The 57,671-nt window shown below is 57.7% G+C and carries 35 protein-coding genes and 5 pseudogenes (1 of these 40 running past the window's edge); 19 read left to right on the top strand and 21 right to left on the bottom strand.

What is annotated here, in order from left to right; translation table 11 throughout:
• Positions 1-1,413: 1,413 nt before the first annotated feature.
• The 3 genes and pseudogenes from BCCGELA001_RS31150 to BCCGELA001_RS31135 form a co-directional block, all read right to left on the bottom strand.
• A pseudogene (locus BCCGELA001_RS31150) lies at positions 1,414-2,127 on the bottom strand (hypothetical protein).
• Between the two features lie 866 nt (positions 2,128-2,993).
• Positions 2,994-3,707 carry a hypothetical protein gene (locus BCCGELA001_RS31140; protein WP_060737952.1) on the bottom strand — a complete coding sequence of 238 codons (714 nt, stop codon included), beginning with the start codon at positions 3,705-3,707 and terminating at the stop codon, positions 2,994-2,996.
• 57 nt (positions 3,708-3,764) lie between these two features.
• Complete coding sequence (locus tag BCCGELA001_RS31135) at positions 3,765-4,514, bottom strand: hypothetical protein (RefSeq protein ID WP_008545770.1); 750 nt, start codon at positions 4,512-4,514, stop codon at positions 3,765-3,767.
• 1,396 nt (positions 4,515-5,910) lie between these two features.
• Here BCCGELA001_RS31135 and BCCGELA001_RS31130 point away from each other — a divergent pair.
• Positions 5,911-6,381 (top strand): hypothetical protein, encoded by a 471-nt coding sequence (locus BCCGELA001_RS31130; protein WP_008545767.1) that lies wholly within the window; start codon positions 5,911-5,913, stop codon positions 6,379-6,381.
• A gap of 2,604 nt (positions 6,382-8,985) precedes the next feature.
• Here the strand turns inward: BCCGELA001_RS31130 and BCCGELA001_RS31125 are convergent.
• From BCCGELA001_RS31125 to BCCGELA001_RS31110, 3 genes are all read right to left on the bottom strand, one after another.
• Complete coding sequence (locus BCCGELA001_RS31125) at positions 8,986-9,888, bottom strand: DMT family transporter (RefSeq protein ID WP_083543473.1); 903 nt, start codon at positions 9,886-9,888, stop codon at positions 8,986-8,988.
• A 505-nt stretch (positions 9,889-10,393) separates the two neighbouring features.
• On the bottom strand, positions 10,394-11,623 hold the full coding sequence (locus BCCGELA001_RS31120) for an ABC transporter substrate-binding protein (protein ID WP_008545763.1): 1,230 nt from the start codon (positions 11,621-11,623) through the stop codon (positions 10,394-10,396).
• Between the two features lie 1,321 nt (positions 11,624-12,944).
• Complete coding sequence (locus BCCGELA001_RS31110; protein WP_008545761.1) at positions 12,945-14,738, bottom strand: sigma-54-dependent Fis family transcriptional regulator; 1,794 nt, start codon at positions 14,736-14,738, stop codon at positions 12,945-12,947.
• Between the two features lie 385 nt (positions 14,739-15,123).
• Between BCCGELA001_RS31110 and BCCGELA001_RS31105 the strand changes: the two genes are divergently transcribed.
• From BCCGELA001_RS31105 to BCCGELA001_RS31095, 3 genes are all read left to right on the top strand, one after another.
• Positions 15,124-16,593 (top strand): benzaldehyde dehydrogenase, encoded by a 1,470-nt coding sequence (locus tag BCCGELA001_RS31105; protein WP_236840796.1) that lies wholly within the window; start codon positions 15,124-15,126, stop codon positions 16,591-16,593.
• Positions 16,594-16,678: 85 nt separating this feature from the next.
• On the top strand, positions 16,679-17,779 hold the full coding sequence (locus BCCGELA001_RS31100) for an NAD(P)-dependent alcohol dehydrogenase (RefSeq protein WP_008545757.1): 1,101 nt from the start codon (positions 16,679-16,681) through the stop codon (positions 17,777-17,779).
• 112 nt (positions 17,780-17,891) lie between these two features.
• Positions 17,892-18,782, top strand: coding sequence for an alpha/beta hydrolase (locus tag BCCGELA001_RS31095; protein WP_008545756.1), 891 nt, complete (start codon positions 17,892-17,894; stop codon positions 18,780-18,782).
• A gap of 1,143 nt (positions 18,783-19,925) precedes the next feature.
• Here the strand turns inward: BCCGELA001_RS31095 and BCCGELA001_RS31085 are convergent.
• The 7 genes from BCCGELA001_RS31085 to BCCGELA001_RS31055 all read right to left on the bottom strand — a co-directional run bounded on the left by BCCGELA001_RS31085 (position 19,926) and on the right by BCCGELA001_RS31055 (position 29,511).
• Positions 19,926-20,486: a GNAT family N-acetyltransferase gene (locus tag BCCGELA001_RS31085; protein ID WP_008545754.1), complete on the bottom strand. Its 561-nt coding sequence runs from the start codon at positions 20,484-20,486 to the stop codon at positions 19,926-19,928.
• A gap of 19 nt (positions 20,487-20,505) precedes the next feature.
• Entirely contained in the window at positions 20,506-21,693 is a 1,188-nt protein-coding gene (locus BCCGELA001_RS31080; RefSeq protein ID WP_236840795.1) for a hypothetical protein, read from the bottom strand.
• 9 nt (positions 21,694-21,702) lie between these two features.
• Positions 21,703-23,187: a coproporphyrinogen-III oxidase family protein gene (locus BCCGELA001_RS31075; protein ID WP_060737031.1), complete on the bottom strand. Its 1,485-nt coding sequence runs from the start codon at positions 23,185-23,187 to the stop codon at positions 21,703-21,705.
• A 489-nt stretch (positions 23,188-23,676) separates the two neighbouring features.
• Positions 23,677-25,632 carry a glycoside hydrolase family 127 protein gene (locus tag BCCGELA001_RS31070; protein WP_060737030.1) on the bottom strand — a complete coding sequence of 652 codons (1,956 nt, stop codon included), beginning with the start codon at positions 25,630-25,632 and terminating at the stop codon, positions 23,677-23,679.
• Positions 25,633-26,443: 811 nt separating this feature from the next.
• Positions 26,444-27,973, bottom strand: coding sequence for an arabinosylfuranosidase ArfA (gene arfA, locus BCCGELA001_RS31065; protein ID WP_060737949.1), 1,530 nt, complete (start codon positions 27,971-27,973; stop codon positions 26,444-26,446).
• Positions 27,974-28,288: 315 nt separating this feature from the next.
• On the bottom strand, positions 28,289-28,648 hold the full coding sequence (locus tag BCCGELA001_RS39175; RefSeq protein WP_335339433.1) for a hypothetical protein: 360 nt from the start codon (positions 28,646-28,648) through the stop codon (positions 28,289-28,291).
• Positions 28,649-29,229: 581 nt separating this feature from the next.
• Positions 29,230-29,511: a helix-turn-helix domain-containing protein gene (locus BCCGELA001_RS31055; protein WP_008545728.1), complete on the bottom strand. Its 282-nt coding sequence runs from the start codon at positions 29,509-29,511 to the stop codon at positions 29,230-29,232.
• Positions 29,512-30,881: 1,370 nt separating this feature from the next.
• On the opposite strand from BCCGELA001_RS31055, the gene BCCGELA001_RS31050 reads away from it, so the two are divergent.
• The 8 genes from BCCGELA001_RS31050 to BCCGELA001_RS31015 all read left to right on the top strand — a co-directional run bounded on the left by BCCGELA001_RS31050 (position 30,882) and on the right by BCCGELA001_RS31015 (position 42,891).
• A complete protein-coding gene (locus BCCGELA001_RS31050; RefSeq protein ID WP_008545725.1) occupies positions 30,882-32,228 on the top strand; it encodes an NtaA/DmoA family FMN-dependent monooxygenase in 1,347 nt (448 codons plus the stop codon).
• A gap of 34 nt (positions 32,229-32,262) precedes the next feature.
• Positions 32,263-33,957 carry an ABC transporter substrate-binding protein gene (locus tag BCCGELA001_RS31045; protein WP_008545724.1) on the top strand — a complete coding sequence of 565 codons (1,695 nt, stop codon included), beginning with the start codon at positions 32,263-32,265 and terminating at the stop codon, positions 33,955-33,957.
• Between the two features lie 53 nt (positions 33,958-34,010).
• Positions 34,011-34,919, top strand: coding sequence for an ABC transporter permease (locus tag BCCGELA001_RS31040; protein ID WP_236840794.1), 909 nt, complete (start codon positions 34,011-34,013; stop codon positions 34,917-34,919).
• Positions 34,920-34,939: 20 nt separating this feature from the next.
• Positions 34,940-35,779, top strand: a complete 840-nt coding sequence (locus BCCGELA001_RS31035) for an ABC transporter permease (RefSeq protein ID WP_236840793.1) — start codon at positions 34,940-34,942, stop codon at positions 35,777-35,779.
• Positions 35,780-35,781: 2 nt separating this feature from the next.
• Complete coding sequence (locus BCCGELA001_RS31030; protein WP_060737028.1) at positions 35,782-37,488, top strand: dipeptide ABC transporter ATP-binding protein; 1,707 nt, start codon at positions 35,782-35,784, stop codon at positions 37,486-37,488.
• Positions 37,489-38,401: 913 nt separating this feature from the next.
• On the top strand, positions 38,402-39,889 hold the full coding sequence (locus BCCGELA001_RS31025) for a pentapeptide repeat-containing protein (RefSeq protein ID WP_236840792.1): 1,488 nt from the start codon (positions 38,402-38,404) through the stop codon (positions 39,887-39,889).
• Between the two features lie 199 nt (positions 39,890-40,088).
• A complete protein-coding gene (locus BCCGELA001_RS31020) occupies positions 40,089-41,000 on the top strand; it encodes a pantoate--beta-alanine ligase (protein WP_008545700.1) in 912 nt (303 codons plus the stop codon).
• 1,381 nt (positions 41,001-42,381) lie between these two features.
• On the top strand, positions 42,382-42,891 hold the full coding sequence (locus tag BCCGELA001_RS31015) for a hypothetical protein (RefSeq protein WP_060737027.1): 510 nt from the start codon (positions 42,382-42,384) through the stop codon (positions 42,889-42,891).
• A 600-nt stretch (positions 42,892-43,491) separates the two neighbouring features.
• On the opposite strand, the gene BCCGELA001_RS39170 is transcribed toward BCCGELA001_RS31015, so the two are convergent.
• Together BCCGELA001_RS39170 and BCCGELA001_RS39165 are read right to left on the bottom strand one after the other, a co-directional pair.
• Entirely contained in the window at positions 43,492-43,911 is a 420-nt protein-coding gene (locus tag BCCGELA001_RS39170) for a recombinase zinc beta ribbon domain-containing protein (RefSeq protein WP_060737026.1), read from the bottom strand.
• 193 nt (positions 43,912-44,104) lie between these two features.
• Positions 44,105-44,383, bottom strand: a complete 279-nt coding sequence (locus tag BCCGELA001_RS39165) for a hypothetical protein (RefSeq protein WP_060737025.1) — start codon at positions 44,381-44,383, stop codon at positions 44,105-44,107.
• Between the two features lie 1,089 nt (positions 44,384-45,472).
• On the opposite strand from BCCGELA001_RS39165, the gene BCCGELA001_RS30995 reads away from it, so the two are divergent.
• On the top strand, positions 45,473-45,913 hold the full coding sequence (locus BCCGELA001_RS30995) for a VirK family protein (protein ID WP_008545692.1): 441 nt from the start codon (positions 45,473-45,475) through the stop codon (positions 45,911-45,913).
• Between the two features lie 304 nt (positions 45,914-46,217).
• Here the strand turns inward: BCCGELA001_RS30995 and BCCGELA001_RS38210 are convergent.
• Positions 46,218-46,484 (bottom strand): annotated as a pseudogene (locus BCCGELA001_RS38210) (IS256 family transposase); the annotation flags it as partial.
• A gap of 213 nt (positions 46,485-46,697) precedes the next feature.
• On the opposite strand from BCCGELA001_RS38210, the gene BCCGELA001_RS38545 reads away from it, so the two are divergent.
• The 4 genes and pseudogenes from BCCGELA001_RS38545 to BCCGELA001_RS36585 all read left to right on the top strand — a co-directional run.
• The gene (locus tag BCCGELA001_RS38545) at positions 46,698-47,063 is read left to right on the top strand and encodes a hypothetical protein (RefSeq protein ID WP_193409750.1); all 366 of its coding nucleotides are present in this window, start codon (positions 46,698-46,700) and stop codon (positions 47,061-47,063) included.
• 580 nt (positions 47,064-47,643) lie between these two features.
• Complete coding sequence (locus BCCGELA001_RS30980; protein WP_008545680.1) at positions 47,644-47,850, top strand: cold-shock protein; 207 nt, start codon at positions 47,644-47,646, stop codon at positions 47,848-47,850.
• A 1,203-nt stretch (positions 47,851-49,053) separates the two neighbouring features.
• Positions 49,054-49,336 (top strand): annotated as a pseudogene (locus BCCGELA001_RS39155) (DUF4142 domain-containing protein).
• Between the two features lie 412 nt (positions 49,337-49,748).
• Positions 49,749-49,971 (top strand): annotated as a pseudogene (locus tag BCCGELA001_RS36585) (IS66 family transposase); the annotation flags it as partial.
• A gap of 656 nt (positions 49,972-50,627) precedes the next feature.
• Here the strand turns inward: BCCGELA001_RS36585 and BCCGELA001_RS30960 are convergent.
• On the bottom strand, positions 50,628-50,837 hold the full coding sequence (locus tag BCCGELA001_RS30960; protein WP_008545677.1) for a hypothetical protein: 210 nt from the start codon (positions 50,835-50,837) through the stop codon (positions 50,628-50,630).
• 493 nt (positions 50,838-51,330) lie between these two features.
• On the opposite strand from BCCGELA001_RS30960, the gene BCCGELA001_RS36575 reads away from it, so the two are divergent.
• Both BCCGELA001_RS36575 and BCCGELA001_RS37675 read left to right on the top strand, forming a co-directional pair.
• Entirely contained in the window at positions 51,331-51,537 is a 207-nt protein-coding gene (locus tag BCCGELA001_RS36575; RefSeq protein WP_083543471.1) for a hypothetical protein, read from the top strand.
• A gap of 111 nt (positions 51,538-51,648) precedes the next feature.
• Entirely contained in the window at positions 51,649-51,843 is a 195-nt protein-coding gene (locus BCCGELA001_RS37675) for a hypothetical protein (protein WP_144441590.1), read from the top strand.
• A 224-nt stretch (positions 51,844-52,067) separates the two neighbouring features.
• Here the strand turns inward: BCCGELA001_RS37675 and BCCGELA001_RS30955 are convergent, their stop codons facing one another.
• From BCCGELA001_RS30955 to tnpC, 4 genes and pseudogenes are all read right to left on the bottom strand, one after another.
• A complete protein-coding gene (locus BCCGELA001_RS30955) occupies positions 52,068-52,439 on the bottom strand; it encodes a hypothetical protein (protein WP_008545671.1) in 372 nt (123 codons plus the stop codon).
• A 1,090-nt stretch (positions 52,440-53,529) separates the two neighbouring features.
• Positions 53,530-53,745: a hypothetical protein gene (locus tag BCCGELA001_RS30945; RefSeq protein WP_008545661.1), complete on the bottom strand. Its 216-nt coding sequence runs from the start codon at positions 53,743-53,745 to the stop codon at positions 53,530-53,532.
• Positions 53,746-54,712: 967 nt separating this feature from the next.
• Positions 54,713-55,441: an outer membrane protein gene (locus BCCGELA001_RS30940; RefSeq protein ID WP_008545659.1), complete on the bottom strand. Its 729-nt coding sequence runs from the start codon at positions 55,439-55,441 to the stop codon at positions 54,713-54,715.
• 1,009 nt (positions 55,442-56,450) lie between these two features.
• A pseudogene (gene tnpC / locus BCCGELA001_RS30930) lies at positions 56,451-57,671 on the bottom strand (IS66 family transposase) (its annotated part continues 382 nt past the right edge of the window); the annotation flags it as partial.

The following is a 57,671-nucleotide window of genomic DNA, read 5'->3' as shown; positions in this document are numbered from 1 at the left end:
TAGGAGGCGCTCAAATGCAGAACGCTGTTGAACTAGGCGCTTCTCAATGAGCTTTCGATCCGGGCCAGGCAGCGCCGTTTCGAGCAGCCTGCGACAACGCCAAATGTCGTTCCGGACCGATCTAATCTCGCTCAGCTTGTCGTCAATCAAAGTCATTCGCATCCGGTTTCATTTACGGGGCATCAGGATTGTTCAACATCAATGCCGCAGTGGACGATCGCTCTACCAAGGTGTGTTCGATCCCAGCTCGCATAGATTTTGAGAGACTTGCAATATCGCAGCCAAGTAGCGCTAACAAAGTCGCGCATGGTTCTTCCGGTAAAGGCATACATTCTCAAAATAGCCACGTTATCGCTCGCTGCGCGACAGGAGTTGTGCTGATCAGGAAGTTTATCTGCGTTGTTGGCGTTTAAATTGCAGAATTGCTGCATCTTCGGACTGTCAATGTGGTTCTTGGCATTTCGTAAGCTGGAGTGGCGGAAACCGACTGAATCGGCCCTCCAAGGCCCTGGTCTGTTTCGAAATCGTATGGACTTCCCGCTGCTACTCGGCCTGGCCATGAGCCGTATCTGTTCGAGATCGGCGATCGAATCGCAGTCCAGCCCGATCGGCAACTGCTACCGGCAACGTCAAAAAAGCGAAAACCAAGATTCTCCGATTCGTCCTCACATCATTCTAGGCAGCTGGCGAGCGCAGGTTGGGCCGGTGAAGCTGCCTTCCCATCCCCTTAAAGACGCACCGGAAGAGGTCTACGCCGGGTCGCCATCTTCACGAACCAGGACGTCGTCCATAATTCTCTAAAACTAGCTGGAAAAAGCTTGAATCTCACCTAGCGTAAGGCTGTATGAATCAGCAGCTCGCATGTCGAGCTGAGACATCGTCGGCCTCATGGTGCCGGCAAGCGCGTTAGAGATCCGCAGAAGATACGACAATGGAAAAACTTCATATCGTTCTCGCTTTGGCCATTCTCGCTGGCTTTGGAGCAGGTTATGCCGTCCATAGCTGGCGTACTCGCAAGCGGCGCGATAGCGCTCGCCTGTACCGCGTTCAGTCTCGCTCGTCTCGTACTGAACGCCCACCTCAAGCTCCCGGACGACGTGCGTTTTGATTCGAGTTGCCAGAGAACTCATTTGCGACTGGCATGGTTCAGATCTCTAAGTTGAATCAGTTCGGATCTTTTTAGGAGTCGGTGCGGGCACGAGACCTGTGAAACTGGCCGTACGTCGCTGATCGAAGGCGGAACGGCTGAGGCCATACGCAGAGCCAGTCATCGCTAACGAGTTTCAATATCGCCGCAGCCGCAACAACAGCGGGCAGCGCTGTTCGCACGTTTGAAGAACATCGTAGTGGGCGAGAATCCAAGTAACGCATCGGGCCGGTCGATTGGCCTTCGCGGGCATGTCAGGAGACAAGCTAGCGCTCGTGCCACCTGGGACGACCACATGGTGAGGAAGGTTTGTAGCCTTGTCGGCTTACCAAGCGAATATCCAAATCGCGGATCATTGTGTAATTCCGTCGGATCCACTGATGGAGCTCTGTAGACCAATCCTTCTCGTCGCGCAGATATCGGGTGAAGGAAAAGCTCAGTCTGTCTACGTAGAACTTCAGAAATGCCGGCAGCGCCGGAATTCGGATCACATGCTCGCCGCCCATGGCCTCAGGTAATCCGCCGCGCAGAACGAATTCGTTATGGATGGTGATCAGCGCTCGTGGCGGAACTGTCGCTGTAGCATCTCATAACTGCGCCATGACAGGCTGTCATTGCCTGCAACGAATAGGACCGTCGGTGCAATATAACGGCGTGCTGTATCCTTTATGAAGCCGATCTCGTCGCACATCTTGAAGAATTCGTGGAAAGCATAGAAGCCGCGGTCAATCACCTTGGCTATTGCGATCGTGGAAGATTAGTGGATCCATCAGCTGCATCTTGCCAAAAGTATCTATGACATCTGCAGTCTCCGTGATGTGGGGAAGGTAGTCGAGCAAGGACGGCTCCTTCAGGCTGACATCGAAGGACGCCGCCGTGCCGTTCTTCAGCAGCAAGAATTCGCTCACCAGACGAGCGACAAGGGTTTTGCCGACCTGCGGGCAAGGAGAGCAGATGATGTAGATGGGCGTTGCTAACATCGCCGGCATTCAATCAATAATTTCAAACAATAGCTCCCTTGCCTGGCCGGCAAGCGCCTATTGTTCTCCGCTACGGGTAGACGTTGAGGTGAACACCTGCGAGAGGTTCAAACTCATCCATACCGTAGATGCTTCCAATCAAGAGAATCAATTTGCTAGTCAGCGATCGTTATATAGGACAGGTTGAGGGCGGCTGGGGCTACCTAAGAGAGGGACTCTCGAATACAGAGAATGCGTGTTGCCGTCGCTGTCGCGCTTGCAGCGGCTCTGCCTCCGCTCGAAAAGGCTTGAATGTAAGGTTGTACGAATCAGCAGTTCGCATGTCGAACTGAGACATTGTCGGCCTCATGATGCCGGCAAGCGCGTTAGAGATCCGCAGAAGATACGTCGATGGAAAAACTTCATATTGTTCTCGATTTGGCCATTCTCGCTGTGTACGGCGCAGGTTATGCCGTCTATGGCTGGCGTACTCGCAAGCAACGCGATAGCGCTCGCCTGTACCGCGTTCAGCCTCGCTCGCCTCGTACTGAACGCCCACCTCAAGCTCCCCGACGACGTGCGTTTTGATTCGAGCCGCCAGAGAACCCATTTGCGAGTGGCAATGGGTCAGATCTCTAAGTTGAGTCAGTTCGGATCTTTTTAGGAATCGGTGCGGGCACCGAGAGCTGTGAAACTGGCCGTACGTCCTGATCGAAGGCGGAACGGCTGAGGCCGTACGCTGAGCTAGCCATCGCTAGCGAGTTTCAAATATCCGCCGCAGCCGCAACAACAGCGGGGCAGCGCTGTTCGCACGTTTGAAGAACATTAGAATCCAAGTAACGCATCCGGCCCGTCGGCTAGCCTTCGCGGGCATGTCAGGGAAGGAGCTAGCGCTCGTGCCACCTGGTCCGGCCAAATGGTGAGGCGAGTTTGTAGCCCTGTCGGTTCGTCACGCTAAAATCCAAATCGCGGATCATTGTGTAGTTCCGTCGAATCCACTGATGGAGCTCTGTAGACCAATCCTTCTCGTCGCGCAGATATCGGGTGAAGGAAAAGCTCAGTCTGTCTACGTAGAACTTCAGAAATGCCGGCAGAGCCGGAATTCGGATCACATGCTCGCCGCCCATGGCCTCAGGTAATCCGCCGCGCAGAACGAATTCGTTATGGATGGTGATCAGCGCTCGTGGCGGAATCTGTCGCTGCAGCATCTCATAACTGCGCCATGACAGGCTGTCATTGCCTGCAACGAATAGGACCGTCGGTGCAACATAACGGCGTACCGTCTCCTTCATGAAGCCGATCTCGTCGCACATCTTGAAGAATTCGTGGAAAGCATGGAAGCCGAGGTCAATCACCTTGGCTATGCGATCGTGGAAGATTAGTGGATCCATCAGCTGCATCTTGCCAAAAGTATCTATCACATCTGCAGTCTCCGTGATGTGGGGAAGGTAGTCGAGCAAGGACGGCTCCTTCAGACTGACATCGAAGGACGCCGCCGTGCCGTTCTTCAGCAGCAAGAATTCGCTCACCAGACGAGCGACAAGGGTTTTGCCGACCTGCGGGCAAGGAGAGCAGATGATGTAGATGGGCGTTGCTAACATCGCCAGCATTCAATCAAGAATTTAAAACAATAGCTCCCTTGCCTGGTCGGCAAGCGCCTATTGTTCTCCGCTACGGGTAGACGACTTGGCGCCTGCCAATTCGGTTAGGCTGATGCGGTCGTATTCGCTCCAGACGTTCGCCAGCCAGTGTCGAACATAGCCGCGTAGCACGAAGGAGTAGTTCGCCGCCTCATCGTGTCGTCCCTTATTTGCGACAAAGTCAACGAACGGAACCGAAGCGACTTCGACCTGCTCATAAGCCATCGCGTTGAGCTTCGGTATAGTCAACTCCGTGGCGTACTTGATCCGATGAAAATAGGAGTTGTAGGTTTCTTGGTCCCACTGGAAGAACTGAGTGTCATTGATGAAGTTCTTGACCAGAAAATATTTGGCCCCGGCCATGAAAGTGGCGGTCTCGGCGATCTCATCCAGCGAAGCGATGGAGGGGCCCAAGATATGAAATACGGCGAAGGTGATCTGGCCGGACCGTGCAGCATCCAAGAAGCCGATATCGCGCAAGGAGGCCAGCGCTGAGGACAACAGGCCTGCTCGAGCGTCGATGATTGTGACCGAGAGTCCAGAGTTCAAGGTGTCGAAGATCTTCATCTGGTCCGAGGTCGTCGTCATATCGACGATTTCCGTGATCTCGGGGTAAAAACGCTTCAACGTTCCACGCGGCGATTCCGTGTCGAACGCACGTGTCTGGACGGTGTTGGTGCTGAAGTAGTCGAGAAGCGTGCGGGACACTGTCGTCTTTCCTACTCCCCCCTTGTCCGCGCCGACTACAATCACAACTGGCTTCACCATGGAATTCCCCTAGGGCACTCGATTTGGCCGACGCGACATGCGTCAGCGGCGGGTGCCTGCTTTTATTGCGAACATGGCAGAACGAGGGACAATCCAATTGTGAGACGCCGTTGAGGTGAATGGTGGACAGCAATATTTTAGCGGCAGCGTAATAAGCGGCGCGCCGATAAGAAGACTGCAAGAAAGTGGTGCTGGCCGAAAGATTGCGTCTGAAAGGCGGTGCAAGACAACAGCGCGCTAGAGTCAGGAGTGACGGCTAGGATGCTTCTGATGTTGGTCCATATTTAAGCAGCTTGAATCTTACGTAGCGTCAGGATCTAAGGTGGATAGCGATGCATATGCATGGCGCGATCGTTCTATGACTAGATGGAAGTCAAGATGGAGTGACCATCGTTGTTTGCGTCCGGCTTGACACGCGGCGGCACCTTCTCGGTTGCGTATGGCATCAGTTAGATGTGGGCTGAAAGGCTTCGAGCAAGCTGAGAGCGCCGTGCTGGCGGAGTTCGGTAAGCAGAATAGGTGATTGGCCAAGCAGGATAAGGTCTGATACTCGATCGACAGAGCGCCGTGCTGAAAGCTCGTTGCCCTTATCACGATCGCCCGCGATCCCAAACGGCGCGAACGATGGTGATCGGTGACCGACTGTTGGCGCAAGCGATCGATATCGCCATGTTGAGTGCTGCAGGAGGGACGTCAGGTGCTTGCCGCGGAGGTGGCCGGTGACCCAACTTCGACTTCGCAAGGTGACCTCACCGGCAACTGCATCTTAAAGTCTCCCATTCTGTCGCCCCGATCGAGCAGCCCGTGCCTATCTCGGCGCTTCCGGCAAAATCAATTCGAGCCAAAAGGTTCAGGACATGGCGCAGACGATGGCGGCAATGTCGCTATTTCTCGCTCAAACAACTGCGTTCTGACAAAGTGTGCGTTTTTTTGCCCAGCAGCCTTCGTGCCAGGTAGCGATGGAAGCTCGCAAACGCGCCACTAACGAGAACACCAAAGGGCTGCAGCGCCAATACGGCCCGAAAGGCACCGACCTCAGCGTCCCATAGAAACCACCAGCGTCGTGGCCGCCCTCATAGCCGACCAAGTAAGACGCTCTAAAAGACGCCGGCGAAGTGCTGGACGACGGATTGTCGCGATTGAATATATCGATGTTGCGGCAACCATTTGATTCCTTACGCGATTGGGCAGTCCAGCGCTTGGTAGGCCATAACCGGAGCCTCTTTCTTGAAGAGCCTGATCATTCTCAATCTGTCTGATCGAGACACCTGCGAGAGGTTCAAACTCATCCATGCCGTAGATGCTTTCGATCAAGAGAAACAAGTTTACCGCTCGTGGCATCTTTATATAGAATGGGTTGAGGACGGCTGGGGCCGGCCTAATAGAGGGACTCTCGATGAAGAATATGCGTTTTGCCGGCGCTGTCGCGCTTGCAGCGGCTCTGCCGATCTTCGTCGCTGAGGTCGCCGCGCGACCAGTCGACACCAAGGTGCTGGCAGCCGATACGATATGCCCTGATTGTGAGGCGAGCCCCTACAAGGGTATCTGCAATGACTTTCGTTGCTTAATGATCTTACCATTTTGGACTGATCAGGTCTCTCGAGAACCAAGTGACTGGCTCATCACGGGAACGCTGCAAGAGCTGCGAGATAAACTACAGGTCTTTTACGAAAGGATCTCTGCTTCATCGCAGCCAGCAGTAGCGAGGATGAAGCGGAATTCCGCATCGGGTAAGGCGCCGCCGGAACAAGTGGTAAAACACATCTTGCGCCAGATACGCCGGCAGTATTCGGCGCAGAAGAAGACCTTAATCGTGCTGGAAGGACGCGAACCGAGGAGCCCAGCTCTGCCACGCGAGCTGTCCTGATTGATGCGCTGGCAGACTGCTGGAGCAGCGTCTACACAAGTTGGATGAGCCATCGTGACTTAGGCAGGCCAGACATCGTTTCCTCCTCCGGAAAGGAGTTCGCGGATCCGTCTGGGCGCACTTGGCTGCTGCGGAAACTTCGAGATGACCTGTGGAGCTCGGCTCCTCGCTTGCCTCGTTGGTGTCCCATATAGCCCCGAATTCGCGCGGAACGAACGGAAAGGGGCGGGACGTACTACAAGGTCGAATGCGGACAGAATGTCCTTCTCGGCATCTGAGTGTAAATTACGGCATTTGAGCGAAACAAAAAATTGAGGTGTGCGGCAATCAGTCGGTGACGTTAGAGAATGAGCAGTGATCACGGAGCAATGCAGAATCGTAATCGGGAAGTTATCACTTGCGACGACACAGCGTGAGATGGACACGCTTCGCCATCGCGGAATGCACTGTCATGCGCTGTTCTTGCGGCAATTGCCCTGAATGAACGAAAGCGAGCGCGTTAACAACGTATGACTGTGAGAAAGCAGCGGATCGTTCCGTTCAAATTTATCTACCCTCGCTACGCGGCGGCCGCCCGCGACTAGGCCCTTCGCATCCGTAACAGCCATGACAGGAGTCCTGTATCGTCAGTACGGCGAGACGACTCAGGATCGACGGATTCTTTTCACCGCGCGCCGCCAGAGCTAACACCTTCTCGGCAAGGCAAGCTTTTAAGGAGGACGTGCGTTTCACTTCGGGTACCATCCGGACAGCATCCTCCAAAGCAGCTCTCAGCACAGCATAGAGCGCGGTTTGCAGAGGGGAACGTGACATGTGTAGATCCTCGACAGTCAAAGTTGATGATTCCCAGCCGAGCGCGCGCCTCAGAAATCCCGAAGGTCCATGAGTCCGTCGACTGGTGACAGTGGTAGCTCAGCTGTGCTCACGACCGAATACACTGCTTTTGCCTAGTTAAGTGTGACAGTGAAGCATCAAGAAACCTAAGTGTTATGGCTGTACTCATGATGGATCGTCGTAACATGAGCGCTGAGCCGGCAATCGTGCCTCTTGGACATTTGCCGCGTGGCATTCTGCCGTGGTAGGCCGCCCTATGAATTGAGTGATGACGCGTGTGCTGAGCGGTGCGCGTCCAACTGAACGTGGCTTTGAGCCGATTGAGTACGGAAGACCGCGCTGTAACCGGTTCGGTTCAGCCCTGCCAAAAAAAGTGACGTCACTTTCGATCTGGTCTGTACCCCGTAGAGTTCTCCAGAAGTGCGTAGAGCGCGTCATCTCGAGAGGGATGGGCTACAAAGTAAAGTGATTCCACAGACCGGAAGATCACTCGAGATTGTCTTGGAGCAGGGGATCGAACGGCACAGCTGATGTCTGCTGCAAACAGTTGATCTCCATCGCGACTTGCTAGGGACGTCTGGCGGCCTGGAGTTGTCCGACGCGAACTGGCTCAACGCACTGAAGGACGAGGACACAAAGAAGAGCTATCAGCCGAGGCAATGCGCGACAAGCCATGCTCAAGGACATTGCGGCAAACGATGAGGACGCCATCAGGACGCGAGAGGCCGTCGCTCATCTGCGGACCACCTTTGAGGGAGGCAGCGGCTGGCGTGCAAAGTCCTGGGGGGTCAAATCGCATATCGCTCTCGCGGCGTTCGGATGGTCTCGTACGTGGCTATCTGGGCGAACTATCCCCGATCCGCCGTCGGTTCGGCCACCGGTAGGGATGCCTCGCGAGGGACCAGTCATAAGTACGAACGATTCGGCGGCTTTCGCGAGAACCGGCCGCAGGTTCACCGGTGTGGCGGGCGCAAGCGGGGGCGGGTTCCGGCAAGCGGCCAACCGACGCTGGAGCCTCGAGTTCCTGTCAGATCCGTTCGCCGACGGATTATCTTTCCGCATTCTAGGCCATAGTGGGCGATCTCACCCGCGAATGCTTGGCGCTCTTTGCCGATACTTTGCTGCGAAATGTCGTACGTGAGCTCTCTGTCAACATCACCGCCCGGCGCGGCAGCCGGCGATGTGCCAGTCCGTTTATGGTACAGAGCTGACCGGAATGGCCGAGCTGCACTTTCAGCCAGGAAACGCAGATTGATGACACTAAATCGCGCCCGGCAAGCTGCCCAAAACGCCGTTTCGAGGGTTTTAGTTCCCACCTGTCATACCAAGCTCTCAATGAGACGTGTTCACCTCGCTCGCAAAGGCACGAGCCGTGTCGGCGGCCTGGAAAGTTCACATCAGCAATACCTGACCGCACAGCGCCATGGCAAACTTCGCACCAACCGAATACGCCAATCGCAGCGATCCTAGCCAGCAACGGGGCGGATCCTGCGCCACGTCGAGTGCTCCGCACGCGTCGCCGTCCCCGCATCGAGCCAATGGCTCAAAGTTTACCGCGCCCTGTCTATTGCCGGGGTGAAGCAAACGGCTCAGGGCAAGCCGAGGGTGCACGGAACGTTTAGTTGGTCAGGGCTAAGCTACGTTGCAAAGGTTGGCCGCACTCATGCTTCATACGTAGTTCCTCAACCGGCTCCAAAGACACACCCCCTCTGTTCCGACCCGCGACATTGCGTCCCTTCTAAGGAGATCTGCGTCAGACGCTGGACACAGCTAGATTGATTCCTTTCCAGGATGGGGTCGGGTGCCCAAAGCCAAAGGCGTTCCAAGCGCGGATATGAGAACCGCGGCGGCCCCAATCCACTGTGTTGCGGTCAGTGTTTCCTGAAGGAAGATTGATGCGAGAACGGAGGTCAACATGGGAACGAGCGGCAGCAACAGCGCGGCGCCGGTCGCACTCATTCGCTGTAGCGCCATCCCGTAGAGGAGAAAGGGAATTGAAAGGAGTAGCAACCCGGATGAGACCACCAGCGTAATATCGTCCATGACGACAGAGAGCGTTGGCAGTGGACGAATACCGACCCAGGCAGATGCGACCACTGCGAACGCGACAATCTGGCTGGCGGTCGTAAGGCGCAGTGCGTCGATTTTCTGCGACATGACTTGGATTGCTATGCTGTAGAGTGAGGCAAAAAATACACCCGCCAGAACGAGAGCGACCCCCAATTCGTGCGTTGACGATGAACCAGGTCCAGAGCCCCAACTCAAAACGCAAACACCGGCAAAAGCCAACAAACTCAGGAAGACTATTGCAAGGTTCGGAACCTCACTCAGGACCAACCACGCCAGTAGTATGATCATCGGTGGCTCAACCGCGAACAGCATGGCCTCGAGTGACACCGGCATCATCGATAGTCCGAAGATTGACAAACTAGACGCCAACGCTGGCTGCAGGATACCCGGAAGCCCAGCACGCCAGTCACTCAGACGCGGCGGCGCCCCTGACCAGATGGATAGTACGGTAAGGCTTGCGGCACTCGCAGCCAACTGCCCTGTTAAAAGCGAAAGCGGATCGATGCGGCAGAGGGCAGCCTTCGACAGGATGCTGCCAATACTCCAGCTGACCGTCGCGAGTGTTCCGCACAGAAATGCGAGGAAAGCAGGTGGTCTGCTCATCGCTCGGCGTTCCGATCGCGTAGCCGGTCTGACGCCAAGCGACTGCAATCTGTACTCGAGCCAGCCCGATAGGTGATGGCTGGTTCTGCTGGCTTCGACACTCTTTGCTTAGATTGGATGGAGAGTGTTGAATGCATGTTGATGCGTGTTCGCCGACCGAATGGTTGAAGTTTAGGAAGCCGGATGTCGATCAGGCTGGCGTCAAACGGGTGCTGCGCAACCAGCAATCTGTGAAGCCGCGTTGATGATCTGGTGTATACTAAAGATCGAAGAGAAGAGACGCGGTGCGCACAATCGTGGTTGGACAAGCGTTTCATCCTGGAATTTCCACCGGCGACGGCGGAGTGCCGAAGCGTGAGCCAAGACAGCGCGCCGGCCTTCAGTGCTGCCTTTTTGAGACGATGGACGCGGGTTTTAAGCGCCCGGCGTCACCTCCAAAAGGTTCTCCGCCAGCTTGTCCGCGCTGACCTTGCACACCAGCACGAATAGGGAGCGTCACGCTCCATTACTCGGTCTTCAAGAGATCGCAGGAGCTATCGTCTGTTGTCTGCCATGCTTCTTCGGCCGGAATGGTTTCTGTGAGCTCGTAGTAGTCATATGGAGAAGTCGGCTCCGCCGGAGCTTTTATGCGCGCGACGTAAAGCGGCCGCATTACCTGTCCGTCGGCGCGAATCGTGACATTCTTCATCTCGAAATCGTTGACAGGGGTGCTCTTCATCTGTCGCGCAATCGCCTCGCCTTCATCGGTCTGTACCGCGGCGATCGCCTTGAGATAGTGCGTGACGGCGCTGTAAGTGCTCGCCTGCGCCTCGTTGGGCAGCCTGCCGTTGAACGCCGCCTCATAGCGCTTCGCGAACGCGCGAGTCTCGTCCGTCCTGTCCCAATAGAAGGTCGTGGTGAGACGTACATTCTGGAGTGACTGCACGCCTATACTGTGCGTCTGATTGATCATCAATCCGAGCGGCGTAAGCTGCTGCGTTTGCGTGATCCCGAATTCTTGAGCCTGCTTCAGCGCATTGGCCAAGTCCGCCCCCGAATTGGCCAGGGCGATGACTTTGGCACCACTCGACTGGGCTGTCAGGAGGAAGGACGCGAAATCAGAAGAATTGAGCGGGTGCGACACGGATCCGACGACCTTGCCGCCGGCGGATTCGATGAACTTAGTAGCATCGGCCTGCCACACTTTGCCGAAGGAGTAGTCGACGGTGACAAAGAACCAGGTATCCAGTTTTCGCGCCATCAATGATTTCACCGTCGTCTTCGCTAGCGCATAGGTATCCATTGCCCATTGTGTGGTCATTTCAGAGCATCTCTCGTTCGTGAATACCGATGCCGCCGTTCCAGCTAGGAGATATGGCTTCTTTCGGCTCTTCATGACGCCTTGCACGGCGAGCGCGATCGACGACGCTGAACAGCCGACGATCGCGTCTACCCCCTCATTATCCAGCCAGCGCATAACAATTCCGACGCCAACGTCAGGCTTGTTTTGATCGTCTGCCACGACGAGCTCGACCTTCGTACCGTCGATAAACCCGCTAAAGTTGTTTATGGCCAGTTGTGCGGCGAGAACCGAGCCTCGCCCGCAATTGTCGGAATAGGGGCCGCTCTGATCGTTCATCACGCCAATTTTGATGACACTCCCTGAAATCTCGTGCGCAGCAATTGGCGCGGCCGCAAAGAAATGTGTGCCCGAGAGAATTGCGATTGCGATGACATAAGCGGTTGATAGCCTCATATACTCCTTTTCTCCCTAGCCTGAGGAAACAATGAGTGTTCTTGTTCGCCAAACCGACAACTGATCGTAGCTTCGAGGGCGCCGGTCAGCCGAAAGAGTCATTTGAACCTGATCGTCCTGATATTTACCTATGTTCACTCAGGGATGTCCATGTTCTGAGAAGGCAATAGCGTTGTGCCGCTCCGAGCTCTTCAGTGTGACGAACCAAGTGCCGGCCAAAGTGAATCAATGGAGTGCGAGTCGGGCCGACCGCACAAGGAGATGATCTAATTCTGTATCGTTTTCGCCGTCTCCTGGATCGTTTGGCGATATAGCGGACAGAGCAAAGGCTGTGCGGGCTGCCATCGTCGCGCATGCCGCCACATATCGGAAAAAGTTCTTGCAGGCACCTACCAGTATTGGTTGGCAACACAAGGCGAGGCGGCCACAGGTCTCGCTGGGACCGCACGCGCATAGGTCTTGCAGCTTCACAGATCGTCCCCGGATACCCCTAACCAGTGATCGCCTGGGCGCAGCGATGATAACGCACGTTGCTCGGAATATTCTGCGAGTTCAGGAGCCTCGTGCCCGCAGCATTCTTACAGCTGCTGATCTCAATAGGTACAGGCCCGAGATGCCAACAGAGACGGGCCAGGAAATTGTTCAAGTCCCGGTCTGTTTGAAAACCGACCAGATCGTACACGAGCATCGATTCATCAGTTCACGACGGTCGGACGCTCGTTCAGAAGGAAGTAATCGGTCGAGCGATCAATGCCAAGCTTACGCTGATCCGCCCCCCGCGGCAGATGGTAATCATGCACGCAGAATGCGTCTCGCTTCCGTAAATTGAAGGCCGCGTGCGCTATAAAGTCGTTGATTGCGCGATAGCTCTCATAGTCACCTTCCCGAACCCGAGAGCGGGTGGAGCGTCGGCCACGCTATCGAATGAGAACGAGCTCGATGATTGCCAGGCTAGTGCTCGGCCGGCAACACCAGTATTCATCACGAGCGGCACGGCTCTCAATCCCATCCGCCCGTCTTGTTCGAGAAGCCCACCGAGCCCGCGCCAGAGCGTTCCAGGCGGGCCCAAGTGCCGCGGCAGGTCCGCTAAGCCGGGGTTTATTGGGGTCGAATGGGGCGCGCTTCGAGACGACTGACTTGCGGATTAAGGTTTCGCTCCTGCTAGGCCGAGTCAACAAGAGCGGCAGGACCCGCACTGATTTGTGGTTCGGGCCTCTGTGGTGGCTCACTCAGGTGGTCGTTGAAGGCCGCCTGCCTACTCAGTTCATGCTGCCGATGGGGCTGTGATGTAAGCCTCCACGCGATCATTGCGCTCCAGCCGCTATAACTTTAAGCCAAGACGGCGAAGTCTATAGTCGAGTTGTGGCCTACTGATCTTCAAGAGGCGCGCGGCGGCCGATACGTTACCATCTGCTCGGGCCAGCGCGGATCGGTAGGCGGCCACCTCCATCTCTGGGAACGACGCGTCCGGCAACGATGAGCCTGCGTTGGTCGAAGTCGTGCTTTTGTCTTGCGCTGAAGGTGGGTGCATTCCAGTTAACGGGGTGCGTTCCAGTCGTCCCTCGCTTGTAAGCTGGATTGAAAATGGCGGCAACAGCTCCGAGCCGCTGAACAGATGACCGATATCTATGGTGCTGCCGACGTCGGCATACACGACGCCGCGCTCAATCAGGTTCTGCAGTTCGCGGATGTTGCCAGGATAGTCATATTTCAGTAGCGCCTCGGTGGCGCGGCGGCTGAATCCCATAAGTTGCCGGCCGTGGCGCGCGCAATAAACGCCGAGAAAATGCGCCATCAAAAGCGGGATGTCGTCGCGCCGCTCCCGCAGCGGCGGGATCGTGATCGGAAAGACGCAGAGCCGAAAATACAGATCCTGGCGGAAGCGACCGGCCGCGACCTCGGCGGTCAGATCGACGTTGGAGGCCGCCACCACACGGACATCGAGCGAGACGGTCTTCGTACCGCCGACCCGTTCGATCTTGCGCTCCTGCAGCGCCCGTAGCAGCTTGCCCTGGGCCGAGTAGGTCAGGGATGCGATCTCGTCGAGAAACAACGTGCCCCCGGAGGCGCGTTCGAAATACCCGGCGCGCGAGGCGATGGCGCCGGTATAGGCGCCCTTCTCCACGCCGAATAATTCGGATTCGACGAGCTGCTCTGGGATAGCCGCGCAGTTGATGGCTACGAACGGTCCGCTGCTGCGCCGGCTCATGGCATGCAACTGATTGGAGAACAGCTCCTTGCCGACACCGGACTCGCCAACAAAAAGCACGGTGGCGTCCGTCGTTGCGACGCGTTCGAGCTGACGCCGAGTGCGGACGAATGCGGCCGAGACGCCGACCGCGACTGTACTGTCATCGCCTCCGGCGGCGGGGCTTTGGTCTGCTGCGGGCGGCACCTTCCCGACCGCGTGGATCGAGCGGCTCTTCCATTCCAAACCGAAATAGTTGCGCTCCGGCGTGTCGTCGCCCCATGCATCGGCGTGCTGGCCGACCACCACGCAGCGTGCCGCGCCCATGCCGGCGCATTCGACCTCTCGGAAGATGACGGGCCAACCGCACAGCTTAGTGGTGTAGCCGGAGGGGTAACCGACCTGAAGCCAGCAGGCCGGTTCGCTTGCGAGGCCATAGCTCGCAAGGTGCTCGGCGGCTTCCGAGGAGTCTTCCCACAGGAATTCGCCAAAATATGTGCATTTGTCGCTGTCAAATTCGAAGTGTCGCGTCGTCACCTTGACGAAACCCTCCAGCGTATGCACGCGCGGTCCGGCCGCGAGCGCATGGGTGAGGTCCTCGTTCGGGAAGCGCTTCTGGATCAACTCGGCGTCGCGCATGCCCTGCATGTAACCTACCCGCATGAACAGGGCCTTCGCCGTCTCGACCCCGAAGGCGTCAATGATCTCGGTGCGCAAGCGCCCGAGCACCTGCGATTGCATCAGCACCATGCGCTGATCGTTGAGCCAGATGCGTCCGTCGCCTAGCGCAAAATGCAGCGACGCGGCGAGATCATTGAAGGTGGGTGCAGCCCCCGTCTCAAGCTCGCTGCTGTCACCGCGACTGAGAATCTGCGCCGCGCGGCGGGATGCTTCCGCCAGCGAAATCCGTCTTTCAACCTCATTCATCAGGTGCCTTCATATTCATGAAATCGAGAATCGCCCAACCAGAATTTCATTATTTCATGAATCTCAAGGATGGAAGACCCTTTGACCAAGGGCCAATCTGCACCGGGTAGTTGAGCTAAGCTGCTGGTTTGATCGGGGAATTGAAGAAGTTCGTTGTTCAGTCGGACTCGCGTGGTTGGCTGGCACCGGCCTTGCTAAATGGTGAGCCGTTCGCGGGAGGAAGCGAAGCAGAGGACCGGCTTACGGTCTCCAATTAGGAGTACGGCGCTACTAGGCCGCCGTGCGCAGGGCAAGGACCTTGCCCTCTTTCTCCCCGGCAAGCCGCGGTCTCAACGGCCGCACTATCCATCGTTCCGCTCGAAGCGGGGAGAACCTATCCATGAATATGCAGGCGCGCGATTTCATTGCCATCGACCGCTGGCGCGGCAAGGCGTTTTTGGGCGAGTGGAGCATCACCGAGGGCGGCGTCATGGACATCAATGACCTGGCGACGCGCGCGGTGCTGGGTTCGGTCGGCATCGCCCATCCCAAGGATATCGCGAAGGCTGCGCGCGGGGCGCGCCAGGCCCAACTGGCATGGGCCTTGAGGCTACCACAGGAGCGGGCATCAATCCTCAACAAAGCGGCCGATCTGCTCGAGCAGAACGGCGAAGAGCTGGTCGGCTGGATCATGCGCGAGAGCGGTTCCACCCAACCCAAGGCTGCGATTGAGATCGAGCACGGTGCAGCCTTCGTGCGGCATGCGGCTGCAATCGCCGTTGAGCCGAATGGCATCCTGTTGCCGTCGGTGGAGCACGGGCGATCCAGCGTCGCCAAGCGCGTGCCCCATGGCGTGGTCGGCGTGATCTCGCCATTCAACTTCCCGCTGGTGCTCTCCATCCGGGCCATCGCCGCCGCGCTCGCGGTGGGTAATGCAGTCGTCCACAAGCCTGATCCCCGCACAGCCGTATCAGGCGGAATCATCATCGCGCGCATCTTCGAGGATGCGGGCTTGCCCACGGGGGTGCTGCATGTGATGCCTGGCGGGGCGGCGGCAGGTGAGGCGATGTGCGCCGATGCCAACATCGCGATGATCTCCTTCACAGGCTCGGCGGAGGGAGGCAGCAAGGTCGGCGAGGTTGCAGGTCGTCATCTCAAGAAGGTACAACTCGAACTCGGCGGAAAGAATTCGCTGATCATCCTCGACGATGCCGATGTTGACGTCGCAGCCTCCAATGCCGCCTGGGGTGCGTTTCTGCATCAGGGACAGATCTGCATGTCGACCGGCCTCGTGCTCGCGCATGCAAAAATCGCCGATGCGCTGGGGATGAAGATCGCTGAGAAGGCACGACATCTGCCCGCCGGCGATCCGTCGTCCAGACAGGTAGCGCTTGGCCCTATTATCAGCGACGCACAGGTCGCGAAGATCGAAGAGATCGTCCACGATGCGGTGGCGAAAGGCGCGCGGCTGCTGGCCGGCGGCGGCCACGACGGGCGATATTATGAGGCGACCGTGCTGGGCGGCGTGAAACCAGGCATGCGCGCGTTCGACGAAGAGATTTTTGGCCCCGTCGCCTGCCTCGTCAATTTCGCTAGCGACGATGAAGCGGTCGAGCTCGCCAATCGCTCCGATTATGGTCTTGCGGCCGGCGTGATTTCAAACTCGATCGCGCGGGCGCGCGCGGTGGGCGATCGCCTTATCGTCGGCCATCTCCACATCAACGATCAGACGGTCAATGGCGGCCCGTTCGCCCCATTCGGCGGGCGAGGTCGTTCCGGCAATGGCAGCCGGATCAGCGGTCCGGCGATCTGGGAAGAGTTCACGCAATGGATGTGGACCTCGGAGAAGCTCCAGGCGACGCCGTATCCGTTTTGATCCGCTTCGCGACACCGCACAGCTTCCGGCGCTTGCGCTGCCGGAAGCCTTGCACCTCAAACCGCCTGGCCTTTGGAGATTAGGGATGAAAATCCGTGCCGCCGTCGCCCGCGAAACGGGCGCGCCGCTCAAGCTTGAAACCGTCGAGCTCGAAGCCCCGCGCCCCGACGAGATCCTAGTCAAGGTCAAAGCCACGGGCGTCTGTCACACTGACCTGGTCGTTCGCGACGGCATGCTGCCGACACCACTGCCGGTCGTGCTCGGTCACGAAGGCGCCGGCGTCGTCGAAGCGGTGGGGGATGCGATCACCAAGGTAAAGCCCGGCGATCACGTCGTGATGACCTTCAATTCCTGTGGCAGGTGCCCGAGCTGCGCGGATCACGCTGCAACCTACTGCCATGAATTCTTCCCACGCAACTTCTTCGCCGCGCGCGCGGATGGATCCACCGCGCTGTCCGCGGACGGAACTCGGATAAACGGCAATTTCTTCGGCCAGTCGTCGTTCGCAACCCATGCGCTTTGCCACGAGATCAATGTGGTGAAGGTCACGTCCGACGTCCCGCTCGAACTGCTCGGGCCGCTCGCGTGCGGCATGCAGACTGGCGCCGGCGCGGTCATGAACGCCCTGAAGATTACCGCCGGTAAATCCTTCGCGGTGTTCGGATCTGGATCGGTCGGATTGTCGGCGCTGATGGCGGCCAACGTCATAGGTGCAACCACCATCATCGCGGTCGATATTAATCCGGCAAGGCTCGAGATCGCCAGATCACTGGGGGCAACACATGTAATCGATCCGCGGCAAACCGACCCGGTCGAGACGATCATGCGGATCACCGGCTCGGGTCTGAATTTCACGCTCGACACGACCGGCTTGCCTGCGGTGATCCGCAACGCAGTGGAGAGCCTTGGCCCGCGCGGCACCTGCGGCATTCTCGGCGCGTCTAGGCCGGACGCGGAGATAGTGCTCAACGAGACGCATTTCATGAGCGGCGGCCGGCGCCTAATTGGCATCGTCGAGGGCAACTCCGATCCCGCAGTCTTTATCCCGGAGCTGATCGATCTCTACCGAAGCGGCCGTTTTCCGTTCGACAAGCTCATTAGATTCTACACTCTCGAAGAGATCAACACTGCGATCTCGGATTCCGAGACCGGTACTGTGATCAAACCGATCGTGCGAATGGACTGAACGAAAGATCCTTGGAGCGGGTGACGCCGAGCCTGACGCCTCGTCACCTTAAGAAAACATGGCAATGGACCGATCCACCGGCATGCCGCCTCATCATCGAAAGAGAGTAAACATGTCCAAGCAGCAGCTCGCAGCGATCTTACAAACCAGCGCGCAGTTCCCACCGCCGGTCAATGGCAGCCCGGCGGACATGCGCACATGGTTCGAGGGAATCAATGCGCAGACGCCGATTCCGGACGGTGTTATGACCACGCGGGTATTGTCGGGTCCGCTCGGTGGCGACCTGATCCACTATCCTGACTCGAACGACAAGTGCCTGATCATCCATTTCCACGGCGGCGGCTTTTTCTTTGGCTCGTCACGCTCGCACCGTGTTATCGCCGCCAATCTCGCGCGTGCCTCCGGCGTTGCCGTCCTCGCCGCGGACTATCGGCTCGCACCCGAACATCCGGCACCGGCCGCCCATGACGACGCGCTCGCCGTATACAAATGGGCGTTGGAGCAGGGCTTTTCGCCATCTGCAATTTGCCTGTCCGGCGACTCAGCGGGCGGCAACCTCGCAGTATCGACCGCGATGCGGGCCCGCGACGAAGGGCTGCCCATTCCGGGTGCGCTGGCTGTGATGTCGCCGGCGCTCGACTTCACCGGACAGAGCGAGTCGTTCTGCTCCGCCGCCGACGCGCCCCTGCTCACCCCCGAACTAATCGAGCTGTTCAAGCACGCCTATTTCGGCGCCGGCGTTCCAGCGTCGCCTTATCTTACGCCGCTGAATAGTGATCTTTCTAAGCTACCGCCGATCTTGATTCACGTTGGATCGTGGGAGCTGCTGCGCGATGATAGCGTTCAGCTCGCTGAGCGGCTCCGCCGGGCGGGCGTCTTTGCTGAGCTCAAGGTCTGGGAGGGCATGTGCCACTCTTGGCAATTGTTTGCGCCGATGCTCGACGAAGGCATGGCCTCGATCGAAGAGGCAGCGGTCTTCGCGCGGGCGCACCTTGTTGGTTGATCCTTGAAGGCGTCCACCGGGCTGAAGAAGTCTCCCTGCGACGCGTCAGTCCAATAGTTCGTCGAGGGTGTCATGTTCCAGTACATTGCAGGCCGCTTCGCTGAACCGACGTCGGCGGCCACAATCGAGCATGTGGCGGCCAGTCGATCGGCAACTCGCATCCAGTCATGGGGGATGTTTTGCTAAGGAATGTACAGGCCCGGCGGGTCGGGACCGGGATAGATGCACATGCCCCGATAGGAACCTTGCAAAGGCTGCACGGCCATTGGTCATCCAAACTTTGCTGATGTAATGCAGCGCGGCGGAGGAAAGCTGCTTGAAAGGTCTTCTCCACCAACATGGTAACCTCTGGAAAATGGCTGATCGCCGTTTCTAAGGCCATAGCTGATGGCGATAAACGTTGGGCATTCCGGATGCGACCATCACCGAGGTAATCTATGGACCGCCGAACCGTAGGGAAGATGGCATTCCTCGTTATATCAACTAGCCGTGCAGCAGCTCAGACGCTCGAGTACGACTTGGTTGTGGCTGATGGGAAAGTAACACCTAGAGCGGATGACGCCGCGCACGAAGGCGGCAGCTCCTACACGGCCGATAGCCTTGTGGCGCCTATCATCGACAGGCCGGTCGGATTTCTGATGAAAGAAAAGCTGGTCGAGTTTCATAGCCAAGCCGAGAGGTTGGGCACTGACTCGCGCCCGATAAAGAGCCGGATCGCACTGTTGACTTCGACCAATCCGGCGAGATCAATGTTAAACTTGAAGGTTTGTGATCCCGCTGAGGTCCGGCCATTTTTCTAGTGAGCCTTGTCGACTGGTGGCCGACAAACTCTTGGCTGCAATGCCGGAGGCCGAACAAGAGCGTCCCTCGGTCAGGCAACGGCTATCAATCACCGTGCGCGTTCCACTGGCTGACCTATCACGGATGTGGCGGATTATCATCTCCTGGGATCGTTAGGCTCGAGGGTACCAGACCATACGGTGCTCAACTACGTCGGCGTAGTCGGGACGCCCTCCGGCACGCAGATTGGATCCGCCCCGAGTACACCGCAGTCTGGCGAGGATGTTGCAGGAGCACGTCGGGGTTTCAGCATGCCATGAAGCTGACCTACAGCGCTGGATGGATCATCCCAGCCTCTCAAGCTCACCTATTCAACCTGGCCTCGCCTTCGTCGGCCAGCCGTTTCTCGTAGAAGATGACCGAGTATCCGTGCAGCCTTCCTTCCTTGCAGCGAACATAGCCGGCGGTCTCATAAAGTTTTTGAGCCCCCACTTGGATCATTGTGGTATCGAGCGCTACCCACTTGAACCCCAGAGTAACAGCTCTCAATTCCAATTCATGAAGGAGACGCCTTCCAAACCCTTGTCTTCGAAAGGCCGGATGGACGCGCATACGCTTCAGCTGCACGACATCAGAATCGGCCGGCTCCAATCCCCCCATCGCGATGAGTTTGGAACTAATATGGGCAGTTAAGAAATCGCCGCCCGACCTGATGTACACTTCGCTTATATTGCGTAAATCATCTTCCCACGCCCCTTCAGGGCCGCGCGCACCACCTTCCGATGCGGCTCTATGCAGATGCCATACATCATCGGCATCCCCTTGCTCGAACCGTCGAATGAACAGCTCGTCTTGAGACATCGGCGTCAGCTGCCGAATAGCGTCGGAGACTAGCGCCTCTTTCGCCTTTATCTTTTTGTCCACGCAGATAGCCCCCTCAAGCTTACTGTCGCGCCGTACGCAACAGTCGCTGCAAAAGGACAGCGTCGACACTTTCCGATGCCTCAACTCCGACAATTGGCCGACCAGGCTGGACCGTATATTTCAGCGCCGTAGTATGGTGCATCCGGGTAAACCGATCCAGCGCACGAACACAGGAGGCGCGCAGCCTTTGAATTTCACCATTGCCGTGCTCAATGACCGGCGAAACGGTCGCAAACCTAGGAAATTCCGCTTCCCCTTCCAGCCAACCAGGCTTCAGCCAGACGCTCCCCTTGTCTGGCGACAACCAGCGGAGTACCGCGCGAATGTACGCCTGCGGGTAGTACTCGGACAGCCGATACACATCCCTATAGAATTGCGGCTTCTGGAGGAAAAGCTCTTCCCCAATCAGCAGCACTGAGACAGCCACAATACGGGCAGAGAATCTGCCGCTTGGGCCAAGCCTATCCTTGTAAGGATTCTTCCCGTAGAACACCCGGAACTGGCCAAAAAGATCCGGCGACAAATGTTCATAAAAACGCACCAGGATATGATTCGCCGCCTCAAGGCGCTCCGCGCACAGTGAAAGACATTGGCGCGCGTCCGCGTCAGCCAGATCACGTAACTCAAGTAGTGCATCGATTGCCGACTGCAACTCCCTTTCGATGAGTTGATGGCCTAAGCAAAAATCGCGCTCCTCGACCCCCGCCTCTCCAAGGCAGTATACACGCGGATCGTTCTGCACCGGGTTCGTAAGTATCATATCCTCGTAAGAGAGGACATCGATGCCAGGCTGCCGCTCCCGGGTCAGCTGCGCAAGACGGTTTAGCTCTTTCCCCACGGTCAATTCGGCGTGCCTGCGGTGAAGGCCGGCAAACGAAGACATGTGATAAGCACAATTGGTGAGATACTGGATGTCTGTCTTGGCGATCTCGAAATCAGATTGCGGCAGCCGGCGCAGAAGCGCATCATAGTCCGAGTCCGCCACAATCGCGCTGATTCCGCGACCGAGGGCCCGAACCGCTTCATCGGGCCGCTCACTGCATTTGATCTCCGCAACACTTTGTGGCAGTTCATCAACGACAAAATTGCTCAATCGCCCAAGCGGTCGTTTTCGTTGTCGATCAATGCTATCGGTCGCATGGGAAAAGATGTCTTGCGCGCAGTAATGCTTCGGTTCTTGGGCGGAACGGGAAATACTGGCGACCATAACGAGCACTCACCGGCCCTGACTAAAGACAGCTTGCATTTCGGCTGGCGCCCCGTAGCGGGCAGCCGGTGAGTAATCATGCTTCTCGATAAGATCTTTTCGTTTGTCTAAGATCCTGCTGTCGGTGTGCGCTACCCGCTCAAGCACCTCGTTGGAGAAAAACTGCAGCGATACCGCGCCCGAATTGATGATGCCAGCGGTGGTTAACGTCAGCACGCCTTCGTTTGAAATACTGATAAGTCCCGCCTCATTCAGCTTTTTAAGCTCGCGACGAAAGTATTTCTCCATGGAGACTCCAAATTCGCTTTCGAAGCGGGAGAGCGACACTCCACTACTTCGCAACGCGAGCATCACCGTTCGTCGCATCAGATCATCTTGTGACAGGACGACACCCTTCCACACTGGCTTTGCGCCAACCTCAACACTTTGTAAGTAGCGGTCTAAGTCTGCTTCGTTGTAGAACTGGCACTGACTCATGTAGCCAAACCCGCCAACCCCAAATGGGACGAGATTGTTGTCGTTCCAGGAATCGTATTTGCGGCGCTGCTGAACAGAGTGCGGCTGCGACTTCTTGGTCCAATAGAAGATCGGGCCATGACGATAGCCAAGCCTGGTAAGGATGTGCTCCGCCATGAAATGCATGATGATGCGCTCCTTCGCCCCGGCGAATTGGTAACGTCCTTTGCTCAAATGACGAGCTATGGGGTCGGTCGACTTGAACAACAATGGAAAGATGTTAAACTTCTCCACTCCCATCTCCAGCAAACCGATGAGCGAGTCATACCAGCTCCGAAGCGTTTGCTGCGGCAGCCCATAGATAAGGTCCAGCGATAGATTCTGAACGCCCATTCTATTCAGCAGTTCGACGAGCTGCCTCACCTCATCCACACCGTGCCCGCGGTTCAATATACGCAAAATGCTTTGATCAAGACTTTGAACACCCAGCACGAAGCGGTTTACACCGCCTTTGATCAGAGTGGATATGCGATCTCCGGCATCAACCTGCTTCCCAAGAGTGGGATGTAGTTCGAAACTTACTTCGGACTTGGATAGATCAAAGCGCTGTTTGATCATGTCGAATAGCGTTTCCAGCTGTAAGTTGGTCAAGATTGAGGGAGTGCCACCTCCAAAGAATGCTGTCTCAATTGTTCTGCCGGCGAGCGCGGTGTCTGACCAACTCATTTCTTTATTTAGAGCCTCTAGGTAACGCTCCACTCGCCCGGAAGGCGGATTGATTTCCTTGGCGAAGTGACAAAAGGTGCAATACTGATTGCAGAAGGGGAGATGAAAATACAAATCAATCGAGGACGTAATCTCACTCAACAATTGTTCGGCATTCAGCTCGCCCATTGCTTTGAGAGGTGGATATGTGCCGACAAGATAATCGTTATAGGTGTCAAGGTGCAGGTTTCGTGACCTCAGCATGTCGAGGTTAATGTCGTAGGAGCGGTCGATCGCGAACTCCAGGACCTCGGAGTAGCTTGGCACGCGCATTTTGGAGACTCCTTTAGCGTTCGTGTGGAGGCGCATTTGCCGCTCCCCCCTGCATGCGGATCAGGTCCTGCGTTGCCATCTGCTCCATGAAGCCCAGGCAACTGTGATTACTCGGCACGGATGAAGACGGCGGCTGCCGTAGGACGTAGCGGGACCAGCGTCCATCGCATTGGTTTGGACCAGTCGAGTACACTCTTCAAATCCTGGACAGCGAGACCGCCGCACGTTGCGCTCCTCCTGTCCAGCAATTGGCGTGCCATCGAAGTCAGCCCGCTGGTCTTGCTTGGCGGGCCCGCCCACAGAAGCGTCTCAGCGCCACCAGAAACATGGATCCGACAACGACTGCAATTTTCGAGAACCGCCTAGGCCTCAACCAATGCTGTGCCGATTGATGAATGATTGATGCCCCCACGAGAACGTTTTCGTGATCTGGATGGTGGCGAAGGTTAGATGGCGAGATGCTTCAAAGAGGTCCGATCATGGCCTTTGTCACCACTCGTTAATCCAGATCCGCATTTCACCTTCGCCGCGGTTGGCCCAGCTGAACCACGGAATGAATGTCAAGCGCTGTGGTTGCCGCTTTCCAGGCACTTTGTCGTAGTGATAAAGCGGTGGTGCTTCAGAGAGTGCGTGTTGCAAACGAAAGCCCTCAGCCTGCAGCAAAATCTTGCCAGCAAAAAGCCCCTTGCCTTCAACGAGCGAAAACCGGCTGTCTGCATCCAGCCAAACATTATGCAGCTCCGGCCCGTTGTCGGCTTCTTCCAGACAATAAATAAGAGGGCCACGCTGAATAGCCACTTTGCCGGCCAAGTGGCGAAGTTGTGGATGACCATATACGCGACGTGATTTCATGGGCAGCTGCAATTTGCAGCGATCGCCCTTCCGCCACGTGCGGTGAATGTGCAAATAACCTTTGCGCGGCTCGCAATTAACCGGTTCGCCATTTAGCTTGACCTCCGGCGCGCTGCACCATTCCGGCAGGCGCAGTGCGAGCGTGTGGGTGATTGGCTGCTCGGATTCCACGGCAATCTCCACCAGATCCTCCCAGGGATAGTTCCCGTTCATGCGCAACCGCAGCGTATGACCTCCAACCGCTATTGCCACGCTGTTGCCAATGTAGAGATTGACATAGAGCGCCTCGGAGCGTGGCGTGTAGATGTAATGACCAACTGATGTAAAAAGGCGTGCGATGTTCGGCGGACAGCAGGCGCAGCCGAACCAGCCCAGTCGTTGCGGCGAAATATGACTGTAGCCATAGTTGGACCGCAGCGTTTTGGGATGAACTTCGAGTGGATTGGCATAGAAAAAATGCCGTCCATCCAAGGCGATACTGCCTAAAACGGTATTATAGAGAGCACGCTCCATCACATCGGCATACTGACCGTCCGCCTCCATCTCCAGCATTCGGCGGGCGAACATCATCAGGCCGATGGACGCGCAGCTTTCCGCGTACGCAGTATCGTTCGGCAGATCGTAGTCGCTGCTGAAGGCTTCGCCCATGCTTTGCGAACCAATGCCTCCGGTGATATAGATCTGCCGCTGCACCATGTTTTGCCATAGCCCCAGGCAAGCTTGGCGTTGTTGTTCGTTCTGAAGCAGACGCGCCAGATGGGCGACCCCAGTCATGAGGTACACGAACCGAACCGCATGACCCGTTGCAGTTCGCTGTTCGGTGACCGGCAGGTGCGCCTGACTATAGGCTTTCCATGTGACCATCCCGGGCTTGTCGTGTGCTTTGTCGCGGGATCGCTTCTCATATTCTAGGTCATAGAAGTGCGGCTCTGTGCCGCGTTGCTCCACGAAATAGTTGGCTAGCGTGAGATATCGCGGCTCCAGCGTCACTTCATAGAGGCGTGTCAATGCAAGTTCGATTTCCGGATGGCCATCATAGCCGTGTAAATGATCATGCTCGGGGCCAAAAACCAAGCCAATGTGGTCAGCAAGCCTGCAAACGACGTCGAGTAGGCGCCTTTTACCCGTCGCTTGAAAGAAAGCGATACCCGCTTCAATCAGGTGGCCGGCGCAGTAAAGCTCGTGGCATTCGGTTAAATTGGTCCATCGTTCCCCAGGCGCCTTGACGATGAAATAGGTGTTCAGATAGCCGTCACCGCATTGGGCGGCCTCCATCAACTCGATCAGGTCATCGGCAGTTTTCTCCAGGTCCGGATCGGGTGTTGCGCACAAAGACCAGGCGACTGCTTCCAGCCATTTTGCCACATCACTGTCCTGAAAAACCGGACCGTAGAATTCGCCATTTGCTCGGTTTGCGGCGATCCGGAGGTTTTCGATGGCATGGCTCGGTGCGACTTCGGGGATACGATCGTTCAGCGCGTCCCACTGATGCGGAATCGTCACCTCCCTCACCAATCGCTGGTATTTTCCAATGAGCGGATCGGTGATTTGTAAGTCATGGAGATTGACCTCCGTAACAGTTGGCCTATTCATGTTGCTTTCCATGGTTTTGGTGCACGGGCCGATAGATCACCGAAAGCTCCTGTGGCCCATTGTTGAGTTTGCGGCGAAGGGGGGCTGATTGGCAGCCCCAGCATGTCCTGCCTGATCTGGTCGGCTCACGCGTCTTCCCGGGCTTCCAAATCTCGGCATGAGCAATTGAAGCGGCGCTCTCGTGATGCACCTGAAGCAGGGGCGGAGAGAGAACTCACCTCAAATAGCATCGGACGTCCTATGACGCTCGACACGAAGGACATTGTCGATCTCCGTACATCGCTCTGACTAGTACGCTCGAGGCTCAAAACAGCAATTTTCGTGCCGCCAAAGGCGCAGATCGTTTGGCGAGCTCGTCCTCGTATCCGCCAGGCGGTCGCGGCTTCGACAATTCTGCGTACCGCCTTCCGCCCGGATAGAGTTTGGCGCTGCGTTGTTGCTGATTCAGTCCAGGGTCTTGGTCACCGGACGGTCGCTGCCGCCGAAGGTCCGGAAGCACTGGCTCTGTTTCAACTAAGGCATAGCGTTCGATTTGCTCTTCACCGACGTGGTGATGCCCCCGAGGCATGAACGGCGCGAACCCGCCGATGCCATCACGAGGCAACCGTCTTCGACATGCTGGTCCTCTTCGTGTCAGCCTGTCCGGAAGCCGCCATGATGCACGACGGCCGCCTCGATCCGGGCGTCTCCTGCTGAGCAAGCCCTACCGTGCCGCGGAGCTGGCTCGTCTAACCCGCCAGTTGCTCGACACCGCGCACCGCCCGCGCCGTTCAAGGGCTAACGTAACGAGTCGAAGAATCACCGATTGTCCTCAGCTCGGCGCGAGATGCACTACGTTCCATGACGCCGGCTTAAGTGTCGCCAGTAACCGCCTGGCGTCCATGCCTACAGCGTGCAAGGGCCGCGGTTTCACGCGCTCAGGTGCGTCCTCGGCATTTGTTGCCTCGAGGTCGTGATGTCGAAGTTCCAATGCCTCCCTGACGGATAGCCGGTCGAAGCTTCGTGCTTCCACACTGACCTCCATCTCCTGCTGCAGATCGCGGTTGAGGATGAACAGTGACAGGCTGCCGGCGTCTCCGGCGACCGCAGCCATCTTCAGATACGGCACGTTGTGCAGGGCGAAGAACTTGTCCAGGATGCCAGACGTCTCATAGGTCTCCGACTCCACCTGGGTGCGCAGAACTCGGCCGCGGCCGAGACGGCCCATGTGAGCAAACGGAAAAAAGATGGTCTGACGCCACGCGCTCCCGCCCTTTTGGGTCATGATCGGCGCAATCACATTGACGAGCTGCGCGAGACAGGCCACTTTCACCCGATCGGCATGGTTGAGTAGTGAAATGCAGGCCCCACCGAAGGCGAGCGCATCTTCCATCGTGTAGACTTCCTCAAGGATCGCCGGCGCGACGGGCCACTCGCCCTTGAGCAGATCAGTGCGCCTGCGTCCGGTTCTGTACCAGACGTTCCACTCATCGAAGCTCAGCATCATGCGCTTGTCTGAACGCCGCTTCGCAGCTGCAGCGTCCGCCAGAGCGACGACATCTTCGATGAATCGGTCCATAAGATCGGGACTCGCAAGAAAGGATGCGGTGTCCCGTCTGTAGTTGTTGAGATAGGTGTGAAGGGAAATATAATCGACATGATCGAAGGTGTGCTCGAGGACCGTGTCCTCCCACCGGGCGAATGTCGGCATGTTGTGCGCCGAGGAGCCGCAGGCCACAAGCTTGATCGTCGGATCCACCGATCGCATCATCTTGGCCGCTTCTCGCGCGATCGCGCCATAGACCTCGGCAGTCTTGTGCTCCATCTGCCACGGACCGTCCATCTCGTTGCCGAGGCACCAGAGCTTGACGTCGTGCGGCTGCTCCCAACCGTGAGCGCGGCGCAGATCCGACCAGGCCGTGCCGCGCGGATGGTTGCAGTATTCCACCAGATTGCGCGCGGCGTCGCCGCCGCGGGTGCCGAGATTGACGGCCAGCATCGGCTCCAGGCCAGCGGCCCTGCACCAATCGATGAATTCGTTGGTGCCGAAGTGGTTGGGCTCGGTGCTGAACCAGGCGAGATCGAGCCGTGACGGGCGACTCTCTGCCGGGCCGACCCCATCCTCCCAGTTGTAGCCGGAAACGAAATTGCCTCCGGGATATCGTACGACGGTGGGACCAAGCTCCTTGATCAGCGCCAGCACGTCGCCGCGAAATCCACGCTCGTCCGCTGTCGGATGATCCGGCTCGTAGATGCCGCCATAAACGCAGCGCCCAAGATGCTCGATGAAGCCGCCAAACAAACGGGGATCGGTGTGACCTATGACAAAATCGCGATCTATTAGGACTTTTGCGTGTCTCATCGTCTTCTCTCGGGTGTCCCGGGGCTTGCAAAAGGCGGTCGCCGCGGCATTCGCGACCTCGAGTACGGCCTCCCGCAACCCGCGGGCATAGGGATGGTGCGAGCTGTTCAAAATGGCCTTCACATCGCCGCTCTCGACCACGTGGCCCGCTTGGCAACGTCTGCATCGTCGTCTTCGGACGCATATACTGGTCCTTCGCCAGAATAGTGAGCCCGATGACGTCCGTCACTGGCACTCCAGAATTGTTGAAGCGTCCCTCGGTCCAGCCTTGGCTGCACGCCGCTGACTCGCAACCGCATACCCGACGACATCTCTTCAGATCAGCGGAAACGCCGTGCCACATGAAATAAGATGGCAGCCCGAAGGATCCATCGCCAAGGCACCGCTGGATGCGCCCATGCCGACTAGACTCGCGGTTTCAGCGCCACCGTCGATGACGAGCTCGTGCTTGCTGCTCAATGATTGGGGCGGCAGCGAATTCGCCGCATCAAGCTCCGAGGCGCAGAAGCGATTAATCTGCACGCCGGGCATCGACTTGCTGAGACCGGCCTTCTGGGCCGCGAGCCGAGCAACGTCAGGACCGGCCTCGCCGGTTGGGTCGACCACGCCGAGCATAGCCTCGTCGACCGCACCTTCGCTCAGATTGTTGCGCTCGTTAAGCGGCTCGAGGGGCATCGTGGCGAGCCGCAACGCCGTAACGTCGCGCAGAGCACGATTGGGCTTGCCGCAGCCGCGTGGGATGCGAACGTGATCGTAGACATATGTGTGGGCCAAGACGATTTCTCCGAAACCGTGTTCGTTCGTGTCTCATCCTGATTGAAATCTGAGACCCAGACCCGCTGCAGCTACGGAAGCGCCACTCGTTTGCTGGCTGCGGACTGCTTTCATTCAGTATGACTTCATCTGAATAGCAAGGGCCGTGCCACCGCTTGAAGCCGCTTCAAATACTTGAGGACACTGCAAATCCGTAGTCCGGAAGATCCTGACGGTGTTCTGGACCTCACCGAATTAGTATCTCTGTTAGAAACCGCACAACGAGCGGCCGTCGTTTCGAGAAGGAGCTCGAGCAACTGGCGGAACGGCATTCCTCAGACCGCCTGACGCGGCCAGACGACAGTGAAAGCGCTATATGGCCCGTGAACCGAAGTTAAATAGTTGGCGCCTCATCGCCATTCTATGTCTTGCCGCAAGGTAACCTTTCGAGCTCCGGCTTTGCCAAATTGCAACGTTCTCAGCGAGCTTATGCGCGCGGAGCGCTATTTCTTCTTTTGACGCAGACGAGCAGGCTTGCGACCTTTGCGCAATGTCTTATGGGGCATTGCCCCTTTCGGGGGCTGGACAAAGAACTCGGCTACATGGACGCCAAGTGCTTCAGCTATTCGATCGAGAAGATCGATTGTTGGATTCGCATTTTGCCGCTCGACAGCACCCATATATGAACGGTCAACCTCCGCATCGTAGGCCAATTGCTCCTGCGGAATACCCAGAGCCACGCGGATCCGCCGCACATTCCAGGCCACAAGCGCACGAGCTTTCATGCGCCAAAGCAGCCATTCGGCAGGCCATCAAACCACTGGCTATAACCGCCCTATTGCCGCAATCGAAAACGAAGCGAACAAGCCGCGTGAGCTTACGTGAAAGAGCAAGCGTTAGGTGGAGATCAGGCGCGGCACGCAATGAGCTGGTGCTGACGCCCTATGACGCACGGCATCCGGTGACTTGTTGGCTATTCCTACATGGTGAGCATGGCGCTGAGATGGAAGGTGTGCCGGGATCGGGTTACTTCTCCAGCCCCGGTGTCCTACCCGATGCAGCGACGTCGTGGTCGCGCTGGAAAGGCCGGGGAGGAAAGGGGATTTCCGGATTTCGGGATGGTCCGTCGACCAGGACAGGGAGGTCGTGTCGCGCAATTTGATCTCGACCTCCGAGTTATCCACGCGGGTTACTGCTTTCATGCGTGGCCAGCGCACTCCGGTATGGGCATCACGCGTTCTCTGGCCGTACGGAACATGGCCGCGTCCATGGAGGACAAAGAGGCCGTCACGTCGTGCGCGCGGTGCGCAGGACTGAATAGAGATCGGCGGTTGCAAGCCATAGGGTCCGATTGTCCTGCTAGTTCTTACGCAACGCATCGCAAAATGAATTTCACTCCATCGCATTATTCGATGTTGCCGGCGGATATTTGCAGAGGATCGCGAGATCCGGAGAGTCAAAATTTGACTACGCACACCAAATTCAATGCACGTCTCACCAGCGATATTTGTATGTCGTTATCTAGGCTGATGGTTCGACTAAGGATGCGTTGGAAAATTGCCATCGTTGCATTGGCGGAGTTCGCGCAATTTGGACACGGGGCGTCAATGCGTATCAAATCAATTGAACAAAGAACCCGCCTTGGAAAACGATACCATCGCACGGTAGCAGATTGAAATTCTCAACTATTGCGTTCGTCCGCGTTTCACAGCTACACGTTGTCTTGCCAAGAACTGCAGCTTCGTTGGCTGGTGGGATCGGGAGACATGTTTCTCATGAAGCAATTTTCAATTGCAACAGAGGAGAGCGGCCAATCCGCGCAAGGCGGTTATCGCTGTGTGACGCGGCATGTGTGTGTCGCAGGTTGTTGCTGCCGCCCCTAAAGTTGAATTCGGACTGCGCCGCCGCGCAGCTGGGTGAGCTTCACATTCAAGATATTTTGGCGTCATTTGGTGCCTGTCAGCAGGGTCAAGTGACTGCTCACTGGCTGGCACAAGGCCCAACGTCTCACCTCTGAGCTTGCCGTCTTTGAAGCAAGTCTGCGCTCTGACAAAGCCCGTCCGTGAGGGGCGGGGACAGTGGTCGAGCGTGATCAAGTTCAACTTAACAGAGGGCGTTCCTGCCTGCTGTGCAGGCCGCCGCATTTGGGAGTGTCATGTCTTCCGTTGTCCGCACCCTTCATCTTGGCCTCAACCTTCATGGCGCGGGCGGTCACTCCGCAGCTTGGCGTTGGCCGGGCACCAACCCGAGCGCCTTTTTCGACATCGAGCACTACGTTCGTGCTGCGAAAATTGCCGAGCGCGGCCTGTTGGATGCAGTGTTTCTGGCGGATACCCCCGCGATCTCCTATGACATCACTCGCCAGCCGCCACTCAACGGGCTTGAGCCTACGCTCGTCCTTTCCGTGATCGCGCGCGAGACAAACCGCATCGGGCTGATTGCAACGGCCTCGACGACCTACAATGAGCCATACAATCTGGCACGACGTTTCCTGTCGCTCGATGTTATCAGTGGCGGCCGAGCTGCCTGGAATGCGGTTACGACCTCCAGCCCAGCAACGGTGGCAAACTTTGGCGGTCGCCAGATCGCACGTGACGAGCGCTACAAGCGGGCCGAGGAGTTCGTCGAAACTGTCCGTTCTCTCTGGCTGAGCTGGGGCGATGAGACCATCATCGCTGATCAAACATCTGGCGTTTACGCCAATAGCGATCATTTCCGGCTGCTCGATCCCAACAAGAATGGGTTCGCAATCCGCGGTCCGCTCACCCATCCCGGCTCGCGGCAGGGCTATCCAGTCATCGTGCAGGCTGGAGGCTCGAATCCTGGTGTGCGCCTTGCGGCGCGCAGTGCTGATATCGTGTTTACCGCAGCCGGCGACTTGAACACGGCCATCCGCGAATCCGAGCGCCTTCGCGCGCTCTCGCGCCAATTTGGCCGCCGTACAACTCCACTCGTCCTCCCCGGTCTCGTCACCTTTATCGGCGGCACGGAACAGGAGGCGCAGCGGCGAAAGCGGGAAATCGACGCCCTGCTTGATCTGGAGCGCGCTGTCGACGCTCTTGCGCGGAGCATGCACGTGCCCGCCCAGAGACTCAGGCTCGACCAGCCTATTCCCGTGGAGCTCTTGCCGGATCCGCACAATGTTGCGTTCTCGGTCGGCCATCACCGCACGTTCGAGGCATTGGCGAGGGAAGGCCGCACGGTTCGCGAGATCATCGGCAGCGTTCAAGCGTTCGGCCATCGTTTGCTCGTGGGAGCACCCGAGCAGATCGCAGATTCCATCCAGTCATGGTTCCGGACTGGCGCTGTCGATGGCTTCAACATTATTCCGGACGTGCTGGACGACGGCGCTGCGGCGTTTGTCGATCATGTCGTGCCTATCCTACAGAGCCGCGGTCTGTTTCGCACTGAATACCAGGGGGAAACATTGCGCCACCACCTTGGAATTCCTCACCACGACCGCCTTGCTGCTGAGACGTTGGCGGCACCGTCATCTGAGTGACGCAGTGATTACTCACATTCAATGGAGTTTGGATATGTCTGTTAGCGAACGCGCGCGCAATTGCCATCTCGGCATCCAGCCGAACAGTCGGCGAAAGCGCAATGCGACGGCTGTTCTGTTGGCGGTCTCAGCACTCCTGCAGATCCCGATCATGGCGAGCTGCTCAGCCGAGGAGGCGTCAGCCGGCCCGAAGCGAGGAGGCATCATTCGCTATGGGCATTTTCAGGAGCCGCCCTGCCTGTTCGGGGGATGGGTGCAGCAGTGGTATCTTCAGCGGCAGTATAGCGACAATCTGGTTGCTCGGAGGGAAGATGGAAAGATTGTGCCCTGGCTCTCAAGCTCATGGACAATCTCCGACGATAAGAAGGCATACACATTTGAGATCAAGCCAAATGTCAAGTTTACCGACGGGACACCTTTAGATGCACAAGCTATTGCCGAGAACATCAACGGCTGGCTCGGCAATGATCCCGATCGCCGTAACCCAACTGCCGCTCCTTACCTGGAAGACAGCTTCGAATCCGCGACAGCAATTGCGCCGCTCACCCTGCAGATAACGCTGAAGACGCCTTTTCAGCCGTTGTTGAACGTCCTCGCGCAGTCCTCCCAAGGCATTTTGTCACCAACTGCGCTCAAGCGCGGACTTGCGGCGAACTGCAACAGCCCGGTCGGCTCAGGCCCGTTCATCGTGGAGAAATGGAATCACGGGCAGAACGTCGTGTTTCGCCGCAACCCCGATTACAATTCGGCGCCAAGTCACGCCAATCACCAGGGGCCGGCTTACGTTGATGGGATCAACTGGCGGTTCCTTGCGGATCAAACCGTGCGCTATGGCTCGCTACTGACGGGCGAATCCGATGTCGTCTATGATGTTCCAGCGGTTGCCTGGAAGGACGCCAATTCCCGCTTCGCCGTCTTGCGGCATATTACCGGCGGCACCCCTTTGCGCCTGGCGTTGTATACGGCACGGGCCCCGTTCGACGATATGCGGGTCCGCCAGGCTTTTGCACACGCAGCTGACCGAAGGGCCGCCGTCGAATTGTCGTTTCTCGGCGCATTGCCATTCGAAGCGAATGGAGCGCTCAGCCAGAGTTCGCCGGAATATATTAGCGGGCTCGGGGGGGCCTATGCCTACGACCTCGGAAAGGCCAATCAGCTCCTCGATCAAGCGGGCTGGACTGAACACAACAAGGAGGGTATTCGCCTCAAGAATGGCAAGCCCTTGGTTGTACGTGTCTCCTATTCGAGTGCGTTTCTAAAACCCGATGGCGAGCAGGCTTTGCAGGTGATACAGCAGCAGGCAAAGGCTGCAGGATTCGAGGTGCGCCTTCAGCCGACAAACCAGGCGGATTTCTTTGCCGGGAAGAATCTCGGTCCTAACGACTACGAGGTTGTGCTCCTCTATTGGGTGGCACCCGGCGCGGAGATCTTCCGCATTTCGTGGAAGCCTGATCAGAACGGCCAGCGGAACCGCTATAATCCGTCGCGCTATCAGGATGAGGCCCTGTGGAATGTCATCCAGACAGCGGAACAGGAGTTCAACGATGGTGGGCGGACTGCTCTTTACCAGCAGGCTGAACGCAACATCGTGGAGAAAGCGGCCGTCCTAGGCTTCACGGTGCTCGATGTCACGTTGGCGACCAGGCAAAATCTGAAGGATGTCTGGTTGGACCGCGGGGCGGTCGGTGAGCCCGTCTTTTATGACGCTCATTTCGTCGACGTGAAGTGATGCGGGTAAATATCGCAACTCATGATCGGGTAGGCTGGCTAGTGGGCAGGTTCGTGTCCGCTGCGACTGTGGTGTGGCTGGCTGCGACGTTCACGTTCCTTGTTCAGTGCATGATGCCCGGCGATCGGGCCCAAATCATCATCAACATCGCCAGTGGCAACGTCGGAGAGGCCTCTCCAGCGGAGCTTGCGGCGGTCAACGCAAAGTACGGCTTTGATCAGCCACTTGTTCTGCAATATACCAAATACATATGGGCTGTGCTGCATGGAGACCTTGGTGTGTCCTACCAGCAGCATCGGCCGGTCATTGATATCATCGCAGAACAGATTGGCCCAACCATCATTTTGGCGGTTGCGGCGCTGATTGCGGCATGGGTCATCGCCGTTCTGACGACCGTCATCGTCGCGGGCAGAGACAATATGTGGTCCACCTCGCTCACGGGAATACAGGTGTTCCTGGCGACTGTGCCGCCCTATTGGCTGGCTACAATCCTCCTCGTTGTCTTTGCGGTGCAGCTTCGCATTTTGCCGGTCATCGGGGGCAATTCACCATTGGGCCTCGTTCTTCCAGCGATTGCGTTGGCTTTGGAATTGTCGGGATTCCTGGGGCAAATCCTTGGAAGCGAATTCACGCGCGTCCTCGAGCAGCCATTTGTCATCTCGGCGCGGGCACGAGGTATGGGTGAGCTCGGCGTCAGACTTCGTCATGTCCTGCGTCATGCAGCGTTGCCCGGCATCACTTTATCAGGTTGGGCGATCGGAAAGCTTCTTTCTGGTGCGATCCTGATTGAGGCGGTGTTTGCGCGTCAAGGTCTTGGCGGAGTCCTTGTCGCTGCGACGTCCTCTCGAGACGTTCCAGTCGTCTCAGGGGCTATTCTGATCTCCGCGGGCTTGTTCGCCGTCACGAGTATGCTCGTCGATCTCACCTATCGGATCGTTGACCCAAGGATCAAAATGGCATGAGTGGGGTAGGGGAGTTGAGCGTGTCTTCGCAGCCTGGAGAGGCATCGCCTGCCATTGGTCGTGCTCCACTTCGGGTTTATCTTGCTCTGAGCGTCATTGGTTTCTTTGTGATCGCGGCAATCGCGCCGAGTCTGCTGCAGACGCATGATCCGCTCGCGATCGATTTGGGGGCGCCATTGCAAGCTCCCTCGGTTGCGCACTGGTTCGGAACCGACCAATCGGGCAGGGATCTTTACTCCCGAATTGTCCATGGGGCAGGCCAGTCTCTCATCATCGGGCTTGGTGCAACAGCGCTGAGCATCGGCATTGGGTTAGTTTTCGGCGTTATTGCCGGGCTTGTGGGTGGCGCGCTCGACAATGTTCTCAGCCGGCTTTTGGACGTGCTATTTGCACTACCCACGCTTTTCCTCGCGCTTCTGTTCGTGAGCCTATTCGGACCGTCGGTGCTGACCCTCGTCATAGCCGTCGGAGTTGGCACAGCTCCGGGCTATGCTCGCATGATCAGAGGACAGGTTCTGTCTGTGAAGGGCGCACCTTACGTGGAGGCTGCCAAGGCGCTCGCCCATCCTTACTGGCGCATCCTATGCCAGCATATCATTCCGAACGCGATGAGCCCACTCACTGCGATGATGACGCTTGGAGTTGGGCAAGCCATCGTCTGGGCGGCGGGTGTTGCATTTCTCGGGCTCGGTGTCGCTCCCCCGGCGCCTGAATGGGGCGCGCTGCTAAATGCAGGGCGCAACTACGTGATCTTCGCATGGTGGCTTGAGATCATGCCGGGCGTTGCCGTTGTGGCGTTTGCTCTCAGCCTGACGGTCGTTGGACGCTATTTGCAGGACCGCCTGGAAGGAAAGATCTGAGTATGCTCCAGGTTCTTAATCGGCAAGGCCTCCCGCAGGCGGACCTCCTGACTGTTGATTCCCTCCGCGTCTCATTTGGGCGGGATTTTCCTGAGGGAACGGCCGTGCGCGGCGTCTCATTCTCTCTCCAGGCGGGGCGCTGCCTCGCCATCGTCGGCGGGTCCGGCTCCGGCAAGAGCGTGACCGCGCGCGCCATTGTCGGCCTTGCCGGCCCCCGGGCTCATGTCCGTGCCCGTCAACTGAAACTCGCGGGCACCGATCTCACAGCTCTCGATGATCGCAGCTGGCGGCGCGTTCGCGGCAAGGAGATCGGCTTCGTTCTGCAGGATGCACTCGTCGCGCTCGACCCGCTAAGGCCGGTGGGCAAGGAGATTGGTGAAGCATTGCGTCTCCACCGTGCGGCTGCATCACGTGAGGAGCTCGAACGGCGCGTCGTCGCACTCCTCGAGCTCGTCGGGGTGCCTGAAGCCGAGGTCAAGGCCCGGCAACTGCCGCACCAATTATCCGGTGGCCAGCGCCAACGCGCACTCATCGCTGCCGCCCTGGCGCTCGATCCAGGCATCCTGATCGCGGACGAGCCGACCACGGCTCTCGACGTCACCGTGCAGGCGCAAGTGCTGGGACTGCTGGAAGAGACCAAGGTACGGGGCAAGGCGCTCATTTTGATCAGCCATGATTTGGCGGTGGTCTCTCAGATTGCTGACGAGGTCTTGGTCATGCATGAAGGCAAGGTCGTCGAGCGCGGATCGGCAGACCAGGTCTTCCAGGACCCTCAGCACGCCTATACGCGACAGCTACTGGATGCGGTGCCCTCTGCCCTTCCGCGCGGCTCTCGCCCCTCGCTGTTGCCCGGCATCTGGCCGAAGCCGCGGTCTCGCTCTCGGGAAGAATTACCATCGACATTCCCCTCTGTCGTGCTCAGCGCGGCAAAGCTTGTGAAGCGCTTCAAAGGACCAGATGGCGTGCTGCGCACGGCCGTCGATGGTGTCTCCTTTGAGCTGCGATCCGGCGAGACTCTCGGTGTGGTCGGGGAGTCCGGATCCGGCAAGTCAACGATGGCACGAATGGCGCTGGCGCTTGACCTGCCAGATGAAGGGACTGTTTCTTTTCAAGGTCAAGCCTGGACCACAATCGCCGAACGCGACCGCCGGGCGCGGCGCCGGGCTATCTCGGTCATTTACCAGGATCCCCTCAGCTCGTTTGATCCACGATGGTCTGTCGGACGCATCATATCCGATAGTCTCGCAGGTGACCTCGCGACCAATGGCGAGCGCGATCAGCGCGTTGTTCAGCTCCTTGATCTGGTTGGACTATCCCCAACCTTTCGGGATCGCCGACCGCTCGAACTCTCTGGCGGTCAGCGCCAGCGCGTTGCGATCGCCCGTGCGATCGCTCCAAGGCCTGCTGTGATCGTCTGTGATGAACCGGTCTCGGCGCTTGATGTCTTAGTTCAGGCGCAAGTGCTGGACCTGCTGACCAATCTCAAGGCACACCTCAATATGAGCTACATCTTCATTTCGCATGATCTCGGCGTGGTCCGCCAGCTCAGTGATCGCGTCATGGTCATGCGCCAAGGGCGCGTCGTCGAAACCGGCACCAGGGACGAGATATTCCTTGACCCGCGAACCGACTATACCCAACGCTTGCTTGCCGCAGTCCCAAACCTTGAGCGCCGCGGAGCGGGCAGTCGCTCATTTGGCCGGGTCTAAGAAGGCGCCGGCACAGAAGAGCTCGTCGCGTGCGTAGGGCGCTCTCGCCAACGCTCCGTCGTTGAGGGCGGGCATGAGCATGAAGGATCGAAGCGCACCGACTTCCATGGTCCGGAGGCCGAAGACTAACGGCACTGGTCCTATCGACCTTGTGAAGCGATGTCCCTCGTCGCCTGTTGCGCGACGGCAGCGATCACCAAAACTTACCACCACCATTGTGACGAAAAATGCTATCGCCGGGTCGTTGTACATTGAACGGTCGGTCCCGCAACGCCGGGCAGGCAATACGGCGTAACTGGAAGCCTCATCTGAGAAGGCTGAAAAAGGCGAGACGCCCTGACTGCGCTGACTTAATACGAACTCGGCCGCGGCTCGGCTTCGCCGCAGGACCGGAACGGCATCCGACGTACGAGGCGGCATAGATCCCCGAGAACTCGGCGTCCACTTCTGGGTCCAGCGGCGGCAAGTGGCTGCGCAACCGCCGCGCATGCAGCTCATGGCACACCCTTGCTTGATCGTAAGGGAGACTGACACCCACTTTGCCCCCCCCAAAGACACAGGGAACGAGTCGGGACGCACCAATTGGTGTATGGCAGGATTTGTCGGGTTTGTGCCAGAGGCGCGAAAGCGTGTCGGGTGCAAACCGTGGCAGCTTAGGCTCGCAGCCGCTTCTGGACAGGTAATCAGCGTCTGTTCAGCATGATTGGCTGGCACAGACGTTGCTTAGGTGAATGCATGAAGAGTGCCTGCTATGAGAATGGCGGCTGCGTGAAATTGCGCAGCTCAAGTCATGGTTCCGTCCAAGCATTTCGATGAGCGGCAAACCTCGGCCACCCCAAAAAAAGGCCATCTAGGAAAACGCGGGATCAACGAGGTTTAGCGTGCTCGTCATTGAGAATGGATAATATTGACCGTGACGAAAGCTACCGAGAGACACAGCCACGGTGGCGTGTACGAAAAGTTGGGTCTACGCGCGACGACAATGAGCCAATCACCGGAAGATGGTAATTTTGTCCGATACTGGAGCCGAAATGGTGATCGGGCGTCCGCGTTGGCCGCGGTGGGAAAGCGAACCGAGGAAGCGATCAAGAAGACGGGCATCGGCCTGCAGCTGTCTTCCGAGAAACTTAACGGCCACGATCTATCCGGATTTCCGTTGCGGCGATCCATTCTCAATCGCGCGCAACTTCATGGGGCAAAGCTGGATGGAGCCGATCTGTCCGAGGCCAACCTTATCTGTCCCGGATTAGAGCGAGCAAGTTTTCGCAAAGCCAAGCTCGATTTTGCGTATATGCATGCAATTGCCGCTCAGGTCTGCAATTTCGATGATGCAAGTCTGCGTAATCTCATCGATGCAACAGGCAGTCTGTTCCACGGCTGCAGCATGAGGAGAACGCGTTTCGACAATGCGGTGCTAAGCGGCGTTCTATTTTATCAGTGTGACGCAAGCGAGGCTGTTTTTGATGGCGCCGAACTGCAAGGATCGACTATCAATGAATGCTATATGCCTTCGTCGTCGTTCCATTCTGCCAAGTTGAGCCAGGTAACAATGACGAAGGCACATCTGACTGGCAGCTCGCTTCTGCAGTCCAGGGGAGAGTGTCTATCGATCCTGCGCCCTACTTCGGTCGATGGTCTGGTTCTAGAGAACGCTCATCTTCCCTATTTCAGGCTTGCAAAGGCAAGCGGTCGCATCCTGGCCAAAGCGCTGAACGCCCCGTTTTCGGATATCAGCCTCTCAAATCTAGCGAAGGCGGAGCTTGAAGAGGCCGACTTATCTGAGGCGCGACTTCTGTCTGTAAATCTGGCCAGCGCCAATCTCATCGGCGCGGTGTTGAACAGGGTATCTATCCGCTCTTGCCAGCTCGATGGAGCTAATCTATCCCGCTCATCGGGCGAAACCATTTCGATTATCGAGAGCACAATGCGCTCCGCTCAATTGCGCGGCTTTCGCGCCCGCTGTGCCTTCATACGCGACTGCGATATCGATGATGCCGATTTTTCACAGGCGTATCTATATCGATCAATGATTACAGGTGATCCTCCGCAATCTATGGCCTTGAATCGCGCCAATTTCGAAGGAGCCAACCTTGTTCAGTCATATATCGCCGCAGGAATGACCGGCAGCAACCTGAAAGCTGCTCGTACAGCATATGCTCGAATGAATCAGTCGTCCCTCCGCAAGGCCAACCTGAGTGGAGTTACGCCGTTCCAGGCAAGCTTTGTAAAGACTGATTTTTCAGATGCAGAGATAACGACTTTTGAACCGCCGTTCTTTGCCGACAGATGTCCAGGGCTTCAAGCCGCTTTGGAGGGCGTGGAAGATCAGAAATGCAAACCGTCAGAGTATCTGGCTGACTTCTCATCTCTCATGAGGCGCGGTCGAGAGGGATCGAGCTGATTTGAGCCGAAGTGCTCATGGCGATCTAAGCCAGCTATCACCGCAGAAAGCAAATGGAGGAGGACGATGCATCCCCATTGTACCGGCACCAGCGCTTTTGAGCGGCCGCCCGAGGGGCGTGTGAGCGAAACTCTCAAAACGTTTCCTGCCTGATCGAGCGTCCGGACTGCTGTGCAATCAACATGACGGAGCAGAATGTATGCATCTAGACTCTCTTTCCGCTGGCAAGGCCTTCATCGCGGACATGGCAAGAAGAGGTCGCACTGTCGGCACAGTACACACTTTGGGTGCGTTACATTTGGGCCATGCGGAGTTGATCAGAAGGGCCGCAGTCGAGAACGACGTGGCCATCGTCACCGTCTATCCCAACAAAATTCAGCTCAGCTCGAGTCCTGAATACGAGTTCAATCTGCAGGATGACGTTGCGCTCGCACGAGGAGCAGGCGCTTCTGCCGTGATTTCGACGACGGACGCGGAGATGTTCCCGCCTGGATATCGAACGTTTGTATCTCAAGGGGATTATCCGCTGCGTGCGAGCGGACCTCATGGGCTCTTAATGGAAGGTATCACCGGATGCATCCGCTGGATATGTTTCGCTCGACCGTCTCGCAGCTATTTCGGCTTGAAGGATATTGGACAGGCTCTTCTCGTGAAGCGAGCGGTCGCAGATCTGCTACTTGATTGCGAGATACGATTTGTGCCCACCGTACGATACAAGAACGGAGTGCCTATTTCTTCGCGTTTGCGACACTTCAATCGTTCCGAGCTAGACGAGCTTTCGTCTCTCTACATGGCGCTGGACCACTTGAGAAAGGCGGCCGCGCGGGGAGTGTCTTGCGCCCAAAAGTTGATAGACTCGGCGAAGCCGCTAATCAAATTCCGACAGTTTGAATTGGAATCTCTACGTGTTGTTGGTGCGGACAGCTTTGATGATCAGAAGCAGATCGAGCTTCCCTTCATAATCAGCGGAGTGGCCCTCGGTCGCGGCCTCAGAGTGCCTGACAATATCTTTGTACCGGATCAAGATACACTTTTGCGTGGTCCTGCTGATGTATGGATCGATTTGCCCGAAAGGTGGGGGTCTGGCGATCGCGCACAGTCGCGCGCTTGAAGAGATGAACGGCCGTGCCGTATTGGCGCTCAACCGCCTGGGCGGCTCGAGACATCATCTTCATCCTGGTGCTTGCCTCTGGCGCGTTGCTTTCGCTTCAGCCGAAACCCTTCGGCTTCGCGCAGCGCCATGGAGTCTTCAATTGCCGATTATCCTCGAAATGCTGAGGGGTCTCCGGGGGGAGAGGAGGCGTAAGCACATTGTGAGCCGATCGATGGTCCGCCATCGCTAGATCCCGTCGCCCGCAGGCCAGGTTGGGCGGACGGCGTTGGCGTTCATCGTGCTGTTCGCGTTCGTCCTCTTACATGGCGATGACTGAGCAGGTCGTTGGCCTACCCCAGATCGATGAATTGTAGCGTGGGCATCGTGCCACCGTTGGAATGTTCTCCAGTGAATTGAGCCGGTTCTGGTTGTTCCGCGTCGATGACCGGCCTCTGCCGGGGCTGCACTGTCATGTGGAGTGGCGGCCGGGATGAGGTCGGCTGAATCCGGCGCGCTCGTCAAGAGGATGCTGTTATAGAAGTCTAGATGTTACGCGATCGAGCTGCGCACCCGGTTGACGCTGTCGCAGCAGGTAAAGTCTCTCGTGTTTGACTTTGCGCAGAGCCGTTTGACAAACTCGTTTGTCCCTCGATGCGCCGTTGCCGTCCATGCTGATCGCAATGCCGTCGTCGGCGAGCAGGCCGGTAAAAACGATTGAACTGAGAGCCCTGACACGTGTTGAAGTTGTCCGGACTTGCCGGGACAAACCGGGGCATCCTCCAGGGTGTCTCGACCAGAAGGCTGGTTCTAAGGTGATCGACAGTTGCCCTGGGCAGTGGACGTCTTCTGCAGTCCAGCGCCACAGCATGTAGACAAGCCAATCGCCATCAGGATTGAGGTGATCGTCGCTCAGAGCTGGTTGGGCCGCCTAAGTCCAGGGCGCGCACCAGAGATGGGTGAATCTTGTGCCCCGGGCTGGGTCTGGCAGTGCGCGGATGGCCATAGAGTGCGTCTATCCATGCTGGCGGGTCGATCTTACCCCCTCGTAGCTAGCTGGCCTTTCACCGCGCGAAACGGCGAGTGAAACTCCAGATGCAGCCAATCGAGACGCCGTATGATCGCGAGGTGGCGTGCGGCATCGGTCGCGGAAGGGGCCGGAAAAACCTAGACCCGGCGATACCGTTGCTTCTGAGCTGTCGTTGATCCCTCTGGTCGAATTGGCTCGAGCTGCTCTCCACAGCATTGAGCTTCACTCCAGCGAGCACTCGCGTGCCTGCCCGTCGCCTGGGCTCAACAACATGCCGATGTCGCTGCGAGGAGTACCCAGCCGAACATGCTTGTATCGGCCGTAGCGTCAGGTTGTACAACAGGGCGCAGGCATATCCGCGGAGTTTAGGCAATGAAACCGCTCTCCCTCTGTATGGTACTATGTTCTGCTTTGGGGCTGCTTGGGCTCCATGAGATTGTGCTCGCGGACTCGACGCGGCGCTACGTTTGCACCATAGACGGCACCGATCGGGAGGAGACAGGCGATCCGAATGGGCACGTCCTCATCAGTCTTCAATACACCTGCCATGTCGCCGATGGTCTGTTGAAGGACGCGGGAATTACGGGACTGTCGGTCAGCGAGTGGGACAGTGAGAAAGGTAGGTACTTGGCTTCTATAGACGTGTACCGTGCGCGCGACGGAATCGCGATTGGTCAGCTCTTGGAGGGGACCGGTTCGTCTGGCACTGAGGACAACAGGGCTGTTGGCATCGCAGCTTCCGGCAAGATGGTGTTTAAGTTCGCATCTGGATCGCTGGCGGCTCTCTCAGGAAGGACCGTGAAATTCACGACCAAACCCCTCAATCCTGGTCAATTCGAACTGGAATTTAAAGATTGGCCTGATGCTGCTCAACCGGAATGACTCGCGTCGCGATAACGATCATATCCGTGGGGCAGCTGAGCGTTGATATAGCGTGTTTTCATTCCTGCTTAGCGACGAAATACTCAATTCCAGCTACGCGGATTGCGGGCTTGCTGCGAACTCAGCTAAGGAATCTAACAGAAGCTGATCAAGCGAACGCAGCTTTGCGACGATTCGTCAGGCTCATAGCCTGAAGGTCATAGGTTCAAATCCTATCCCCGCAACCAACGACCCATAGACTCTAGGGGTTCGGCGGCCCTCTCAGAAATCCTGAGCAGGGCGGCGAGTTGGTCGTAAATTTCAAACTCGACCGGCTTGTACGCACCACGCGGGTGGATCACTACCTTCGCGACTGTTTCCCGAATGGCTTCATGGGCGGCTAAAAGGCTGTCCTCGCCGGACTCGGCAAGCGTCTTTTTCAGCTCGCGGACCTTGTCGCGGTAGGCGTTCGCCGCGTTTGATGAAATTACACAACGGGCGGGACGACGGCGGCGATTGCGGCCTCGATCTCATCGCGCTCCGTTTCCAGCTTGGCTAGCCGCTCGCGCAAGGCTGGGCTTGGGCTTTCGCCGATGAGAGCGTCCACTGCTTTTAAAATCGTCACGTTGACATTGCCCAGCCGTTTTGCGAGGTCGCGGCGGTGGTGGGCCGCTGAACTGTGCAATTCGCGTGAACCCTATGATATTCGCGGACGTACTCGGCAATCAGCACAGGCGACGCCAGATTTTCCTCAATTCCCTTGAGCACGTTTGTGATCGCGAGGCGCGACACGTAGCGTCGGTTATCGCACAGGCCTGTCTCCTTCACGCGCGTGCACGGTAGGAGAGGGCCGCGCTTGTCGTTGCCGCCGACCACATCATAGCCCGCACCGCAGCAGCCGCAGTTGAGGAGGCCCGACAAGATGTGTTTCGGTCGCGTAGCATAGGTGCCGCTCGGGCCGCCGCGATCCTCACGGCGTGCCCGTGCGCGTGTGCAGCTATCTGCATCGATGATGCGCAGGTGCTCGGCATCGACTGTCATCTACTGATAGCGCGAATTCTCGCGGCTGATGCGATTGCTAGTTTTAAGGTCCTTGATGAAGGGCTTTCCGGCTCCAGATGATGCGACCGAAGTACAGATCGTTTTGCAGGATGCCGTTCAGGCGTTTTGCGGCTGCCGGCGATGGTTGACGCATTCCAGACGCCGCCATGCGGGCCAGGCACTTTCTTGTTGTTCAAGACCGCGACGATCTGGGGTCGAGATAGTCAACGAAGATTCTGCGAATGATCGCTGCCTCTGTCTTATCGATCTCAAGCTCGCCGGATTTTCCAGCTATCGGCCGATAGCCGTAACTACGGCCGCCGTTGTTGCGGCCGTGCCGCACCACGCCGGCCTGACGACGTCGCATCTTTTGCGCTAGGTCCTTGAGATAGAGCGAGCCCAGCAATCCCTTCACGCCGATGTGGGTGTCGCCGACTATGCCATCCTGCGCCGTGCGGATTTCAACGCCCACGAAGCGCAGCCGCTTGTGACCGCCGGTCAGATCTTCCTGGTCGCGCGAATGCGGTCCAGCGTTTCGGCGACCACAACATTAAACTTGCCAGACTCGCATCCCGCATTAGGCGCTGCCAACCCAAGCGGTTCACCGTGCTTGCCCCCGAGATCGCGCGGTCGTCGACATCAGCGCCATTGGCACAGCCCTTGAACGGCTGAAGGGCTGCAGCAACCGAAGGGCCTGGCCTATCTGGCGACATGGCTCCCACCGGGCGAGCGGCGGCTCCGGCTCGCGGGCGTGGGGGCCATGGCGTATTCCGACGCGATCGACGATCTCGGCACGCACAGCCCAGAACAGACGACCTTTGTCGGCATGCGGTATGCGAGCGACCCAAGGGTCAGGCAGCCGTCATCCAGCGCGCTGGTGGAGATGCGAATACTGCGGCAAGTTGGGCTTCAAATGCGCCGATGGCTCGCGGTGCCTGGAGTGTCACCATATCCTTGCGCTGGCAGATGAGGGGGCTAATCGCGAGGCGCATTCCGGTGAACGGCGAGATGAGATGGAGGCCGAGATGATCGCTAAGGTGGCGGCCGCAGAGCTGAGCAGGTTGGGCGAGTGCGTGACTGTCTGAGGGCAGGGCAGCCGAGGCTGCCCTGCGACCCGGTATCAGGAACCCAGGCTCAGGATGAAGAGGATCAGGTAACCCAAGGTCACCAGACCATAAGCTAACGTATGCACGTTTAGCTCCTTTGGTTTGTGAAGATTTGGGCCTAAAATCAAGCGAGACGATCACCGGCCGTTCAGACTATCTAGGGGGATGCGATGTGCCGATCGGTCAAATTCGGCGGAATCTCGGGAAAAATATTCTTGCACATCGGGCCCGGAAAAGCCGGTGCCTGTTACGCCCGCGAGACCGCGTAGTAAACCTGACCTACGTTTTTGTGACGTCGGAATGGCATTCGCAGCCACTTGCGCCTGGTTACGTCACGTTGTTGATGTCGCAAGGACGCAGTCGCTTGACGTCTGGAATCCGCAACCTCTTGCAAGAACGACATCTCGGAAGCCTTGCGCTTACACGTTTCGTAGTTCTTAGGAGGAAGAAAGGGTATGAAGTTGACTGGCAAAGTTCTATCCATCCTGTTTTCCATGCTTTCGGCTGCATGCGTGAACACGATGGCGAGAGCAGAAGAGCCCTCGCCGAGCTACGCTGAGGTGCTCGATGCCTTGCTGGCCGGAAAAAATGTGAAGCTCATACTGGACATGAGCCGATGTACCGCCGCCAACGGTGGCAAGCCCGGGTCGACGATGCAGGCGGGCCTGGCTATTAGCGCCTTCAGAGTGACTGCCCAGAACGGCATCAGTTTCGCCAACGCGCATCAAACTATGGATGGCTCCGGACATGCAGTGACCGAGTATATTCGTCACAGTCTCAGCCGCGAAGGCAAGCTGACCGTGCGGGCCTCCAAGCTTATCGTCGGGACGACCGAACTCGTAAATCAGGGAGAATTCGTCTGTGAAGTGCCTGATGGCGCGAGGTTCACCTGGTAAATGAAACCAGCGCGCAGCCGAACGCGGTTTCGGTACGGCGCGCGGGTGGCTTTTTGCAGTCCATGACACGACAGGTCTCGACGGGAGGACGGCCGGATCGTCTCTGGTCGCTTTCTCCTCGCGGCTGGCCAAGGGCACGAAACCCGTCAGTTTTCTGAATGTGTCGTGTGAGAGGCGGCGGTGCTCATCAGATATTGTGATCTGCTGTCTCGGCTATACTCGCGCCGGCTAGAAGGACTCCCTGATGTCCCAATCAAGATCATGGCAGGATCGATGGAGGTGTGGATCTTGAGGGACAAGGCGATCAGGCGGCGTCGTTTGCCGGCATGTGGATGACCTCGATGCCGTCGTTGAGTTTGACACCTGCGATCAGCTTCGGCAACTGATTTGCCTTTGAGCCGCCGCCACTTTTTTGATGCGGCGATAACCAGCTTGAACACCATCAGCCTGCGTCGTACCGAACAGATGCCCCTTTCGTCCGCACGGTTCTGTGTCGCAAGGTCGCGAATACGCTTTCGATGGGCATGGTAACCGCTATGAGATCTCTCGGTGCCAATGTTCGGCTGCGATCATCTACATCGTGGCGTATGGTGGGATCATTGGGACAGAGGCACCGGGAGCACGAAGGCGCGGGCAGACCGATGCATACGATGAGCCGCGAGCTCGAGTTAGCAGCTGGCCGTCTCTGCGAATCGCCCGGTTGGGCTGAGAGGGCGAATCCGTAATTGTCGTGTCGCCCGCAGCTCCGTCATGTGTCGTGGCAGAGGAGGCGCGACTGCGACAGGTGATTGGCATCGACGTCCACCGAATTTTTGGGGAGGTCGTGTCTTGGGAGGACGGCAGCCTCCGACATACGGGCCGCATTGTTATGACGCGGTCGGCGCTGCAGGTCTTTGGCAAGATCCTGCTGGCCAGTGATGACGACGTGGTTGAGGTGACCGCCAACAGCATCGCGGTGTCGCGGGGTCTGGTGCCATTCGTGCCTCGAATGATTATCGCCAATCCGTTGCAGGTGAAGGCGATGGCCAAGGCTCACGTCAAGACCGACAAGATCAATGCCGGCACGCTCGCCAGTCTGCAGGCGGCCGGCTACCTGCCGCAGATCTGGACGCCTGGCGCGGAGACCGAAGCAAGCGTGGGCTGGTGGTAAGCCTACCAGGTCGTGCGGCATCGCCGCGGCTCGAGAACGAGGTGCATTCGATCCTGCACGCGCACCTGATCCCGAAAAGCCCGCATGCCGATCTTTTCAACGCCCGCGGCCGGGCGCGGCTGGGCCGCTCAACAGTTGCCGGACGATGAGCTCGCGGCGGTCGATCCGCACGTTCGTGAGCCTGACCGGCTGGCGGAAGACTTGGCCTGCTCGACCGCGAGATCGCGCAGGACGCATCGACGATGCCGCGGTCAACAGATTGATGACGATCACCGGTGTGAATCTGGCGGTCGCCACCGGGATCATGGCCGTGACGACAAGAGCCGGTCCAGCAGCCCGCAGAATCAGCTATTTCGGGCTGAACCCTCGGGTGCGCGAGTCGCCCCTCACGGCCGCGTCAGCAAGATCGGCCGCAGTCACGCGCGAGCCATGCTGGTCGAGGCGCCCTGGGCCAGCTTTAGACTGGATAGATCAGCGTGGTCGGTTGGTCCGTTGCTGAATGACAAAGGCCGCAAGGGCAGCCTTTCTTTAGTCGAAATTCGGGAACTAGCTTTTGTTTTTGAAGAATGGAGAAGCCAAAATGGTTATGGGGACAGTGAAGTGGTTCAACCCGATAAAGGGTATGGATTTATATATACAACCTGACAGCGGCGGCAAGGACGTCTTCGTCCATATTTCGGCAGTTGAAAAAGCTGGCTTCACTTCGCTCGCCGAGGGCGCCAAGGTAAGCTTCGACGTCGTGAACCATTGCGGAAAAGACTCGGCCGAAAATCTACGCATCGGATGATGCGCCGCCATTCGATGACAACAGGCGCGTAAATAAAGAACGGCCCCAACCTCGGGCAAAAGGTTGGCGCCGCCATGCTACTAACACGCAGTGCACTCCCGCCTTACGGGGTTGGGGACAGGCCGGGAGCAATTTGGAAATGCAGAGGGTGGGCGTAGTTCCTGCCGGCTCACGACCACCAGCAAAAAGGCCACCCAGTGGTGGGCCTTAGTTTTGAAAGCTGTGATTCAATATGGTGCTCAAATCATCCTTCCAGCATCACTGCCGCTCAGGGCCCCCCCCCGGGTGAAATAGATGTGAGATAAAAGATCCAGCCGAGGTCAAGGGAGTGCAGCAAGTTGGCTTACGCTTGTCCACAAGTAACTCAATGAGGCTGAGTTCCGATTGGAGAACACTTGAATGGCGTCATCCAGCTCGAAGGTGCAGCGCCTTCTGGCGTAGCGCGCCAACGGTGCGCTTCATCTCCTTCGAAATCTTCGCGACTGGCGTCCGATCTTTCGAATGCTTCTTGGGCGTCCGCAAGTCAGCGCATCTCCACTCTCGGCGAACTGCTTTTTTCTTTTGGGCCGAACTGCCGCTCGTTGAACGCTAAGGGCGTGGTCTAACAACATGGCGAGTAATCGGCAGCCCCGGAGGCAAGGCTCCATTCAAGCTCCAACGTCAACTCGCCATAGCAATTGCGGCGAAGGCAGATAGGCTGTCGACCTCGATCAAAGCCGCCGCACCAGTCGATGCCAGCGCACTGCATTGATGGCAAGCTACTGGCGCTGCATGGCCGGCGGCCGGTTGCTGGCTAAATAAGTGGCGCCGGTGAGGTTGAACTGTTTGCCTCCGTCGTACTAGGGCGGCGCTCTATCACTGAGCCAAACCGGCATAAGTGCGACGCAATTGCTGCGTCGGTCGTGCAAAGTAATCAATGCTCAAACAGGCGGAGCGAGTGGTTGGAGACGCTTGGCGGTGCTCAATTGGAACCTGTTCGACTATTGACGTGGTCATCGACAAACAACTTACAGGAGTGTGCCTTGAAGAGAATGCTATTGTCGCTCGGGAGATCCTTAATGGCGCTTAGAATGCCGACGCATCCGCGAAAGAAAGCAAAGCAAACGTTCCTTAAGAAGGCAATCGAGGGCATTTCGCTGAAGTGAGCATGGGAGAGTTGGCGCACAGAACGGTCAAAGCGATGCCGTGAAGTCCTATGGCAGAATGCTTTCCACAGACCATACTGCCGCCAATCAGAAGGCTTTAGTTGCTGCTGGGAATGCGCGCACCAAGCGGACCGAATGCGAAGCAAATAGCCGAACATGACAAGATGTCCAAGATGTCTAGCGCGGGCTTCGATAAGATGTTCGCGACTCACATGCTCGCAGACCATCAAAAAGATATCGCAGAGTACAAGAAGGCGTCGAAAGTAAGGATGCTGCTGGAGAGTATGCTGCCGGGCAGATCGACACGTCGCAAACGCATCTGGGCGCCGCAAGATCGTTGAAGGCCGGTAATTAGTCCGACGCAGGAATTGGACCGCGGTGAGACAATATCTGCCAGGACGCTGGAGGCAGCCGAAGCTCGTCAGGCTATTTGCCGAACCTGTCGGCTGAGAGCTCCACGTTGTGGTCGCACCGGTATCTCGCTAATGAGTTTATGCGGAGGCTGATCGCAGGGGACACGCTCAGCAAGCTCACTTCAGGGCGGCCTAAGCCCGCGCTGGTGTCGATTCACCGCTTCAAGAATCTCTTCGAACTGAACCCCGAATGGGCCGCAGAGGCAAAGCGCCTGATTAAGGCCAATGAACAAGCGACTGCTGTCCTTCGGACCAAGGTGAAACTAGAGCTTGCGGGTGAAGGATCTGCAATCAGCCGCCGCACGGCTGAAGAATGCAAGAACGGTCACGTGCAGACAATGATCACCTTGCACAAAAGAGCGACACGGCGAAGGCGTTGCGTTATGCATTGCGTCATCGGGACGGCCTGACGCTCTACCCTGATGACGGGCGCATCGAGATGGACACGAATGCTGTCGAGCGTGCGATGCTGCCGATCAAGCTCAACGCCAAGAACTCCCATTTTGCTGGTTGCGACGACGGGGGCCGACAATTGGGCAGTCCTGGCTTCGTTGATCGATACAATTCTATGCCGCGGGCGGCATAGGCCCGTTTATGCCGCCCCCCGAACTATGCCGAATGGGCTTATGACACGCCGTTGTCACGCTGGCACCGTCGATCGCGTGCATGGCAGCCCGATTCCATTCTGCATAGTCTGGTCGTTCAGAGCGCCTCCAGAGAGGCGAGCAGCGGTCGTTCGGCTGGTGGCGGGTTCGCTTGCCGCGCTCGTACGGCTTGAGCTTTGCCAGGGCAGCTTCCTGAGGGCGAGTTGGGCGTGCAGGTACGTCTGCGTCGTCTCGACCAATTCACGACTGAGCCACAGCGATCACGGAGCAATCGACGCCGGCTTGCGGCAGTTCCATCGCAGCGCTGTGCATCAGCACGTGCGGTGACACGCACTTGGTCTTCGGAGACGGGCAAACCCTTGTGAGCGACACGAACATGCTTCCCAGCAGGGACGAGACGCTATCGGCACTGAGGCGGCCGCCGTGCACGTGGGCGAACAAGGCTGTTGCTCCTTTCCGCGACGGTTCCTTCAGCCGCGCTGGCGCACACACCGAGCGAGTGTGGTCAGCGGAGTGGTCCGCTCGGTGTGTTGTCGGAACGCCAAGAGGACAGAGCCGCTGTGCCAGCAAACCGCCAGGTCAGTCCATCCTCTTAATTTCTTCTGACCGGACGTTTAGTGGATTATTGTCCGTCTGCACTCCGGGTCGCATAAGCAAAAAAAGGTTTCGCAGACCCAAGCCATCTCCGGGCTGGCGCTGCAAGGGTCTGACGTACCGTCGGCCTGCGCCATGGTGACGACCGGTGCCGCGGCCTCAGCCGCGATATTCGGCATCGTCGCTGCGATCGCGATGGCGGTCACAGTCACAAACAACATTTTTTTCATTCGAGCATCCCTTCCTTAGATTGGCCCACCCGTCTCTACCTAACAGCACCAACGCGAAATGCAAATCTCACGTTACGTCAGGTTGTAGCTTACAAATTCGGCGCCACAGCGCAGGCTCCGATGGCGTACCAGGCTCGGCTTTCGCATCGCGTTCAGCATTGAAAGCGAAACTGCCGCCGCCGCAGGTTGAGCCCCGAAACTTGCTGCACTCTGCAATTGCCCTGATGTCGTTGTTAAGGAACGTCTTCCGCCGCTATCTGGCTGAAGGGCTATAGAACCGCGTTGAGCACAGATGGACATAAGCGCGGCCACGGCTTGGATGTCTTGACGGCTATATGCCCCAGGAGGCAGCTGATCGATGTCATTGGGGGCGCTTCGCGCGATACTCATCCACACTGTAGATGCATCCCATCGAAAGCATGCATTTTACAGCTCGTAGGCCGCTATATAGGACACATTGAGGGCTGCTGGGCATCTAAGGAGCGACTATCGAATGAAAACATTCGGTTTTTTAACTGCGAGCGCCGTGGCGCTTGCCGCGGCGGTGCCGAGTTTCGTAGCTGAGGTTGCCGCGCAACCGGTCGACGCAAAGGTGCAGGTAGCCGAGACAGTGTATCCTGAATGCGAGGAAGACCCGTTGAATGGTGTCTGCGATCTCTTTTGTTGTTTGACCGACCCGCCTTGTACGCAGCGGATTTGAAGACTGATCAGCGAGCTCTGGTCCATCAGGGCTCGCCGTCAGAGCATGTGAGACAAAAATGATGGATTTTGGCATGAGAGTTCTGCTTCATCGTGGCCACCAGGAGCATCGATGGAACAGAAATCCCGAACCGAGCAAAGCGCCGGCAGGATAACCTGCGCAAGAGAAGATGCCATCTCTCCTAGGCGTCCGCACGTCGCCGAGGCGGTGCTGAACCACCTGCCCTCGCGGCTGGTGCGCACCTACGACACCAATGCCTACTTCAAGGAAAGCGCGAGGCCTTGGACCTGTGGGCAGCGCACCTGATGGGACTGATCGAACTCGGCGAGAGCAAAGTCATTCCTTTGCGAGCGATCAACTAACCTGCCATCTGTTCAATCTGCGCAATCAGCGCGAGATGGTCTTGTGTTCTAAGGGGCGTTTGTGAGTAGCAGACGTGCTTCTCGAAAGGAATGCCTGCCCTCCGCTCCATGGAAAACGAATCGGCCGGCGACGCGTTTTCGGACCGTGCAAATCAGAGTCGAAGAGAGTTAAGAACGGTAGATACTGCGCTCCCGTCTGCTTCGATAGGGCAGCTTGATGAGATCGGTTGCGGCCGGCGGCGCACCGAATGCGATCGTCAAATCGTTGCGAGCTCGGACTATAACACTACTCTCCAAGTACATCTCCGGCTCGAAAACTGTGGCCGGCGAATAACCGGCGCCTTGAACCATGCCGAAAAGATCCTCGATAAACGCCTCTAGCTTTTCAGTGCCGCACCGCCCGGCCACGATGGTGCCGTCGCCATACACGCTCAGCTCATTGCTCAGGACGTCGCCAAATTTCCCGACCGCGAAGACCTGGCTCTCCTTCTGAAAATCATCGGCGCTAGGGAATTTGAGAAACGAATATCGCTGGATCACTGCTTGCGCGAGTTCAGGCAGATACGTGGTCCCTTCAGGCCTCACGATGCTTGTTATCGGATCTGCTCGCGATTGGTCTTCAGTAGGCCGCAGTTCTTCCGATAATTACGCTCTTGCCCAATGCGGCCATAAACTCGCTCAAGTACAAGATCGAGCTGGCGCTTGTGAAAGCGCAGAATATCGACATCACGCAGTTTGAAGGCCAGCTGGAGACCAAGTGTATCCATTCGAGCTAAGCCGCGGAGCGTAGACGCACCGATTTAACCACTTGAGTAGTCCAGGTCGTCCTTGTGTATCCTGATGAGCTCCACCTGGCTCTCGGGCTCTCGGTGCCGTAGTCGTGAACGCCATCATGCCATGGTCACCGAAGCCGAAGATCCAGATGAGGTCGTCCTAGGGGTCCATTCTAAAGCGACGTCTGGCAGCCAGTCCTCGTCTTCGCAGGGAGCCGCTCCGGAGATCGATGATCGGCCAGCATGTCGCTGCCGCCCTCCCGCTAGCCCTCATACGAGGGATAGAAAGTGGCGCGTGGGATGCCAAGCTTGTACAGCGTGTGCTTGGTCGGAAAATGCGATTGCTCGACCAGCTGGATGATCTCGGTCTACCTCGGACGCAGGAGATCTCATGCCTCGTTCTCCCCATCCACGTTCACGTTTTTGGGCGACCGGTTCTCCACCGTAAGGTCGGCCACCATTTCTTTCAGCGCCGTCGTCTCACGACGCAGATCCTTCACCGCGCCAGAAGTTGCCGCACATGCCGTGCCGCCCGCCAGGCGATGTCTACCGGTCCCGAGGAACTCCTTGGACCCGCCATGTACATTGAGGCGGCAACACCTCGGCCGGCTGAGCCCTAAAGATATTCTCCTCGCCCTGCAGTCCTTCCTGGACGATAGCATCTTCTCTTCCGCCGGATACTCCGGCGTGTTTGGCGCCAAATGTCCTTTGGTGCAGTTCCGCCTGCGCTTTGCGCGGTCCGAATTCTTGTTCCATCGATGCTGCTGCGGGCTACGATGAACCAGAAATCCTTCATGGGCAAAACCCGTCAATTTTGTCCCACATGCTCAGCGAGCCCGGATCAACCAGAGCCCTGATCAGTCTTCAAGCCCTGGCTGCGTACAAGCCGGATCGACCAGACAGAAAAAGATATCGCAGAGACCATTCAACGGGTCCTCCTCGCATTGAGGGTACGCTGTGTCGGCTACCTGCACCTTGGCGTCAGCCGGTTGTGCGGCAACCTCAGAGACGAAAGCGGGTACCGCCGCGGCAAGCGCCACAGCGCTCGCAGTTACAAAAGCCAATTTCTTCATTCGAGATTCGCTCCCTTAGATTGGCCCCAGCCGCGCTCAACCTGTCCTATATGACCGCCCCATGAGCTGTAAAATGCATGCTTCTGATGGGAGGCATCTACAGTATGGATGAGTCGCGCGGAGCATCCCGACGGCGGGCTATCCGATTCTGCAACCTTTACCGGAGTGGAGCGAGATAATCTCGCCGACATGCGGCAGGCGCGCATCCGTCCGAGCAAGGCCGCGGACAGTGGATCCCCAATTTCATCGCCTGAGGGGAGGCGTCCTTGTGTATCCTGATGAGCTCTATCGGGTTTTCGGTGCCGAAGACGGTGAACGCCACGGCCTTCATGACTTCTGCCATAAACCCAGATGACGCCGTCCTCGGGATCCATTCCGTCGGCCACGTTCCAGAGCGAGTCCTCGTCTTCGCCGAGTTCTTTGCGACGACGGAATGAACTTTGTTGACGTGCACGGCTACTGCGCCTGAGCGAAGGAAGTCGACGTAGGAGGCGCCAATTCCACGGCAGCAACTCGTGCAGCCGGCCGGCAAGTCGGCGATGCGCGCAAAGACGTGGCGAGCCAGGCTTTCGGGTTGTGTTACAAATTATTTGGAACAAGGGGAGCTTGAGTGTACATTGTCGGCCTGCTGGGGAAACGAAAGGGTAGACAGCGGTGTACTTGCTCTCTTGTCAAGTGGCGTGCCAGCGGACCGCGCTCAGCTTCATCATGGTTTGAAACTCAGCGCGGTCCCAGTGATTCGGTGTCGATCCTTACGGACTCGAAGCGCCTGTCCGGAACTTGACAGAAGTCTTATGGACGCGGGCGTTGAGAGGAGAGGCCGGGGCAGATTGAACACGATCAAAGCTCATTCTTTGCGCCCTCTTGAATCTTTCACAAGTAGAAGTGACCGTTTCTGGCCGCTGACCTAACTGCATGGTGAGCTTCTTCTGTTCTCCCCACGGGGCTCTCTGGGAGGCGAGCCGGCCTATTTGTAGGCGGCCATCGGATCGCCAAACTTATAATTGAGTCGCGCCGTGACCAGATCAACGCCCTGGTGGATTCGATCAGTCCCAAAAGCGTTGGAGAAGTTCACATCGTTGTCAGGCAGGAAGAGATGATTGTACTCCAGTCCTAAGAACCAGTTCGTTGCGATCTTGACATCAACTCCCCCTCCAACAGCGAGACCCCAGCGGACGATATCTGCCGTCGCAAGCTGCTGCCCTGTCACATCCGAGTAGATCTTATAAGAGGTACTCGTCACCGCGGCGCCGGCGGTGGCATATAGCAGCGCTTCGCCAAAGGCATATCCAAGGTGACCAGTGAGCAATCCCAACTTGCTCAGCGCCGTTTGATTCTTGGCGTTTGACCATTCGCTGTTATTGGAGCCTTTAAAGTCGGACCAATTGGCTCGGCCTTCCACTCCGAAAACAGTTCTGCCAACTTGCCACCGGTGGCCGATCTGCGCTCCCAAAGTGCCCCCGCTTGCGTCGTGCGAGCCTTCGGGCGTGGTGCCGTTTAGATACCAGGAGTTTTGACTGGATCCCCAACCATGATTTAGGCCGGCGTAGAAGCCGCTCCAATCGTAGTAGGCGGCAGCAATCTCGGTTGGCGGCAGCGCCTTATAGATCTGTCGCGGAGCGGAGTCCGCGCCAAATGCGGGTCGCAGAATGCAAACAATGATAACGCTCGCGCTCAGTATTCGGCTCATTTTCATGTCGGTGCTACTTCCGTGTACTCGTTCCCAGAGCGAAACCTTCCTTACCATTTGTTGGAAGAAATGCTGTCACAGAGCTGCAACAACCCTCTCGACATCTCAATTGGAATCGAACCTAGCGTTAGATTTGAAGTGCGCAGCACGACTTTGGCAGACTCAAGTTTTGTACAGCCGTTTCGAGTTGCGTCTTGGCTGGCTGAGGCGAAGGCGTGATGATTCAGTTCACGCCCTTGTATGCGAAGCGACGGGCGTTAATTGATCGCGCAGACGACAACTATTCAGGGCATAGAGTGTAGCATGATTGCCCTTCGAAGTTGTCAGGTCACTCTCTCATTCCAGCTGCTGCATGGTAACCGGCATGAGCTTCCACGTCTGCGGTGATCAGCGGGCGCGTGGGTAGCGGATCGCATCCAATATTGGCGCATGGCCTCGATGACCGCTGGAATATCGGCGCGGGCGTTACGCAGAAACTCGGCGGTCTCGCGGCCGCTTCGGGGTGGTCCAAGCATCGGCCGCCCCGCTGGCGGGCAGCCTTCCAGTTCCAGGCAAGCAGCTCGTGGAGCTAATGGCGCTTGGTGCGCCCCGAGACGATGCGCTCCAGCACGTCGGTTAGATAGCCCTGCGGATCGAGCTCGTGGCCGATCCGTCAGCGCTGACCGAGATGGTGCTCGCACTTGACGCCGAGAACGAGAAGCTTGCGTGTGGCGATGCAGAGTATCCATCTGAGCTAGGCCGCGGACAAGGGCTTACCGATTCCACTGCTTGAGGAGTTCGGGGTCTTCCTTGTGCATCCTGATGAGCTCCATCAGGTTTTCGATGCCGAAGCCGGTGAACGCCATGACCTGGTCGTCACCTATGCCGTACAGATGAGGCCATCCTCTGTGTCCATTCCGTTGGCCACGTCCCAGAGCCAGTCCTCGTCTTCGCCGAGGTCTTTTGCGACGAAGCGATGGTGAAGACGGCGTAAACCTTGTTGACGTGCATGGCTACGCCGCCTGGGCAGAGAACCTCGACGCAGGCGGCGTCGGTTCCAGGGCAACAACTCGCGCACGCGGTTCTGCGGTATGTCGGCGATGCGCGCGAAGACATCGGCAAGCCAGGCTTTCGGGTCGATGTCGTTGAGACGCGCCGTCATGATGAGCGTGGCCATCACGGCAGCCAGCTCGGCGCCGCGATCAGAACCGGCGAACAACCATGCCTTTCTTCCCAATGCAAAACCGCGCAACGCTCGCTCTGCTGCATTGTTCGTCATGCAGACCTTCCGTCGTGGACAAGGCGGGCAAAGCCTTCCCAACGGTTGAGCAGATAGTTGATCGGCTTAATCACGTTGGACGAACGCGAGAGCCGGGCAGATTCCGCCCGGAGCCAAGTCTCAAGGTCGGTCAGCAGTGGCGCGCTTCTTTCCCGGCGGATCTGCAGCCGCTCCTCGGCGCTTAGCCCATAGATGTCGCGCTCGATCTCGAACAATGGTCAATCCGACGAACCGCTTCCAACGCAATGGGCGAGATCGCCGTCGCCGATCTTCCGCGACGAGCGTTCTGGGCGATGTCGGCAAGTTCGAAGAACGCCCTCCGGCCATGTGCCCAACAGAAGGCGGGCGTGGCCGGCAACGCCTTGCGTCCGGGATCGAAGAGAGCATTGAACCCGCTATACGCGTCGGCCTCCAGGATGCCGGCGAAGTTCTGAAGATGCCGCGCGGGATGCTCGCCACGCCGATCACGTGAGGCGTAGAACAGCGCCGCCGGTGGATCTCGCCCGCCGAATGGCCGATCGTCGCGAACATAGGTCCAAATCCGGCCGGTATCCGCCTTGCCCTTCGCCAGGATCGGGATCTTGGTATCGTCGCCGTGGAGCCTGTCGGCGGAGAGCACATAGGCTTCGATCAGTTCAAAGATCGGCCTGACCGCAAAGGCTCCCGCGCCCACTTGGTCCGCTAACGTCGAGACCGACGGGCGATCCCCTCGCATTTGAAGCGCTGGCTCTGTCGATTTAGCGGCTGATGCTGACCAAATTTGCCGAACAGGATCGTCGCCACAAGGTCGGTCCGATATAGCCCCGCGGCGTGGCATGGAACGGCGCCGGCGGCTGCGTGATCGCCTCGCAATCCCGACAACTGAACTTCTCCCGGACTGTGTCGATCACCTTGAACCGGCGTGGGATCTCCTCCAGGGTCGAGGTCACGCTTTCGCCGAGCTTCGACAGCCGCGCCGAGCCGCAGCAGGGGCATTGC

It is taken from the genome of Bradyrhizobium sp. CCGE-LA001 (assembly GCF_000296215.2).
GTDB lineage: Bacteria > Pseudomonadota > Alphaproteobacteria > Rhizobiales > Xanthobacteraceae > Bradyrhizobium.
The sequence above is the reverse complement of the archived record's forward strand: the minus strand, read 5'-3'. Positions and strand labels throughout refer to the sequence as shown.

Excerpts from the sequence above, each read along its gene's own strand:
- BCCGELA001_RS31140 (WP_060737952.1), bottom strand. The coding sequence starts at position 3,707 with ATGTTAGCAACGCCCATCTACATCATCTGCTCTCCTTGCCCGCAGGTC.
- BCCGELA001_RS31135 (WP_008545770.1), bottom strand. The coding sequence starts at position 4,514 with ATGGTGAAGCCAGTTGTGATTGTAGTCGGCGCGGACAAGGGGGGAGTA.
- BCCGELA001_RS31130 (WP_008545767.1), top strand. The coding sequence starts at position 5,911 with ATGAAGAATATGCGTTTTGCCGGCGCTGTCGCGCTTGCAGCGGCTCTG.
- BCCGELA001_RS31125 (WP_083543473.1), bottom strand. The coding sequence starts at position 9,888 with ATGAGCAGACCACCTGCTTTCCTCGCATTTCTGTGCGGAACACTCGCG.
- BCCGELA001_RS31120 (WP_008545763.1), bottom strand. The coding sequence starts at position 11,623 with ATGAGGCTATCAACCGCTTATGTCATCGCAATCGCAATTCTCTCGGGC.
- BCCGELA001_RS31110 (WP_008545761.1), bottom strand. The coding sequence starts at position 14,738 with ATGAATGAGGTTGAAAGACGGATTTCGCTGGCGGAAGCATCCCGCCGC.
- BCCGELA001_RS31105 (WP_236840796.1), top strand. The coding sequence starts at position 15,124 with ATGCAGGCGCGCGATTTCATTGCCATCGACCGCTGGCGCGGCAAGGCG.
- BCCGELA001_RS31100 (WP_008545757.1), top strand. The coding sequence starts at position 16,679 with ATGAAAATCCGTGCCGCCGTCGCCCGCGAAACGGGCGCGCCGCTCAAG.
- BCCGELA001_RS31095 (WP_008545756.1), top strand. The coding sequence starts at position 17,892 with ATGTCCAAGCAGCAGCTCGCAGCGATCTTACAAACCAGCGCGCAGTTC.
- BCCGELA001_RS31080 (WP_236840795.1), bottom strand. The coding sequence starts at position 21,693 with ATGGTCGCCAGTATTTCCCGTTCCGCCCAAGAACCGAAGCATTACTGC.
- BCCGELA001_RS31075 (WP_060737031.1), bottom strand. The coding sequence starts at position 23,187 with ATGCGCGTGCCAAGCTACTCCGAGGTCCTGGAGTTCGCGATCGACCGC.
- BCCGELA001_RS31070 (WP_060737030.1), bottom strand. The coding sequence starts at position 25,632 with ATGAATAGGCCAACTGTTACGGAGGTCAATCTCCATGACTTACAAATC.
- arfA (WP_060737949.1), bottom strand. The coding sequence starts at position 27,973 with ATGAGACACGCAAAAGTCCTAATAGATCGCGATTTTGTCATAGGTCAC.
- BCCGELA001_RS39175 (WP_335339433.1), bottom strand. The coding sequence starts at position 28,648 with ATGCCCCTCGAGCCGCTTAACGAGCGCAACAATCTGAGCGAAGGTGCG.
- BCCGELA001_RS31055 (WP_008545728.1), bottom strand. The coding sequence starts at position 29,511 with ATGAAAGCTCGTGCGCTTGTGGCCTGGAATGTGCGGCGGATCCGCGTG.
- BCCGELA001_RS31050 (WP_008545725.1), top strand. The coding sequence starts at position 30,882 with ATGTCTTCCGTTGTCCGCACCCTTCATCTTGGCCTCAACCTTCATGGC.
- BCCGELA001_RS31045 (WP_008545724.1), top strand. The coding sequence starts at position 32,263 with ATGTCTGTTAGCGAACGCGCGCGCAATTGCCATCTCGGCATCCAGCCG.
- BCCGELA001_RS31030 (WP_060737028.1), top strand. The coding sequence starts at position 35,782 with ATGCTCCAGGTTCTTAATCGGCAAGGCCTCCCGCAGGCGGACCTCCTG.
- BCCGELA001_RS31020 (WP_008545700.1), top strand. The coding sequence starts at position 40,089 with ATGCATCTAGACTCTCTTTCCGCTGGCAAGGCCTTCATCGCGGACATG.
- BCCGELA001_RS31015 (WP_060737027.1), top strand. The coding sequence starts at position 42,382 with ATGAAACCGCTCTCCCTCTGTATGGTACTATGTTCTGCTTTGGGGCTG.
- BCCGELA001_RS39170 (WP_060737026.1), bottom strand. The coding sequence starts at position 43,911 with ATGACAGTCGATGCCGAGCACCTGCGCATCATCGATGCAGATAGCTGC.
- BCCGELA001_RS30995 (WP_008545692.1), top strand. The coding sequence starts at position 45,473 with ATGAAGTTGACTGGCAAAGTTCTATCCATCCTGTTTTCCATGCTTTCG.
- BCCGELA001_RS30980 (WP_008545680.1), top strand. The coding sequence starts at position 47,644 with ATGGTTATGGGGACAGTGAAGTGGTTCAACCCGATAAAGGGTATGGAT.
- BCCGELA001_RS30960 (WP_008545677.1), bottom strand. The coding sequence starts at position 50,837 with ATGAAAAAAATGTTGTTTGTGACTGTGACCGCCATCGCGATCGCAGCG.
- BCCGELA001_RS36575 (WP_083543471.1), top strand. The coding sequence starts at position 51,331 with ATGAAAACATTCGGTTTTTTAACTGCGAGCGCCGTGGCGCTTGCCGCG.
- BCCGELA001_RS37675 (WP_144441590.1), top strand. The coding sequence starts at position 51,649 with ATGGAACAGAAATCCCGAACCGAGCAAAGCGCCGGCAGGATAACCTGC.
- BCCGELA001_RS30945 (WP_008545661.1), bottom strand. The coding sequence starts at position 53,745 with ATGAAGAAATTGGCTTTTGTAACTGCGAGCGCTGTGGCGCTTGCCGCG.
- BCCGELA001_RS30940 (WP_008545659.1), bottom strand. The coding sequence starts at position 55,441 with ATGAAAATGAGCCGAATACTGAGCGCGAGCGTTATCATTGTTTGCATT.